The 57,671-nt window shown below is 40.6% G+C and carries 57 protein-coding genes (1 of these 57 only partly in view); 40 read left to right on the top strand and 17 right to left on the bottom strand.

What is annotated here, in order from left to right; genetic code table 11:
- Positions 1-274 carry the 3' portion of a VOC family protein gene (locus tag Q0R88_RS23760; protein ID WP_295720914.1) on the top strand. It extends 215 nt beyond the left edge of the window, so 274 of the gene's 489 nt are visible here — the last part of the coding sequence; the start codon falls outside the window, past its left edge; it ends in the stop codon at positions 272-274.
- Positions 275-377: 103 nt separating this feature from the next.
- Here the strand turns inward: Q0R88_RS23760 and Q0R88_RS23755 are convergent, their stop codons facing one another.
- Positions 378-1,115, bottom strand: a complete 738-nt coding sequence (locus tag Q0R88_RS23755; protein ID WP_295720913.1) for a DUF1080 domain-containing protein — start codon at positions 1,113-1,115, stop codon at positions 378-380.
- Between the two features lie 44 nt (positions 1,116-1,159).
- A complete protein-coding gene (locus tag Q0R88_RS23750) occupies positions 1,160-2,533 on the bottom strand; it encodes a Gfo/Idh/MocA family oxidoreductase (RefSeq protein WP_295720912.1) in 1,374 nt (457 codons plus the stop codon).
- A gap of 213 nt (positions 2,534-2,746) precedes the next feature.
- On the opposite strand from Q0R88_RS23750, the gene ubiE reads away from it, so the two are divergent.
- The 28 genes from ubiE (at position 2,747) to Q0R88_RS23610 (ending at position 30,856) form a co-directional block, all read left to right on the top strand.
- Entirely contained in the window at positions 2,747-3,478 is a 732-nt protein-coding gene (gene ubiE, locus Q0R88_RS23745; protein ID WP_295720911.1) for a bifunctional demethylmenaquinone methyltransferase/2-methoxy-6-polyprenyl-1,4-benzoquinol methylase UbiE, read from the top strand.
- A 32-nt stretch (positions 3,479-3,510) separates the two neighbouring features.
- Positions 3,511-4,209: an outer membrane beta-barrel protein gene (locus Q0R88_RS23740; protein WP_295720910.1), complete on the top strand. Its 699-nt coding sequence runs from the start codon at positions 3,511-3,513 to the stop codon at positions 4,207-4,209.
- 163 nt (positions 4,210-4,372) lie between these two features.
- Complete coding sequence (locus Q0R88_RS23735; protein ID WP_295720909.1) at positions 4,373-5,131, top strand: SDR family oxidoreductase; 759 nt, start codon at positions 4,373-4,375, stop codon at positions 5,129-5,131.
- Positions 5,132-5,271: 140 nt separating this feature from the next.
- Positions 5,272-5,721 (top strand): GatB/YqeY domain-containing protein, encoded by a 450-nt coding sequence (locus tag Q0R88_RS23730; RefSeq protein WP_295720908.1) that lies wholly within the window; start codon positions 5,272-5,274, stop codon positions 5,719-5,721.
- A 160-nt stretch (positions 5,722-5,881) separates the two neighbouring features.
- On the top strand, positions 5,882-6,649 hold the full coding sequence (locus tag Q0R88_RS23725; protein ID WP_295720907.1) for an alpha/beta hydrolase: 768 nt from the start codon (positions 5,882-5,884) through the stop codon (positions 6,647-6,649).
- 1 nt (position 6,650) lies between these two features.
- A complete protein-coding gene (locus tag Q0R88_RS23720) occupies positions 6,651-7,313 on the top strand; it encodes a CBS domain-containing protein (RefSeq protein WP_295720906.1) in 663 nt (220 codons plus the stop codon).
- Positions 7,314-7,381: 68 nt separating this feature from the next.
- Positions 7,382-7,765: a four helix bundle protein gene (locus tag Q0R88_RS23715; RefSeq protein WP_295720905.1), complete on the top strand. Its 384-nt coding sequence runs from the start codon at positions 7,382-7,384 to the stop codon at positions 7,763-7,765.
- Between the two features lie 108 nt (positions 7,766-7,873).
- On the top strand, positions 7,874-8,761 hold the full coding sequence (locus Q0R88_RS23710; protein WP_295720904.1) for an NAD kinase: 888 nt from the start codon (positions 7,874-7,876) through the stop codon (positions 8,759-8,761).
- A 9-nt stretch (positions 8,762-8,770) separates the two neighbouring features.
- On the top strand, positions 8,771-9,553 hold the full coding sequence (locus Q0R88_RS23705) for a DUF6089 family protein (protein WP_295720903.1): 783 nt from the start codon (positions 8,771-8,773) through the stop codon (positions 9,551-9,553).
- 140 nt (positions 9,554-9,693) lie between these two features.
- Positions 9,694-10,215, top strand: a complete 522-nt coding sequence (locus tag Q0R88_RS23700) for a biopolymer transporter ExbD (protein ID WP_295720902.1) — start codon at positions 9,694-9,696, stop codon at positions 10,213-10,215.
- A 400-nt stretch (positions 10,216-10,615) separates the two neighbouring features.
- Positions 10,616-11,356: an isoprenyl transferase gene (locus Q0R88_RS23695; RefSeq protein WP_295720962.1), complete on the top strand. Its 741-nt coding sequence runs from the start codon at positions 10,616-10,618 to the stop codon at positions 11,354-11,356.
- A 63-nt stretch (positions 11,357-11,419) separates the two neighbouring features.
- Entirely contained in the window at positions 11,420-13,972 is a 2,553-nt protein-coding gene (bamA, locus tag Q0R88_RS23690) for an outer membrane protein assembly factor BamA (RefSeq protein ID WP_295720901.1), read from the top strand.
- Between the two features lie 14 nt (positions 13,973-13,986).
- On the top strand, positions 13,987-14,517 hold the full coding sequence (locus Q0R88_RS23685; RefSeq protein WP_295720900.1) for an OmpH family outer membrane protein: 531 nt from the start codon (positions 13,987-13,989) through the stop codon (positions 14,515-14,517).
- A gap of 53 nt (positions 14,518-14,570) precedes the next feature.
- On the top strand, positions 14,571-15,083 hold the full coding sequence (locus Q0R88_RS23680) for an OmpH family outer membrane protein (RefSeq protein ID WP_295720899.1): 513 nt from the start codon (positions 14,571-14,573) through the stop codon (positions 15,081-15,083).
- A 66-nt stretch (positions 15,084-15,149) separates the two neighbouring features.
- Entirely contained in the window at positions 15,150-15,992 is an 843-nt protein-coding gene (murI, locus tag Q0R88_RS23675) for a glutamate racemase (protein ID WP_295720898.1), read from the top strand.
- Between the two features lie 210 nt (positions 15,993-16,202).
- Positions 16,203-17,273: an NADH-quinone oxidoreductase subunit NuoH gene (nuoH, locus tag Q0R88_RS23670; protein ID WP_295720897.1), complete on the top strand. Its 1,071-nt coding sequence runs from the start codon at positions 16,203-16,205 to the stop codon at positions 17,271-17,273.
- A 188-nt stretch (positions 17,274-17,461) separates the two neighbouring features.
- Positions 17,462-18,052, top strand: a complete 591-nt coding sequence (locus Q0R88_RS23665) for a 4Fe-4S binding protein (protein WP_295720896.1) — start codon at positions 17,462-17,464, stop codon at positions 18,050-18,052.
- Between the two features lie 26 nt (positions 18,053-18,078).
- Positions 18,079-18,597 carry an NADH-quinone oxidoreductase subunit J gene (locus Q0R88_RS23660; protein ID WP_295720895.1) on the top strand — a complete coding sequence of 173 codons (519 nt, stop codon included), beginning with the start codon at positions 18,079-18,081 and terminating at the stop codon, positions 18,595-18,597.
- Positions 18,594-18,899, top strand: a complete 306-nt coding sequence (gene nuoK / locus Q0R88_RS23655; protein ID WP_295720894.1) for an NADH-quinone oxidoreductase subunit NuoK — start codon at positions 18,594-18,596, stop codon at positions 18,897-18,899. The genes Q0R88_RS23660 and nuoK overlap by 4 nt, the downstream gene beginning before the upstream one ends.
- Positions 18,899-20,200, top strand: a complete 1,302-nt coding sequence (locus Q0R88_RS23650; RefSeq protein ID WP_295720893.1) for a hypothetical protein — start codon at positions 18,899-18,901, stop codon at positions 20,198-20,200. Before nuoK ends, Q0R88_RS23650 begins: the two co-directional genes overlap by 1 nt.
- A 2-nt stretch (positions 20,201-20,202) precedes the next feature.
- On the top strand, positions 20,203-22,263 hold the full coding sequence (gene nuoL, locus Q0R88_RS23645; protein ID WP_295720892.1) for an NADH-quinone oxidoreductase subunit L: 2,061 nt from the start codon (positions 20,203-20,205) through the stop codon (positions 22,261-22,263).
- Positions 22,264-22,268: 5 nt separating this feature from the next.
- The gene (locus Q0R88_RS23640; protein WP_295720891.1) at positions 22,269-23,873 is read left to right on the top strand and encodes an NADH-quinone oxidoreductase subunit M; all 1,605 of its coding nucleotides are present in this window, start codon (positions 22,269-22,271) and stop codon (positions 23,871-23,873) included.
- A 3-nt stretch (positions 23,874-23,876) separates the two neighbouring features.
- Positions 23,877-25,376 carry an NADH-quinone oxidoreductase subunit N gene (locus tag Q0R88_RS23635; protein ID WP_295720890.1) on the top strand — a complete coding sequence of 500 codons (1,500 nt, stop codon included), beginning with the start codon at positions 23,877-23,879 and terminating at the stop codon, positions 25,374-25,376.
- A 107-nt stretch (positions 25,377-25,483) separates the two neighbouring features.
- Entirely contained in the window at positions 25,484-26,791 is a 1,308-nt protein-coding gene (locus tag Q0R88_RS23630) for an ammonium transporter (RefSeq protein WP_295720889.1), read from the top strand.
- 262 nt (positions 26,792-27,053) lie between these two features.
- Positions 27,054-27,680 carry an alpha-ketoglutarate-dependent dioxygenase AlkB gene (locus Q0R88_RS23625; protein ID WP_295720888.1) on the top strand — a complete coding sequence of 209 codons (627 nt, stop codon included), beginning with the start codon at positions 27,054-27,056 and terminating at the stop codon, positions 27,678-27,680.
- A 278-nt stretch (positions 27,681-27,958) separates the two neighbouring features.
- Complete coding sequence (locus Q0R88_RS23620) at positions 27,959-28,198, top strand: hypothetical protein (protein ID WP_295720887.1); 240 nt, start codon at positions 27,959-27,961, stop codon at positions 28,196-28,198.
- A gap of 135 nt (positions 28,199-28,333) precedes the next feature.
- Entirely contained in the window at positions 28,334-30,241 is a 1,908-nt protein-coding gene (locus tag Q0R88_RS23615; RefSeq protein WP_295720886.1) for an amidophosphoribosyltransferase, read from the top strand.
- Positions 30,242-30,364: 123 nt separating this feature from the next.
- Positions 30,365-30,856: a hypothetical protein gene (locus Q0R88_RS23610; RefSeq protein ID WP_295720885.1), complete on the top strand. Its 492-nt coding sequence runs from the start codon at positions 30,365-30,367 to the stop codon at positions 30,854-30,856.
- Positions 30,857-30,892: 36 nt separating this feature from the next.
- Here the strand turns inward: Q0R88_RS23610 and Q0R88_RS23605 are convergent, their stop codons facing one another.
- Positions 30,893-31,549 carry a LysE family transporter gene (locus tag Q0R88_RS23605; RefSeq protein WP_295720884.1) on the bottom strand — a complete coding sequence of 219 codons (657 nt, stop codon included), beginning with the start codon at positions 31,547-31,549 and terminating at the stop codon, positions 30,893-30,895.
- A gap of 167 nt (positions 31,550-31,716) precedes the next feature.
- Between Q0R88_RS23605 and Q0R88_RS23600 the strand changes: the two genes are divergently transcribed.
- Together Q0R88_RS23600 and Q0R88_RS23595 are read left to right on the top strand one after the other, a co-directional pair.
- The gene (locus Q0R88_RS23600) at positions 31,717-33,390 is read left to right on the top strand and encodes an MFS transporter (protein WP_295720883.1); all 1,674 of its coding nucleotides are present in this window, start codon (positions 31,717-31,719) and stop codon (positions 33,388-33,390) included.
- Between the two features lie 89 nt (positions 33,391-33,479).
- The gene (locus Q0R88_RS23595) at positions 33,480-33,950 is read left to right on the top strand and encodes a dCMP deaminase family protein (RefSeq protein WP_295720882.1); all 471 of its coding nucleotides are present in this window, start codon (positions 33,480-33,482) and stop codon (positions 33,948-33,950) included.
- Positions 33,951-33,990: 40 nt separating this feature from the next.
- On the opposite strand, the gene cmk is transcribed toward Q0R88_RS23595, so the two are convergent.
- The gene (gene cmk / locus Q0R88_RS23590; protein ID WP_295720881.1) at positions 33,991-34,668 is read right to left on the bottom strand and encodes a (d)CMP kinase; all 678 of its coding nucleotides are present in this window, start codon (positions 34,666-34,668) and stop codon (positions 33,991-33,993) included.
- 129 nt (positions 34,669-34,797) lie between these two features.
- Here cmk and arfB point away from each other — a divergent pair, with 129 nt between their 5' ends.
- Positions 34,798-35,208: an alternative ribosome rescue aminoacyl-tRNA hydrolase ArfB gene (gene arfB / locus Q0R88_RS23585; RefSeq protein ID WP_295720880.1), complete on the top strand. Its 411-nt coding sequence runs from the start codon at positions 34,798-34,800 to the stop codon at positions 35,206-35,208.
- A 220-nt stretch (positions 35,209-35,428) separates the two neighbouring features.
- On the opposite strand, the gene Q0R88_RS23580 is transcribed toward arfB, so the two are convergent.
- The 3 genes from Q0R88_RS23580 to lon all read right to left on the bottom strand — a co-directional run bounded on the left by Q0R88_RS23580 (position 35,429) and on the right by lon (position 39,833).
- Positions 35,429-36,382 carry a lipid A deacylase LpxR family protein gene (locus tag Q0R88_RS23580; protein ID WP_295720879.1) on the bottom strand — a complete coding sequence of 318 codons (954 nt, stop codon included), beginning with the start codon at positions 36,380-36,382 and terminating at the stop codon, positions 35,429-35,431.
- 143 nt (positions 36,383-36,525) lie between these two features.
- On the bottom strand, positions 36,526-37,128 hold the full coding sequence (locus Q0R88_RS23575) for a hypothetical protein (protein ID WP_295720878.1): 603 nt from the start codon (positions 37,126-37,128) through the stop codon (positions 36,526-36,528).
- Positions 37,129-37,358: 230 nt separating this feature from the next.
- Complete coding sequence (gene lon, locus Q0R88_RS23570) at positions 37,359-39,833, bottom strand: endopeptidase La (protein ID WP_295720877.1); 2,475 nt, start codon at positions 39,831-39,833, stop codon at positions 37,359-37,361.
- 365 nt (positions 39,834-40,198) lie between these two features.
- On the opposite strand from lon, the gene Q0R88_RS23565 reads away from it, so the two are divergent.
- A complete protein-coding gene (locus Q0R88_RS23565; RefSeq protein ID WP_295720876.1) occupies positions 40,199-40,840 on the top strand; it encodes a tetratricopeptide repeat protein in 642 nt (213 codons plus the stop codon).
- Between the two features lie 33 nt (positions 40,841-40,873).
- Here the strand turns inward: Q0R88_RS23565 and Q0R88_RS23560 are convergent, their stop codons facing one another.
- Both Q0R88_RS23560 and gpmI read right to left on the bottom strand, forming a co-directional pair.
- On the bottom strand, positions 40,874-41,395 hold the full coding sequence (locus Q0R88_RS23560; RefSeq protein WP_295720875.1) for a hypothetical protein: 522 nt from the start codon (positions 41,393-41,395) through the stop codon (positions 40,874-40,876).
- A 25-nt stretch (positions 41,396-41,420) separates the two neighbouring features.
- The gene (gene gpmI, locus Q0R88_RS23555) at positions 41,421-42,944 is read right to left on the bottom strand and encodes a 2,3-bisphosphoglycerate-independent phosphoglycerate mutase (protein WP_295720874.1); all 1,524 of its coding nucleotides are present in this window, start codon (positions 42,942-42,944) and stop codon (positions 41,421-41,423) included.
- Positions 42,945-43,136: 192 nt separating this feature from the next.
- Between gpmI and Q0R88_RS23550 the strand changes: the two genes are divergently transcribed.
- The 5 genes from Q0R88_RS23550 to Q0R88_RS23530 all read left to right on the top strand — a co-directional run bounded on the left by Q0R88_RS23550 (position 43,137) and on the right by Q0R88_RS23530 (position 47,139).
- On the top strand, positions 43,137-43,535 hold the full coding sequence (locus tag Q0R88_RS23550; protein WP_295720873.1) for a DUF4783 domain-containing protein: 399 nt from the start codon (positions 43,137-43,139) through the stop codon (positions 43,533-43,535).
- Between the two features lie 290 nt (positions 43,536-43,825).
- Entirely contained in the window at positions 43,826-44,671 is an 846-nt protein-coding gene (gene nadC, locus Q0R88_RS23545) for a carboxylating nicotinate-nucleotide diphosphorylase (protein WP_295720872.1), read from the top strand.
- Positions 44,672-44,800: 129 nt separating this feature from the next.
- Positions 44,801-45,448, top strand: coding sequence for a glycerol-3-phosphate 1-O-acyltransferase PlsY (gene plsY / locus Q0R88_RS23540; RefSeq protein ID WP_295720871.1), 648 nt, complete (start codon positions 44,801-44,803; stop codon positions 45,446-45,448).
- 5 nt (positions 45,449-45,453) lie between these two features.
- Complete coding sequence (locus tag Q0R88_RS23535; protein WP_295720870.1) at positions 45,454-46,254, top strand: M48 family metallopeptidase; 801 nt, start codon at positions 45,454-45,456, stop codon at positions 46,252-46,254.
- Positions 46,255-46,365: 111 nt separating this feature from the next.
- Complete coding sequence (locus tag Q0R88_RS23530) at positions 46,366-47,139, top strand: DUF2071 domain-containing protein (protein ID WP_295720869.1); 774 nt, start codon at positions 46,366-46,368, stop codon at positions 47,137-47,139.
- 56 nt (positions 47,140-47,195) lie between these two features.
- Here the strand turns inward: Q0R88_RS23530 and fmt are convergent, their stop codons facing one another.
- Positions 47,196-48,113, bottom strand: coding sequence for a methionyl-tRNA formyltransferase (gene fmt, locus Q0R88_RS23525; RefSeq protein WP_295720868.1), 918 nt, complete (start codon positions 48,111-48,113; stop codon positions 47,196-47,198).
- Between the two features lie 30 nt (positions 48,114-48,143).
- The gene (locus Q0R88_RS23520) at positions 48,144-49,388 is read right to left on the bottom strand and encodes a DUF1343 domain-containing protein (RefSeq protein ID WP_295720867.1); all 1,245 of its coding nucleotides are present in this window, start codon (positions 49,386-49,388) and stop codon (positions 48,144-48,146) included.
- An 85-nt stretch (positions 49,389-49,473) separates the two neighbouring features.
- Between Q0R88_RS23520 and Q0R88_RS23515 the strand changes: the two genes are divergently transcribed.
- Positions 49,474-50,694, top strand: coding sequence for an FtsX-like permease family protein (locus Q0R88_RS23515; RefSeq protein ID WP_295720866.1), 1,221 nt, complete (start codon positions 49,474-49,476; stop codon positions 50,692-50,694).
- Positions 50,695-50,910: 216 nt separating this feature from the next.
- Here Q0R88_RS23515 and Q0R88_RS23510 read toward each other — a convergent pair whose 3' ends face one another.
- The 4 genes from Q0R88_RS23510 to mazG all read right to left on the bottom strand — a co-directional run bounded on the left by Q0R88_RS23510 (position 50,911) and on the right by mazG (position 54,484).
- Positions 50,911-52,413, bottom strand: a complete 1,503-nt coding sequence (locus Q0R88_RS23510) for a hypothetical protein (RefSeq protein ID WP_295720865.1) — start codon at positions 52,411-52,413, stop codon at positions 50,911-50,913.
- Positions 52,406-52,960 carry an RNA polymerase sigma factor gene (locus Q0R88_RS23505; RefSeq protein WP_295720864.1) on the bottom strand — a complete coding sequence of 185 codons (555 nt, stop codon included), beginning with the start codon at positions 52,958-52,960 and terminating at the stop codon, positions 52,406-52,408. The genes Q0R88_RS23510 and Q0R88_RS23505 overlap by 8 nt, the downstream gene beginning before the upstream one ends.
- A 210-nt stretch (positions 52,961-53,170) precedes the next feature.
- Positions 53,171-53,614 (bottom strand): hypothetical protein, encoded by a 444-nt coding sequence (locus Q0R88_RS23500; protein WP_295720863.1) that lies wholly within the window; start codon positions 53,612-53,614, stop codon positions 53,171-53,173.
- A gap of 66 nt (positions 53,615-53,680) precedes the next feature.
- Positions 53,681-54,484 carry a nucleoside triphosphate pyrophosphohydrolase gene (gene mazG / locus Q0R88_RS23495; protein ID WP_295720862.1) on the bottom strand — a complete coding sequence of 268 codons (804 nt, stop codon included), beginning with the start codon at positions 54,482-54,484 and terminating at the stop codon, positions 53,681-53,683.
- 122 nt (positions 54,485-54,606) lie between these two features.
- Between mazG and Q0R88_RS23490 the strand changes: the two genes are divergently transcribed.
- The gene (locus Q0R88_RS23490; RefSeq protein ID WP_295720861.1) at positions 54,607-55,443 is read left to right on the top strand and encodes a hypothetical protein; all 837 of its coding nucleotides are present in this window, start codon (positions 54,607-54,609) and stop codon (positions 55,441-55,443) included.
- Between the two features lie 42 nt (positions 55,444-55,485).
- Here the strand turns inward: Q0R88_RS23490 and mnmD are convergent, their stop codons facing one another.
- Positions 55,486-56,169, bottom strand: a complete 684-nt coding sequence (gene mnmD, locus Q0R88_RS23485) for a tRNA (5-methylaminomethyl-2-thiouridine)(34)-methyltransferase MnmD (RefSeq protein WP_295720860.1) — start codon at positions 56,167-56,169, stop codon at positions 55,486-55,488.
- An 84-nt stretch (positions 56,170-56,253) separates the two neighbouring features.
- Positions 56,254-57,594 (bottom strand): MBL fold metallo-hydrolase, encoded by a 1,341-nt coding sequence (locus Q0R88_RS23480; protein WP_295720859.1) that lies wholly within the window; start codon positions 57,592-57,594, stop codon positions 56,254-56,256.
- Between the last annotated feature and the right edge of the window lie 77 nt (positions 57,595-57,671).

Below are 57,671 nucleotides of genomic sequence, written 5' to 3'. Positions count from 1 at the left end.
GTATGCGCCCGGCCTTTACCATACTGCTATTGTATATCCCGAACGAAAGGATCTGGCAGTAATACTGCAAAGACTTATTGATGCCAAATACACCATCACAGGAGCATCAGACCACGGGGTATCGGAAGCTATTTATTTAAACGACCCGGATCAAAACGGTGTTGAACTTTACTGGGACAGATCAAAAGAGCTTTGGCCAAAGGATGATCATGGTGACATGACGATGTTTACCAAAAGGTTGGATATTGAAGGGCTTTTGGCATTGGCTAAATAAACATGCTTTTGAGGATTAAAATAGATTAACAGGATTTGTATTGTCTACCGATAGCCGGGCGTGACGTCAAATCCTGTTAATCTTGTAAAATCCCTAAGTCGTGCTACAACTCCTTAATCCTTACATTTCTAAAATAAGCTTTATGCCCATGATCCTGCAGGGCAATTAGGCCGGTTTTAGCTGTGCCGTAATCGGGGTAATCTTTCCATTTACCTTCGGTTTTTTTCTTGGTCCAATCATCAGTCCATGCCTCAAACGAAACTATTTTTGATCCGTTAAGCCAATGCTCTACATGGCCATTATTGAATACAATTTTGCTGATGTTCCATTTACCAATTGGCTCTACTTTTTTAAGTGTGTTGGGCAGGTGCATGGCGTAATCGCAGCCGGTTTTTTGCCATTCTTCCAGTTTGTCTGGCCAGCCTTCATCATCTATAATCTGGTATTCGGGGCCGGTATCATAGGTAGCATGGTATTTGGGGTCTTCAATAACATGATAAAGCACACCGCTGTTGCTGCCTTTATCAATTTTCCATTCCCACTCCAGTTCAAAATTAGTGTAGGCTTTATCGGTAACAATATCGCCCCCGGTATCGCCTGCGGCTGCACCTAAGCATACCAGGGCGCCATCAACTATGGTCCAGTTTTTTACTTCGCCTTTTTTATTAAAGCCATGCCAGCCATTTAATGTTTTACCATCAAATAGTTTTACCCAGTCGGCTTTTTTAGGATGTGACTTTTTTGTATGAGGAGGTGTTTTTACCGATATGGCTGATGTTTGCACGCAAACTAAGGCTGCGGCAGCCATCACCCAACCAAGTTTTTTTAGTTGTTGTTTCATAACTTGCTAATGTATTTGTCTTAATAACTATAAAGTTTTTCGTCTTAACCCTTTTTCGCCAGCTGCATTTTTTCCGGATCCCAAAACATAGGACTATTGTTATAGTAGCTATCGTTACATAGCAGGGCAGGAGCAGCGGCACGGTACCCAAATATGGCATCCTCCGTTACCTTGCCATTGTTTCTGATGGCGTTAAAGAAGTTATTCATGTGGTCATAAGGGCCACCCATGTAGCCCTTATCGGCATCATAGGTGATCTCTTCTGGTGGCAGCATTCTTTTGCGCTCGGTATAGCTGCCGCCTGCTTTTTTCAGTTTATCGAGGTAAAAAGGATCGTCGGATGCAAAGGTCTTGTTCCTTTTCAGGGTAACTTTATCCCAGGTTATATCCATCGAGCCTTCGCTGCCTACCAGTTTAAGGTAAGTAGTGCCGCTGGTGCCATCAACAAAGTTGCAGCGTAAAGAAAGATTAAAGGCTGGATGGGCCTGTGTTTTACCATAATCAAAAGTGCCCAGCAATACATCAGGTACCTCGCGGCCATCGTTCCAGAAACGTAAGCCACCCGATGCATAGATCTTGTTTGGCCCAACAGAATCCGTTATAAAGTGCAGACTGGAGAACAGGTGCACAAAAAGATCACCAGCCATACCCGTACCATAATCGGTATAGTTTCTCCAGCGGAAAAAGCGTTTCTCATCAAACGGGCGTTTTTTGGTGTTGCTGATATAGGTTTCCCAATCCACAGTTTGCGGTGATGCATCGGCCGGGATAGGGTATTGCCAAACTTCCAGCGGTTCGCGACGGGCCCAAAAGCCTTCGGCATAATTGAGCTGGCCTATAGCCCCGCTTTTTAACAGTTCATGCGCTTTCTCATTACCCAATGATGATACGCCCTGGCTGCCCACCTGGAATATTTTACCTGTTTCCTTCTGCGCTTTTATTACAGCCGGACCTTCGGTAATAGCATGAACCATTGGTTTTTCGCAGTATACATGTTTACCGGCGTGCATGGCATCAACAGAAATTTGCTGGTGCCAGTGGTCGGGAGTGGCAATAATTACGGCGTCTATATCCTTACGATTCAAGATCTCTTTATAAACGCGGGTGGTAAAAATATCAGCACCCCATTTAGCTTTGGCATCTTTAAGGCGGCCGTCATATAAATCACATACGGCAACCAGCTTTACACCTGGAATTTTAAGGGCTGTATCCGTATCACTGTTGCCCATACCGCCTGCGCCAATAAGGGCAATGTTGATCTGGTCATTCAGTTCATAGCCCAATTGCCTTTTGAGTATGGCAAATGGTTTTACCGTATTTTCGGAAGCGAACAGGTTGCTTCCAACGGCTACGGCAGCGGTTGTAGTGGTTAGTTTTTTAATGAAACTTCTGCGGGATGATTCTTGTTTTTCTTTCATAGATAAGGCTTAAACTTATATGCTTTAGTTAATTTATGAGAACCGATAAAATAGGGCCGCTCCATTTTGGGGAGAGACCGGTTACGAACTGGTTTAAAAGAATTGGCTTTTAAAATTAAGGAATTGACTTAACATTTACACAAGCCAATCAACTTAATACATCCAAATAAACGCAATCATGATACAATCACTATCTTTGCTACCACTAAAAAAATGAGCAAAACCATAACTCCGTACAACAATCAGCAAGCTACCAAAAAAGAGCAGGTGGCGGATATGTTTAACAATATATCAAAAACATATGATTTTTTGAACCATTTTATGTCGTTGGGGATTGATATCATCTGGCGTAAAAAGGCGATAAACGAATTAAAAAAGGATCAACCAAAACTAATTCTGGATGTAGCCACAGGCACAGGCGACTTTGCCTTTGAAGCCTTGAAAGCGTTAAAACCCAATAAAATAATTGGTGTGGATATTTCACGCGGCATGCTTGATATCGCCGAGCAAAAGATCCAGAAACGAGGCCTTGGTGATAAGTTTGAAGTGAAACTTGGTGATTCGGAAAAGCTGCCTTTTGATGATGATGCTTTTGACGCGGTTACGGTTGCTTATGGCGTTCGTAATTTCGAGAACCTGGAAATTGGTTTGGCTGATATTCAACGGGTGCTAAAACCGGGTGGCAAAGCGGTGGTACTGGAGTTTTCAAAACCCAAAGCTTTCCCGGTAAAACAGCTGTATAATTTTTACTTCAATTATATTACACCGGGCATAGGCAAGTTGTTTAGTAAGGATTCAAGAGCTTATAGCTATTTGCCCGAGTCAGTAGCGGCTTTTCCGGATGGAAAGAGTTTTGTTGCTTTAATGGATAAAGTAGGCTTTAAAAATACCAAACACAGGCCATTGGCGTTTGGTATCTGTTCTATTTACACTGGTGTTAAATGATCAAAATACGGTGCCTTTTAGTTGTATGCCTTATGTTTTGCTGCAAATTTTTGCTGGCGCAGAATGTACCGGCATGGGGCGGAGGTGCCGACCAGCAAGACCTGAGTTTTGGTTTTAGCTTTAGTTATGTTAGCAGCGATTTTAAAATAGTAAAGAAGCCCGATTGGCGTAAGCCCTTTTTTGATGCAACCAACAATCAATATATAACCGATTCGTTAAACGGCATCAGTTCAAAGGGTACACCTGGTTTTGCTATTGGTTTTTTAACACGCTATACATTAACCGAGCATTTTGAAGTACGCATAACACCATCGCTGGTTTTTGCCGATCGTAATTTAACGTATACTTATGCCAACCCCGATCAAAACCAGGTTAAGCAGCTGCAAACCACCTCGGTGGATATTCCGTTGTCTTTCAAATTAAAATCTGATAGGCTGGGCGATTTCAGGGCCTATATTTTAGGCGGCGTTAAATACACCAAAGCCATCGGCACCAAAAAAAATGATGCCAATTTAGATCCCATGGATAAACTGGTGAAAAATGCCGGTGGATTTAGCTCCTATGAAGCGGGCCTTGGCTGTGATATTTATTTTGAGTTTTTTAAGCTCTCGCCCCAAATTAAGGTATCCAACTCCTTTGGTAATATATTGGTTCCAGAAAATCATCCCTTTTCAAGCCCTATCAGTAAGTTGTCTTTACATACCGTTATGTTTAGTTTGTTTTTTGAGTAGATAGATAAGTGCTACCCTGAGCTTGTTGAAGGATAGGGCGCAGGCCACTGCTCGCCAGGAACAGGCAGGTTTGGCATAACAGCCGGATTAAGTAACATTACCTCAGAACAACAATAATTCAAACTAAAAAACATAATTTCGCTCCTATAGTTATCCTACTATTATGACTAAAATTGCTTTAATTACAGGTGCAACCGCCGGAATTGGCGAGGCATGTGCACACGTATTTGCCCGCGAGGGTTATAATCTGATACTAACGGGCCGGAGGGAAGACCGACTTGAAAAATTAGCCGAACAGTTAAATGAAACTTATAATGTGGAGATTGCCATTTTATCATTTGATGTGCGCAACCGTGAACAGGTAATTGAAAACCTGGAAGGCTTGCCCGAAAAATGGAAGCTGGTTGATGTGTTGATTAATAACGCTGGTTTAAGCCAGGGCCTTGATCCTATACAAAACGGTAATGTAGATGATTGGGAAACGATGATTGATACCAACATAAAAGGTTTACTTTATGTAAGCCGTATGGTATCAAACTGGATGATAGCTAGTGGTAGAGGCCATATTATCAATTTAGGCTCCATAGCCGGCAAAGAAGTTTATCTTAACGGTAATGTTTATTGCGCAACCAAGCACGCTGTTGATGCGTTAAACAAGGGTATGCGGATTGATCTGTTGCCTCATGGTATAAAGGTTACTGCTATACACCCGGGGGCAGTGGAAACGGAGTTTTCTGAAGTTAGGTTTAAGGGTGATAAGGAACGCGCTAAAAAAGTTTATGATGGCTTTGAGCCGCTGGTAGCACAGGATGTTGCAGAAACCATTTGGTTTGTAGCATCGCGGCCGGCGCACGTAAATATCAACGACCTGGTGATTATGCCAACAGCGCAAGCTACTGCTGTGAATATATATCGAAAATAATGTGCAGATGATGATTTGATGTGCAGATGAAAAAAAGTATGAACATCTGAAATTATAATCTGCACATTTGCACATCTGAAATTTGCGCATTTGTTAACACATTTGCATATCTGAAATCTGCATATCTAAAATTAAAATACATGTCATTAATCACACAAATAGACCAGGATATAAAGCTGGCTATGTTGGCAAAACAACCTGATCGTCTTAGAGGACTGCGTGCTATAAAATCGGCCTTGTTACTGGCTAAAACCGAAAAAGGCGCAGCCGAAGAACTTACTGAGGAAGCTGAAATTAAAGTACTTCAAAAACTGATCAAACAACGTAAAGAATCGGCAGATATATACCGCACTCAAAACCGGGAAGATCTATACGAAATTGAAATGGAAGAAATGCGCGTGATTGAGCCTTACCTGCCCCAGCAAATGACCCGTTTTGAAATTGAAGGTTACCTTCAGGAACTGATCAGTAGGATTGGAGCTACATCGATACAAGACCTTGGCAAGGTTATGGGTACTGCCAATAAAGAACTTGCGGGCAAAGCCGATGGTAAAACTATATCAGAGGTAGTGAGGCAATTATTGGGATAGTTATTAATTTAACAATGTAAGCTTAATATCTACATTGATAAATTATTACTATAATTGTTGCAAGTCATTCGCAATAGATTAAATTTATAGCGAATTAACATATTTTTATACTGAAACGGGTTTTGGTATAGTTAATTGAAAATTAATATTAATAATTTATATGGATTTCGTGCTTAAAGAGGAACACGGTTTTAGTTACATCGATGAGGGCGAAGGTGAGGTGCTGTTACTACTGCACGGTTTAATGGGGTCATTAAGTAATTGGGATGGCGTAGTTGAGGAGTTTAAATCCCAATACCGCGTAATAATACCAATACTTCCAATTTATGATATGCCTCTTTTAACTACTGGTGTAAGAAGTTTATCAAAATTTGTACATAAGTTTATCAAGTTTAAAAACCTGAGCAATATTACGTTGCTGGGTAATTCGCTTGGAGGGCACGTAGCTTTAGTGTATGTTTTAGCACACCCCGAAAATGTAAAGGCCATGGTTTTAACCGGCAGTTCGGGGTTATATGAAAATGCTTTTGGTGGTTCGTTTCCGCGCCGCGAAAGTATTGATTTTGTGAGAGAAAAGGTGCAGTATACTTTTTATGATCCGGCCATTGCAACTGATGAAATGGTTAATGATATACATAAACTGATAAATGACAGGCATAGCGTAATCAGGTTACTGGCGATGGCAAAATCAGCTATCCGCCATAACATGAAGAAAGATCTTCATAAAATGACCTTGCCTGTTTGTTTAATATGGGGTAAAGATGATAAAATTACACCGCCCGATGTTGCGGTTGAGTTTAATGAATTATTACCCGATTCTGAATTGCACTGGATTGATAAATGCGGCCATGCCCCAATGATGGAGCGGCCACAGGAGTTTAACGTTTTGTTTAGCGCATTTTTAGATAAATTAAAAGTAAAAGCATAACATGATAGCAATTGAGCTGATAGCTGATGTGATACCCCCGGTTCATACCTCTGATAGTATACAGAAGGTATATGACCGTATGCTGGAGTTTCGCGTGAGGCATTTGCCAATTGTAAATGAAGAACAGTTTTTAGGTTTAGTAGCCGAGGATGATCTGATAGGCGAAAGCGATTACCAGGCATCAATAGGATCGTTGGCGCTTTCGCTTGTTAATCCTTACGTGCTGGAAGATCAGCATATTTATGATGTAATTCGCATGTTTCATGAGCGCCAGCTCACGGTTGTGCCTGTGCTTGATGCCAAGCAAAATTACCTGGGTCTAATCTCCATAAACGCTATAACTGAATATTTTGCGCAGATCACCTCTGTATCACAACCCGGGGGGATTATCGTACTCGAAATCAACAATAAAAATAACTCGCTGGCGCATATGGCGCAGATAGTAGAATCTGACAATGCCCAGGTGCTGAGTTCATACGTTCAAACATTTCCCGATTCAACCCGGATGGAAGTAACCCTTAAGGTTAATAAGCAGGATATCTCAACCATTATCGCCACTTTCCTGCGGTATGAATATGACGTAAAGGCAACCTTTAACAATACCGATCATAACGATAATGGCAGAGATCGTTACGATTCACTTATGAATTATCTTAACCTTTAGTTCATTAGCTCATTGGTTCATTAGTTCATTGGTGAAAAGTTCAATAGTTTTGTGATTGATTGATTAATATGAGTTATTATAGTCTTGAAGATTTAGAGGTATATCAATTAGCCGAAGGTTTTAGCGACGAAATTTGGATGATAGTTAGTGGTTGGGAATATTTTGCAAAAGATACCGTGGGTAAACAAATAGTACGCTCTGCTGATTCTATAGGGGCTAATATTGCTGAGGGATATGGCCGATACCACTTTAAAGAAAATCGAAATTTTTGTTTTTTTAGCCGTGGCTCAATTTTAGAAACAAAAGGGTGGCTAATAAAATCAAAAAACAGGAACCTGATAAATGAAGATCAATTTAATTCACTATTTGAGAAACTTCAATCCATCCATCTCAAACTTAATGCATATTTAAAGTTTATTGGAAAAAATGCCAAAGTTAAAGCAGATCAGTAAAGTATATCAATAATATATTATCAAAAGGCAGGTATAAACGCCGGCCCATGAACTACTGAACTACCATTCCCGCGCAAAAGACCAATGAACCAATGAACCAATGAACTAATGAACCAAAGAATAGCAATTTACGGCAGGCCATTTAATGAACCATCTGTAATCCCTTATATACAACAGGTATTTGATAACCTGGCCCACCACAATGTCGAGATCTACGTACATCATCTGCTCAACGAATATCTTCAGGATAAAATTAACGGTGTAGTTTATAATGTGCTGCAAAGTACAGACTCGTTAAAAGGCTTTATAGATGTTTTTATAACACTGGGTGGGGATGGTACCCTGCTGGATATGGTTACCGTTATCCGCGATTCTGGCATCCCCGTTATTGGTATCAATTTTGGCAGGCTGGGTTTTTTAGCCAGCGTAAACAAAAGCGATATTAACGCTGCCATACACGCGGTAGTGAATAAGGAATTTACACTTGATTGCCGCGAACTGCTGAAAATAGATTCAAAGTCATCCATTTTTGGGGAAGATAACTTCGCGCTTAATGATGTAACTATCCATAAGCGCGACGATGCCGCCATGATTATCACCCATGTGTTTTTAAATGACGAGTTTTTAAACTCCTATTGGGGCGATGGGCTTATTATATCAACCTCAACAGGCTCAACAGCATATTCCTTAAGTTGTGGCGGTCCTATCATCTTCCCACAATCAAACAGTATTGTAGTTACCCCGGTGTCACCCCATAATTTAAATGTGAGGCCAATTATATTGCCGGATAACAGCAAGCTATGTTTTGAGGTAGAAACCCGAAGCTCCAAATACCTGGTATCCTGCGATTCAAGGATGGCTGTTATGGATGAAACGATGAAGTTTCACGTGGAGAAAGCCGGTTTTCAGCTAAATTTGATCCGGTTAAATAATGAAAGTTATTTAACAACGTTAAGGAACAAACTATTATGGGGATTGGATGCCCGTAATTATTAAAACTGCTTGATGCCTAAAATTTTACTTTTTGTTTTCCTTTTACTGTTTTCGTATCATTTGCAGGCACAAACCTGGGAGATAGGCGGCTCATTAGGCGCTGCTGGCTATATTGGTGATTTAAATATCAATAACCCTGTAAAAGTAAGCGGCATATCCGGCGGCTTGTTTGTAAAACGAAATTTTGATGGATACCTTTCAGCAAGACTAACGTTTAGTTATGGTAAGTTTGGCGCTGCCGATAGTACATCATCCAGCCAGCAATTCCGTGATCGTAATTTGAGTTTTACCGATGGGGTGAAAGAGGTCAGCGCCATTGGCGAGTTCAATTTCCTGAAATATATTCCGGATGCAGGTCCTAATAAATTTACGCCATTTATATATGCCGGTATTGGGCTCACTTCCTATGCGCCGCGTACTATTTATAACGGGGCATCTGTTGACTTGAGAGAGTTAAAAACAGAAGGTCAGCCAGCGCCTTACGGAGGCCATACTGCGGTGATCCCTTATGGAGTTGGTATAAAGTACAATATTGCCGGAAAGTTTAACCTGGCGGCAGATATTGGATATCGCTATACGTTTACAGACTACCTGGATGATGTGAGTAGCGTATATGCCGATAAAAGCAAGCTTAATGGTATTGCCAGGGCCCTATCTGACAGATCTGGCGAGCGGACCGGAACCTACATTGGTTCGGTTGGAACACAGCGCGGCGATTTTAAGCCCCGCGATACCTATTTCCTGATTGGGTTTAGTATCTCCTATACCTTTGTTACCCAGCGTTGTTATTATTGATGTGTTCAAAATTTAATTCTACTTTTTTAGCAATAACAGAATTTAATTCTGTTATTGTGCAATATATTAATTTATAATTCGTTTTAAGGTTAATGATCGGTATTTAATACTGGTGATTATTAACCTTAAACTATAAAATCATGGCCGAATTAAATTCCTCTCCCCAAAAATCAGGATCTACCCGCGGACGTAAAAGAATGAATACCCGCGTTGATCTTACCGCAATGGTTGATCTGGCTTTCCTGCTCATCACTTTTTTTATAATGACAACTACGCTTGCAAAGCCAAAGGCCATGCCTTTAGCCATGCCCGACGGCAGCCTTGGCGATCCCGTGCCTGCCAGTCGTAGCCTCACCATCTGCCTTGGTAAAAGCGACCGGGTGATGTGGTACCTTGGCGAATTGAAAAATCCGGTGATTGCGCCATCAATTACCAACTTTGGTAAAAATGGTTTACGGCAGGCACTTATTGAAACCAGCAAAATGATCAGAAATAAAACAGGCAAAAACATGATTGTATTGGTAAAGCCCAGTAACCATTCGGTATACAGCAATGTAGTTAATACTTTAGATGAATTAAATATTACCCAAACTCAAATATATTCTATTGTTGATATAGCCCCCCAGGATGTGGAGGCTTTAAAACAAAAAGGTGTTTATTAGCAGCTGATTAAAAGGGGTACCAAACCTAAATACCGCGCTTTATTTACAGGGCATTGTGATCAATTTTTAGGGATCATAGATGCCTTTTTTGCATTTAAAGTTGTTTTAAACCATAATAAACAGGGCCGGAAAATGTTATTTATGTGTTTTTAATGACATTTACAGGCAATATTTATAATAACATTTTCTTTTATTGCTGCATACTAAAAAAATACAAAGGAAGTTTTACCTTTGTACCCTGAAAAAACCGGCAATTCGGCATATAAATAACGCTGTAGCAGGATAATTTTTAAGGTCGATTAGTCTAAAAACAAATATTTATTAGGCATGGCGTTGATAAAAATAAAAACAAAAGCATGTCTTTTATAAGCCATTACACCGGTTTTTGATAATGAGTAATATGGAATATTTGGATCAGATTGATTTGTTAAGATTGCCAAAACATGTAGCTATCATTATGGATGGCAACGGCCGTTGGGCAAAAGAGAAAGGCAAGTTAAGGGTATTTGGTCATCATAACGGAGTGGTATCTGTAAGGGATGTTGTTGAGGGCGCAGATAAACTGGGTATAAAATACGTTACACTATATACCTTCTCGTCAGAAAACTGGAACAGACCCAAATTTGAGGTTATGGCCATCATGGAACTTATGGTGAGCACCATTCATAAGGAAATTGCCGGTTTCATGAAAAATAATATTAAGCTAAATGCCATTGGCGATTTGGACATGCTGCCTGCGAAATGCTTAAAAGAGTTAAATGCGGCCATGCAAAAAACTTCATTAAATACAGGGGTGGTACTTACGCTGGCCTTAAGCTATGGTTCAAGGCGCGAGATTTTACAGGCGGCTAAAAACATAGCCATACAGGTAAAAAGCGGGGAGTTGGAAGTGGAAGATATTAATGAAAATGTTTTTGAACGGAATTTATTCACCAACGATATGCCCGATCCTGAATTACTGATCAGAACCGGCGGCGAATATCGGATAAGTAATTATTTATTATGGCAAATTGCCTATGCCGAGTTGTATTTTACAACCAAGCTATGGCCCGATTTCAGAAAGGAAGATTTGTACGAAGCCATACTTGATTATCAAAAACGCGAGCGTCGTTTTGGTATGACAAGTGAGCAGGTTAACTAAATTTTTCCTTTTAACACTTTTTAACAACTGTATAAATTAATTTTAGCCCACTAAAATATTCGAATGTATAAATTTCTTTTTGCTATTCTTTTCTCTGTTTTTGGTACTGCTGCCCTGGCTCAGGTTTCCAACGCGCCGAGGCAACCACTCACAAAACAGATACCGGCCGATAGTTTAAGTTACCTTAATCCGCACGATTACATCATTGGTGGTATTACCGTAAGCGGAGTAAAATATCTTGATAAGGATAATTTGATATTGCTTTCAAAATTAACCAAAGGCGACCGTATTAATTTGCCAGGCGAACGCAATGCCGAGGTAATAAAGAAATTATACGAACAAGGTTTGTTTGATGATGTGCAGTTAAACATCACCAAAATTAATCTTGATACCGTTTATCTTGAAATAGTTGTAGTTGAGCGCCCGCGTTTATCACGCCTGCACATAACAGGTATCCGCAAAGGTGAAGTAGAGGATGTACAGAAAAAATTAACAGATAAGACCGGTAAAATTGTCAACGAGAATTTGCTGAGTACTACATCGGCTATCATCAAAAAACATTTTAACGAAAAAGGTTTTATGAACACCGCTGTTGTAATGACGCAGCGTAAAGATCCCGGAGATGCCAACAGTGTTATACTCGATGTAAAAATTGACAAAAAGACGAAGGTGAAAATTAACGATGTTACATTTGAAGGTAACAAAGCTTTTTCGCAGGGCGATTTGAGAGGTTATTTGAGTAAAACCCGTAAAAAGAAATGGTATAATCTTTTTGGATCAAAAAAATTCAAACAGGATAAATACGAAGAAGATAAGTTAAACCTTATTGAAAAGATGCAGGCCAAAGGTTATCGTGATGCCGAGTTGGTAAGCGATTCTGTTTGGAAGCATGATGATAATACTGTTAACGTAAAAATTAAAGTTTATGAAGGCCCCAGGTATTACTTTGGTAAAGTAAGGTGGTCTGGTAATGCAAAATATAGTACAGAGTTATTAGAAAGAATATTACACGTTAAAAAGGGTGATGTATTTAGCGAGGACGAATTAAATAAAAGATTAAGCGGCCCAACGCCAAGTAACGATGATGTTTCATCACTTTATTTAAATGACGGTTATTTAACTTTTAATGCCGACCCAGTACAGGTTAGGGTTTATAACGATACGGTAGATCTTGATATACGTATATATGAAGGCCCGCAGTACACCATAAACCGTGTAAGCCTTAAAGGTAATGATGTAACCAACGATAAAGTTGTGTTGCGTGAGATCCAAACCAAACCGGGACAAAAATTCAATAAAGATTTATTAATTCGTAGTGCACGTGAAATTGGCCAGCTTGGTAACTTTGATGAGCAAAAAACCGAGCCGAAGCCAACCAATATTAACCCCCAGGATGGTACGGTAGATATTATTTACAACGTTGTTGAAAAGCCTTCAGATCAGATCGAGCTTTCGGGTGGTTTTGGTGGCGGGCAGCTGGTGGGTACACTGGGGCTTACCTTTAACAACTTCTCATTAAGGAATATATTTAACCTTAAAGCCTACAAGCCACTGCCAAAAGGCGATGGACAGAAACTAAGCTTAAGAGGTCAGTCAAGCGGTCGTACATATCAAAACTTCTCGTTCACTTTCTCTGAACCATGGTTAGGTGGTAAAAAACCTATTTACTTTGCATTATCAGCATATACTCAAGGGAGTTCAACAGGGCAGTATTATGCAAAATCGAGCCCGTACTACAATAACCTGCGTATTAATGGTGTTGGTATTACATTGGGTAAACGCTTAAAATGGCCAGATAACTATTTCCAGTTAAACTACTCACTTAACTTTGACCACTACAACCTTGATAACTATACTGGTTACCTTTTCTCAAACGGTACCTCGTTCAATATCAAGTTAACACAGGAATTAACACGTAATTCAATAGATGCGCCAATATTCCCTACACAGGGTTCAAATATTAAATTTACGGTTCAGGCAACTCCTCCATATTCGTTATTTAACAATACCAACTATAAAGTGGCCACACCGCAGGAGCGTTACCATTTTGTAGAGTATTATAAATTTAAATATGATGCGCAGTGGTTCTCTAAACTGGTTGGTAAATTCGTGCTGATGTCGCAGGTAAGATTTGGATTCCTGGGTATGTATAATAAGGAAGTAGGTCCTTCACCATTTGAACGCTTTAAGTTAGGTGGTGATGGTATGCAGAGCTACCAGTTTTTACAGGGTAGTGAAATCATCGGTTTAAGAGGTTACCAAAACTTCTCTATAGTACCAGAAGGTTCAAACGAAAATCAGAACAGCAATACAGGTAGCACCATCTATAACAAATACACACTGGAGTTGCGCCACCCGGTTATCGCCAGCCAGTCTGCAACCATATTTTTACTGGCATTTGCAGAGGGTGGAAACGTTTGGAACAATTTTAGTCAATTCAATCCGTTTAACGTGAGACGTTCGGTAGGTGTGGGCGCAAGAATATTTTTACCTATATTTGGCTTGCTTGGGTTAGATTATGGTTATGGATTTGATAAAATTCCAGGTGCCCCGGATGCAAATAAAGGGCAATTCCATTTTACAATTTCTCAGAGTTTATCCGGCGGATTTAATTAATTTGCGAACCGAATATGAAGAAGATAATTTTAATAGCAGTTTTAACGTTTACAGCATTTGCAGGAGCTTATGCGCAACGCTTTGCTTACGTTGATTCGGATTATATATTAAAGCACATGCCGGAGTATGCTTCTTCACAAAAGCAACTTGCTGCTTTGTCTGATCAATGGCAAAAAGAAGTTGATGGACGTTTTCAGGAAATTGACCGTTTGTATAAAGCGTACCAGGCCGACCAGGTGTTAATGACGGCCGATATGAAAAAACGCCGCGAAGCGGAGATTGTAGATAAAGAAAAAGCCGCGAAGGATTTTCAACGTCAAAAATTCGGGCCCGATGGTGAGCTTTCACAAAGAAGTACTGGCTTGATTAAACCAATTCAGGATAGAGTGTCTAAAGCTGTGCAGGCCGTGGCCGAAAGCAATGATTTGGATATGATTTTTGATAAAAACAGTGAGGTGATCATGCTGTATGCAAACCCAAGGTTTGACAGGAGCGCAGAAGTGATAACCAAATTAGGGCTTAAACCCGGAGTATTTGCTAAATAACTTTTTGAATAAATAAACAGAACAAAACTATTATTAAACACAGGACAAAAAAAATGAAAAAACTATTTAAAGTTGCTTTAGTTGCAGTAGGAATGATATTTGCCGGCAACTTTGCCAATGCGCAGACAAAAATTGGCCATATTAATTTTAACCAGCTGATAGATTTAATGCCAGAAACTAAAACTGTTTCAACTCAGATTCAGGCTTACCAAAAAACCTTTATTGATGTACTTACTACCATGAATAATGAGTACACCACAAAAGGCCAGGCTTTTCAAAAAGATCAGGCTACTATGACCGATGCAGTTCGTACTGCAAAAGGTAATGAGCTTCAGGATATACAAAAACGTATGACTGATTATCAAACTAACGCTCAACAACAAGTTGAAGCTAAAAAGAATGAATTAGGTAAACCACTTTTTGATAAAGCTACTGCCGCTGTACAAGCAGTTGCCAAAGAAAAAGGTTATGCATATGTATTGGATTCTTCACAAGTAAGTTTATTAGTATCTCCGGATGCTGATGACCTGATGACAGCCGTGAAATTAAAATTAGGTTTAAAATAATATCAACCATTAGTCATTTATAAAAGAGCGCCTCGTATTTACGGGGCGCTTTTTTTATGTTTGTATATGCAAAATAAACCCATAGGTATTTTTGATTCAGGCTTTGGTGGCCTCACTGTTTTTAAATCTATCATTGAACAGCTGCCGGGTTACGATTACATTTATCTTGGTGATAACGCCCGGGCTCCTTACGGAAACAGGTCGTTCAAAACCATACATGAGTATACCTGGGAATGCGTGCAATGGATGTTTGAGCAAGGGTGCCCGCTGGTAGTACTGGCCTGTAATACGGCTTCGGCAAAAGCGTTGCGCACCATACAGCAACAAGACCTTAACAATGTTGACCCCACAAAACGTGTACTTGGTGTGATAAGGCCAACTGCCGAGATCATTGGCAATTATACCAAAACCAAACAGATTGGGGTACTTGGCACAAAGGGTACGGTGCAATCCGGCTCATATCTTATCGAGATCGAAAATTTTTTTCCGGATGTAAAAGTTTACCAGCAGGCATGCCCGCTATGGGTACCACTTATAGAGAACGGAGAGTATGACCAGCCCGGCGCCGATCATTTTGTGAAAATGTATTTGGATGAGATTATGGCTCAATCCCCGGATATTGATACCATTTTATTAGCATGTACACATTATCCTATTATAAAAGATAAGATAGAGGCCAACCTGCCTGCGCACGTTAAAGTAGTTGCCCAGGGCGATATTGTAGCAAAGAGCCTGGTTAGCTACCTTCAGCGCCATCCCGAGATGGAAAGCAGACTTACTAAAAACGGTACTAACCAGTTTTATACAACTACAGATGATACCGCGGATTTTGATCATCATGCTTCGCTGTTTTTTTCATCCCCGGTAACGTCGACATTTATTGCCGCCAATGATTTGGTGAAGTGTTAGTGAGTGGTTGATTGGTTTGGATTAGGTGAGTGGTTGAATTAAGGATAAAATCAGGCACTTTCATAACCCGCCCCAAAAAATAAAGCCACTAAACTTAATATAACTTAATCAACCACTCTCCCAATCAACCACTCACCAATTTAATATACTAAACTTGTCGTCTAAAATAGTTCAACATTTAGTAAGTTTGCAGCTTAAGCAAAAAGGTACTTGAATTATTATATCACATATTTTATTGTTGCTGTAGGCTTGTTCAGTTTTTCGGCCTTTTTCGCTTTGTTTGGCGTATATGCCGAGCGTAAGATCTCTGCATTTATACAAGATAGGCTTGGTCCCACAGAAACAGGAAAGTTTGGATCCTTACAAACATTGGCTGACATCATGAAAATGATTCAGAAAGAATTGATCATTCCCGCCGCTGCCGATAAGTGGCTTTTTATGCTGGCTCCGGCAGTAATTTTTATCGCGGTTTACATGGGCTTTGCTGCATTGCCCTGGGCGCCCGGCCTTATTCCATCAAAGATAAATCTTGGTATCTATTATATTTTCGCCATTATCTCTATTGAAACATTGGGTATCCTCATGGCCGGATGGGGATCAAATAACAAGTATTCCATATTGGGCGCCATGCGTTCTGCCGCGCAAATTATTTCATACGAGATCCCGGCTGGTTTTGCCATTATATCCGTTGTGATGATAGCCCAAACGCTGGATATGCAGGCAATAGCCATGCAGCAGGGCGTACTATCGCCCGAGAAAATAAAGTTTCTTGGTTTTTGGGATGTAACACAAATAGGAGGTTTTTTTAGCTGGAATATATTTCGTGCCCCGCACCTTATTATTGCGTTTGTTATATACTTTATAGCCTCGCTTGCCGAGAGCAACCGTGCCCCGTTTGATATTCCCGAAGCGGAATCAGAGTTGGTAGCTGGGTTTCATACTGAGTTTACCGGCATTCGTTTCGCGCTGGTTTTCCTGGCCGAATATTCTATGATGTTCCTGGTATCCATGATAGGAGTTATACTGTTTTTAGGTGCATGGAACACGCCATTGCCAAACATAGGCCCGGTACATTTAGCTACCTGGACAACCGGCATGGGCTGCGGTATTTTGTGGGTAACATTAAAAACCCTGGGGTTGGTGGCCGTCCAAATGTGGATCAGGTGGACATTGCCCCGGTTTAGGGTAGATCAGCTGATGAATCTCTGCTGGAAAGTACTGACTCCGCTTGCTTTTGCCTGTATGCTGATATCCGGCGTATGGAGATTGTGGCTCATGTAGGAGAGAGAATTTCGGATTTCGGATGTTCGATTCGGATTTAAGATTTTTGAAATTAGGATTTAGAGTTTAGAGTTTAGGATTTAGAGTTTAAAGTTTAGGATTTAGAGTTTAGGATTTAGAGTTTAGGATTTAGAGTTTAGGATTTAGGATTTAGAGTTTAGAATTTATTATTTAGAGTTTAATAATTAGTGTTTAAAAGAGTAATTAACGGTTTTGCAACAGCATGGAAAGGGTTAAGCCTTACCGTGAAGCACCTGTTTGCGCCAAATTCTGACAGGAAGATCATTACCGTAAGCGATAGTAATTACTTTAAACAATTGGAAAAAGGTACCAATACCATTCAATACCCCAAACAAAAACTACCTGTTCCTGAAGTGGGCCGCTACCAGTTGGAGGTAGAGATGGACGATTGTATTGTATGTGACCTATGTGCCAAAGTATGCCCGGTTGATTGTATAGATATTGAAGCTATCAAAGCCACTGAAGCCATCGGCCAAACATCTGATGGAACTACCAAACGCCTTTATGCCGCTAAGTTTGATATTGATATGGCCAAGTGTATGTACTGTGGTTTGTGTACTATTGTGTGCCCAACCGAGTGCATCGTGATGACCAACCAATATGATAAAACCGTATTTGAGCTAAGCGACCTGACCTACCAGTTTTCGGACATGCCGCCAGAAGTCGCTGCCGAAAAGCGTGCGCTGTTTGATCAGCAACAAGCCGAAAAGCAAGCTGCCAAACTGGCCGCGATGCAAAAAAAGGAGGGAGGGGCATGAGTTTCGTCCGGGTGCTATTTTATTTTATGAGTTTTATTGCCATTGTTTCGGCATTGTATGCGGCATCCACAAAAAACCTGGTACGTAGTATCTTTGTATTTTTTGTAACGCTGTTTGCTTTGGCTGGTTTGTATGTGTTGGCCTTGGCAGATTTTGTTGCCGTAACCCAGGTAGTAATTTATGTAGGAGGGATACTGGTGCTCATCATTTTTGCTTTTATGCTATCTGGTAAAGAAACTTTAAATGTGATTCAGCAGCAAAAGGGTAAATTCTTTAGCATGGCTAAACTGCCTGCCATACTGCTTGCGGCTTTGTTTTTTATAGTGATGATCAACGTGGTGTTAAAGGCTGACGCGGATAACCTGGGCTGGGTAAAGGATTCTATCGCCACTAACAATACTATTACCCCAAACGCTGTGATGATAGATAATATAGGCGTTAACTTAATGACCCGGTATTTGCTGCCTTTTGAGGCAATCTCGATTTTATTGCTGATGGCATTGGTTGGCGCGGCGCATCTTTCACGTAAGGAGGCGAAAATATGATCACCTTAACCGATTTTTTGGTGGTAAGCGTAATGCTTTTCTGCATAGGATTGTATATGATCGTATCAAAACGAAATGCTATCCAGATTTTGATTGGTATTGAATTGATCTTGAATGCGGCCATATTAAACCTGGTTGCCTTTGGTAAACACGATAGCGTAAATAACAGCGGACAGATCTTCGCCTTATTTGCCATTGTGCTGGCAGCCGCTACAACAGCTGTGGCACTTGCTATTATACTTAATGTGTACAGAAAATATAAAACCATTGATCCGGGTAAGATCAATAACCTGAAGGATTGATGATAAACATACCTAAAACTATATTGCTGTTACTTGTAATGTTTTGCTGTAAGCAATCGTATGCCCAGGTAAACCTAAAAGATTTGAAAAGGGTTGATGAAAAGTTTTACAATAAAGACAAAACGCCTTATACAGGTGCGTTTGTTGCTTATGCAGATAACGGAAAAATAGCCGCAAAAGGTAATTTAAAAGATGGATCTCCTGAAGGGGTTGAAGTTCTTTACGACGAGAATGGCAATAAATTATCGGAGATCACTTTTAAAAACGGCTTAAGAAACGGACCGTACAAAGATTTCTATGCAAATGGTATATTAAAACAGGAAGTAAATAACGTAAATGATAAGGACGATGGCAAAGCCATGGTATATTACGAAACCGGAGAAAAGCATATTGAATTTAACTTTGCAAAAGGTGTGCAGGTTGGCGATTATATAGAGTATGACAAGCAGGGTAAAATTACCCGTAAGCTTGATTTTGTTGATGGTAAAGCCAGTTATGGCAAACAAATAAATGATTTGATTACTAAGGCAAATGATTTGGCCCACCGATACAAATCGGATGAAGCGATTGATTTGTATACTAAAGCTATTACCATAAATTCAACCATCGCTGAACTTTATTTTGACAGGGGAGCTGCAAAAGGAAATAAGTTTGATATGGATGGTGCTATTGCTGACTATGACAAAGCAATTGATCTATACCCCGATTATAAGGAGGCCTATGCAAATAGAGGAGTAGCCAAAATCAATAAGTATACATCAAAAGGTATTATTGAGCCGTCTGCTGAACAATCTGCTTCAGCTTGTGAAGATTTTTATAAAGCCAGGGATTTGGGCGACGGCGAAGCGGTTGCAGATATGATATATGTGCATTGTGAACGCAACAAAATAAAATCCTCAACCGATACCATTAAATCAAAATCTGATCCATTGTTTTTCATGGACGGAAAAAAAACTGATCAAACCGCGTTAAAAGGAATAGATCCGAATGATGTTCTTGAGATAGAAGTTTTGAAAAGCGCTTCAGCAACGAGTAGTTATGGTCCCGAAGGAAAAAATGGAGTAATTTTGATGACAAGTAATGATTTTGGAATAAAGGCCTATCAGAATGTATTGAGCACATTATCAAAAAAATATGCCGATTCTGTACGTGTTCCTGATACTTTTTTATACCATATAAATGGTAAGTTACTTTCTGGAAAAAAATCAGATATCGTTGGGAAATTATATCATTTAAAACTGGATACTATTCAAAGCGTAACTGTTAATGGCAATGGTGATGTGGATATCATAACAAAATAGACTTGAACAACGCCCTCTCACATAACGACACAATTCTTATCACCTGCACCCTCGCAGCTGTGGCATTGCCGCTGCTTGCCGCTTTGCTAAATTTTTGCCTGCCGGTTAAAAGTAAGGTTTCGGGTTGGGTATCAACATTGGCTGTTTTGTTGAGCTGTGTTTTGGCAGCCAGGGTATTTGCCGGCATATGGAATAATCATCAAATACATCATCAATATGTTTGGTTTACTATTGGGCAAACAAAGGTTTATGCGGGGATATTATTGAATAATCTTTCGGCATTGATGCTGTTGCTGGTATCGATTATCGCTTTGCCGGTGCATATTTATTCAACTGCTTATATGAAATATGATGAGCGGTACAGCAGGTATTTTACTTACCTCAGCTTCTTTTGTTTCAGCATGCTGGCTTTGGTGGTGGTTGATAACCTGGTATTGTTTTATGCTTTTTGGGAGCTGGTGGGCTTTTCGTCGTACCTGCTTATTGGTTTCTGGTTTACTAAGGATAAGGCGGTGCAGGCCAATAAAAAGGCCTTTATCATGAATCGTGTGGGTGATATTGGTTTACTAAGTGCTATTATCATCCTGTTTACCCAATTCCATACTTTTGATATTTTAACGCTATTTGCCAACAAGGGTTTAATAGCCCAATCAGTTGTAAATAATGGCTTATGGATTGCGCCAACCGGGCAGCTACCCGCCATCTGGCAATACATTGCTGTCGCGGGTATCTTTTTAGCTGTTGTAGCCAAATCTGCGCAGTTCCCGTTGCATACCTGGCTACCTGATGCAATGGAAGGGCCAACGTCTGTATCAGCTCTTATTCACGCGGCTACCATGGTTGCCGCGGGTGTATTTTTATTAGGCAGGGTTTACCCCATGTTCACCGAAACAGAACTTACCATACTGGCCTGCATTGGTTGCTTTACCGCGTTTATGGCGGCTACAATCGCCCTTACACAAAATGACCTGAAACGCATCTTGGCTTATTCTACCATATCGCAATTAGGGTTTATGATCCTGGCAATGGGAGTAGGTGCATATGCTTCATCACTTTTCCATTTGGCCACGCACGCGTTTTTTAAATGTTTGCTGTTTTTGGTGGCTGGTATTGTTATTCACCAAATGCAACACATTAGGGACGATAATGACCTGGATATTGATCCGCAGAGTATCCTGTACATGGGTGGTTTGCGCAAGCGCCTGCCCCTTACTTTTATCGCGGCTATTATTGGCGGTTTGGCATTAATTGGTTTGCCTTTAACATCCGGCTATCTTTCAAAAGATGGCATACTGATCCAGGCATTTGAATGGAGCGAAGGCAAAAGTGTATGGCTTAAAATAATCCCGTTAACGGCATTGATCACCAGTTGGCTAACCGCCTTCTACGTGGCTAGGCTCATCTTCAAAGTTTTCTTTGGCGATCTCAGGCTGCTCAACATCCACCCAAAACTAAAACTGCACCTGACTGATGGCGGCTGGCAGTACAAATTGCCTTTGGCGTTGTTAGCGGTTTGCTGTTTATTTCCCTTATTTTCCTTTAACCCATTCTCCTATGAGCAGGGCTGGTTATTTAAAGGCTTGAATATTTCGCGAATAACTAAGTTCGAGAGCGTTTATCACTTGATTATCCCAGTATTGGTAAATGTAATAAGTCTGGTTGTGTTATACCTGGCCTATGCTATCTACGTAAAACAAAATAGCTTTGCTTTTTCACAAACCGGGTTTTTATACCGGCTATCCTACAACCAATGGTATATTGATAAAATATACAAACGTGTTTTTGTAAAACCGGTACTTGGTTTTGGCAAAGCCTGTTTTTGGTTTGATAAAAATGTTATTGATGGACTTATTCATTTGCTAACCAAATTAAGCGGTTATGCTGCGCGGTTAACCGCCTGGGCCGATAAATATATTGTAGATGGCTTTTTGCATTTAATAGCAACCATTGTTCAAAGTATTGGCAATTTTGCACGTAAGTTTCAAACCGGCAAAGTGCAATACTATTTGTTTAGCATGCTGGTGATTGTACTGTTGCTGTTTATTTTAAAAATACTGATATAAACCTGATGAATATATTAACCTTACTCATATTTATACCTGTACTGTTCGGCTTTATCATCATGCTGTTGCCCTCATCCATGAGGAACAGTTTTAAATATATCACGCTGCTTGCTACGCTGGTACAATTGGGTATTAGTATCTGGATATACCTTAACTTTAAAACAGGTGCAGGCCATGGCGGTATTAACCATGAAGAGCAGTTTCAGTTTGTCCAAAAACTTCCCTGGATAGGTCTTAACCTGGGCAGCATGGGCAAAATGCAGATAGATTATTTTGTAGGGATCGATGGTATCTCCATTACCCTATTGGTCATGACCTCGCTGGTACTGGTGATCGCTTCTTTGGCCTCCTGGGAGATCAAGAGTAATTTAAAGGGGTTCTTCCTCTTGTTTTTATTGCTGGATATGGCCGTTATCGGGGTGTTTTGCGCTTTAGATTTCTTCCTGTTCTATATGTTTTATGAACTGATGCTGTTACCCCTATATTTCCTTATCGGGATGTGGGGTGGCGCGCGCAGGGAATACGCGGCCATTAAGTTTTTCCTTTATACATTGTTTGGTTCGGTATTTATGCTGCTGGTGATGGTTGGGTTATACCTATCCGTTACAGACCCTGCCACAGGTAACCATACCTTCAACATAGTACAAATGATGAACCCGGCCAATTACAGCGCACAGTCGGTATTCTCTTTAGCGGGGCATCAAACCATATTGGGTATGCCTGCACGTACGGTTGGCTTTGTGGTGCTGTTCATCGCGTTTGCTATTAAGGTGCCGGTAGTGCCATTACATACCTGGCTGCCAGATGCGCACGTAGAAGCGCCCACACCGGTATCTATTATACTGGCTGGTATCCTGCTCAAAATAGGCGGTTACGGTATCATCCGTATCTGTATGGGGATTTTCCCTGATGTGGCCACAACTCATGCGTTTTGGCTTGGATTGCTTGGCGTGATTTCTATTTTATATGGTGCCTTTAACGCTTTGGCACAACGGGATTTGAAACGGATGATCGCCTATTCCTCTGTATCACACATGGGGTTTGTACTATTGGGCATCGCATCGCAAACAGCCGAAGGTATCAGTGGCTCTGTGATGCAAATGGTGAGCCATGGGTTTTTATCAACCATGCTGTTCTTCCTGGTAGGGGTTATCTACAACCGGGTACATGACAGGGATATTTATCATTTCCGTGGGTTAGGCACGCTAATGCCAAAATATACCGCCTTTGTAATGATCGCTTTTTTTGCATCACTGGGTTTGCCGGGTTTCTCGGCATTTGTGGCCGAGGCGTTTACTTTAGCCGGGGTATTCAAATCACATGCGGTTAATGGCTTGTTACCTTACTGGATGGCGGTTTGTGGTACATTAGGAATATTTTTAAGCGCCGCTTATTTCTTATGGACCTTGCAGCGCATGTTTTTTGGACAGCAATCATTAAAAGGCGGCAGTGTTTGGAAAACCGCCCTTACCGATTTGAACCTGCGCGAAAAGCTAACACTTGCACCACTGGCATTAATAGCCCTGGTATTGGGTATTATGCCATCATTGGTTTTTGATAAGATCAATGATTCGGTACTGGCATTGATACAATTTTTACAAGCTAAATAAATAATGCACGACCTGCTACCGCACATATCCGAACAGTTAACCGAAGTTTTTGGGAGTATAACCTATTTTATACCCGAGGCTTTCCTGGCCCTGCTGTTCCTGGTGGTTATGATAACCGATGTGTTATTTGGTAAAAGATCAGCCGGTCTTTGCCGTACCGTAGCTTGCGCAGGTATCCTGGTGGTGATATTCAAAGATCTGCAGCAGTTTGCATTGATATTAGATGGGCAGCATTTTATATTCAGCAATATGCTGCTGCTCAGTCGCAGTGGTATATTGTTTAAACTGGTGATTGATTTACTGGCATTTATCCTGTTGTTGTATTTTACATGGGATGAAAAACTAAACTCGCATGAAAAAGGGTTGTCAGATCTTTATTCCATCACTATAGCTTCTATACTGGGTTTACATTTAATGGTGATGGCTGTAAACCTGTTATCAATTTACCTCGCTATCGAGATCGTTTCCATCGCATCATACCTGATGGTAGCTTATCGCTCAGAAAACGCTTTCAGTACCGAGGCCGGGCTAAAATACGTATTGTTTGGGGCAGCTTCTTCGGCGATTATGCTGTACGGAATTTCCCTGCTTTATGGGTTCAGCGGCTCGCTGGATATTGTTTTTCAGTCAACCATTATAGGGCTTGCAAAGGTTAATCCAATAAGCGCCATCTTTGCTGTAATATTAGTACTGGTAGGCATAGGCTTTAAACTCTCTTTTGTTCCAGTGCATTTTTGGGTGCCCGATGTATATGAGGGAGCGCCAACCCCGGTTACCGCTTACCTTTCAACCTTACCCAAAATTGCTGCTTTTGCCTTGCTGGTTAATTTTTTGGCGCCTTTAATGGTTTGGAGTAATGGAATAGGTTTTGATTTGGGAATTGTGTTATCCATAATCGGTGTTATCAGCATGATAGCGGGTAACTTTGCGGCGGTAATGCAAACCAATATTAAGCGGATGCTGGCATACTCCAGTATAGGGCATACCGGTTTTGCTTTGATGGCTGTGGTGATCCTTAACCTTCAGGGCTTATCTGCATTAACTTATTACCTGCTGGTTTACGCCCTGGCAAATATTGGCGCGTTAGCACTGGCCTCATACTTTAGCAACGTTGCCAATGCAGAAGGTTTGGATGATTATAAAGGGCTTGGTTTAAAATATCCTATAGCATCTGTTTGTTTTACCATTATACTGATATCGCTAACGGGCTTGCCTGTTTCTGCAGGGTTTACCGGTAAAATATTTGTGTTTTCGGCAGTGTATAGTGTTTATCAGCAAACCCATAGTATCTGGTTGATGCTGCTGATGGCTACAGGGGCTTTAACCACAGTTGTCTCCTTGTTTTACTATATAAAAATCCCACTGAATTTATTTTTAAAACGATCAGAAAATCAGGATATTGTATATAAAAAATCCTATAATTTATTGGTTTTGGCTGTAATTATAAGTTTTGTGCTGATTTTGTTGGGTATTTTTCCTGATTTTGTGCTTAAGTATCTATAATGACGATTTTTTATTGTCTATTTAATAAAAAATTAACATTAACTTCGTTTTATTAAGCAAAAAGTATTAATTTCAGGCCGTTTTAAAATCAGTTCTATAATTTTTGCATGAAGCGGTATATTCCTTTCTTAATTATACTTATAATTCTAACGCTAACATTTATTTTTCCATCTGTTGAGTTTAAGAATTCCGGGGATCCTCATTTTAATACAGGTGATATTGCCTGGATGCTGATGTCAACCGCGCTTGTTTTGATCATGACGCCGGGCCTTGCCTTTTTTTATGGCGGTATGGTTAACAAAAAGAACGTTATCTCCACCATGCTGCAAAGTATTGTTTGTATGGTTATCATCACTGTTTTATGGGGCATATTTGGTTTTAGTTTGGCCTTTGGCGAGAGCTTTCATGGCTTTATAGGTAACCCGATGACTTATTTCATGATGAAAGGCATGCTGGGCAATGCAACCTGGAAAGCGGCTCCCACTATTCCTTTGCTCTTATTTGCCATGTACCAGTTAAAATTCGCGATAATAACCCCTGCGCTTATTACAGGTGCTTTTGCCGAGCGGATCCGTTTTAACTCTTATATCATTTTTCTTGTATTGTTCTCCATCTTTATATTCTCGCCATTGGCACATTGTACCTGGCATCCCGATGGTATTTTGGCCAAATTGGGTGTGCTTGATTTTGCCGGTGGAACTGTGGTGCACATGTCGGCCGGATGGGCTGCTTTAGCCTCTGCCTTATACTTAAAACGTCGTAACGAAGCCAATCATTCACCTGCCCGCATCACTTACGTGATGATAGGTACAGGGCTTTTGTGGTTTGGTTGGTTTGGGTTTAATGCGGGCTCTGCCTTTGGTGCAAACGCTTTGGCTGTAACGGCACTGGCAACAAGCACAACGGCATCAGCCGCGGGTGGTATCACCTGGATATTTTTTGATATGCTGCGTGGCCGTAAGCCATCTGCTATGGGTACCTGTATCGGCGCCGTAGTAGGCTTGGTAGCTATTACTCCGGCAGCAGGCTATGTAACAGTACCACATTCGCTGGCGATAGGTATCATATCGGCAGTGGTGAGCAACCTGGTTGTGGAGTGGCGTACGCGCACCACTATTGATGATACACTGGATGTATTCCCTTGCCATGGGGTAGGTGGTATGGTAGGTATGTTACTTACCGGTGTTTTTGCCAATCAGCATGTAAATGCAGGCAATACTACGGGTAACGGCCTCTTTTTTGGCGAAACGCATCTTTTTTTGGTGCAACTTATCGCGCTTATCGGGGTATCTATATTTTCGTTCTTCGGCTCTCTTTTATTGTTAAAAATAACAGATATGATATCACCATTGAGGGTATCGGCAGAAGATGAGGTGCTTGGGCTGGACATCAGTCAGCACGGCGAAAAACTTTAATCATGAATTTCAAACCAAATCAATAAACCTAAGGTCCGGCTGAGAAGCCGGATTTTTTTTTGCCAAAAAGGGGAGTAAGGAGGAAGGATGAAAGGACAAAAGATGTTCGGACGAAAGGCGGCGAAAAAAAATGTGATGAGTTTTGGTATGAGGCTAAACAGTTTTCATTTTCTTTTGTCTAATTTTTAAATGGGGACAAGCAGTATGTCAATTTTTCTTTTGTCTTGTTTTCGAGGTCTTGAATTGTGACTCTTTTTTAAAAATGGATTTTTTTGCAGATAATCAGTTAGGGATATTTGATACAGGCCGTCAAAATATTTTGCCGTTTGATGGAGAGGCATATCTGTATCCTAATTTTTATGAGGGAGATGGTGTTTACGAGTTATTTGAACAGCTGAAACATACCATTCTTTGGAAGCAGGATAAAATGAAGATTCATGGCAAAATGGTGAACTTTCCCCGGCTCACTTCCTGGTATGCCGATAACGGGCAAACATACACCTACTCTGGCGTGGTGAATATTCCTATTCCATTTACCCCCTTGCTGAAAATGATAAAGGAGGCTGCCGAGCAGCTTTGCGACAAACAATTTAACTCGGCCCTGCTTAATTATTACCGCAATGGCGAGGATAGTATGGGCTGGCACAGCGACGATGAACGGGAGCTAAGCGGAAACCCGGTTATTGCCTCGGCCTCATTTGGAGCAACGCGCACTTTTCAATTTAAACATAAACTGCAAAAAAACGCCAAAGTATCTGTTGCTTTGAATAACGGAAGTTTGCTTATTATGCAGGGCGCTACCCAGCATAACTGGCTGCACCAGGTACCTAAAACTGCCAAACAGCCTGGCCCGCGAATAAACATTACATTTAGGGATATTAAGTTTTAGATGTGCAGATGGTGAATTTCAGATGTGCGGATTTTAGATTTCAGATGTGCAGATGGGGTGTCTGAATCAGAATTTACGGAATTTTTAAATTAGCAGAATGGTGTTTAGGGTATTGGAATTTTTCATTCAGACAAAATCCTTAGATTAGCTTCGTGCAAACCAATGAACTTATAACATTATGGCGTCCTGTCGGACCAAAGGAATTAAAGTTGATAGAAGAATCAGGTTTTAAAAGATTTCCCAAACGATTAGCTGAGCAGCCCATTTTTTATCCTGTAATGAATGAGGCTTATGCTATTCAGATAGCGCACGATTGGAATGTGCCAGCTTCAGGTTCGGGCTTTGTAACCCGGTTTAGTTTACCGGCTGACTTTTTGAAACGATACCAGGTGCAAAATGTTGGGGGCCGTATTCACGATGAACTTTGGGTTCCTGCGGAAGAGCTGGAAGAGTTTAATGACCATATAGCGGGATTAATTGAAGTTACACAGTCTTTTTATGCTGATCAAAAAGTATGATACAGCATCTGCACATTTGAAACCGGTACAACTGAAATTTGAAATCGGCCCATCTTTAAATCATGTTATATTAATGACAAATGATGTTACCAAAAATCCATTAAAAATGATACCTTTGCAGCCTCATTCCGAATCATGAGCGATCAGATTAAACATGAATGCGGTGTGGCATTTATCCGCTTATTAAAGCCACTATCTTATTATCAGAAAAAGTACGGAACTGCGCTGTACGGCCTGAACAAGCTTTACCTTTTAATGGAGAAACAACATAACCGCGGCCAGGATGGCGCTGGTGTTGCAACCATTAAATTAGATATTGCCCCGGGCAAGCGGTACATCAGTCGGCACCGATCAATGGCTTCAAATGCCGTTGCTGATATCTTTGAATACATCCAGAAGAAATTCGCGGATATTCAGAAAGAAACTCCCGAAAAAATGCTTGATGCCGAATGGCTGAAGGAACACGTGAGCTTTACAGGCGAAGTTTTATTGGGGCACCTGAGATATGGTACCCACGGTAAAAACAGCATTGAAAGCTGCCACCCATTCCTGAGGCAAAACAATTGGCAAACCAGGAATTTGGTTATTGCAGGTAACTTCAACATGACTAATGTTGATGAGTTATTGCAGCAACTTTATGACCTGGGGCAGCACCCTAAGGAACAAGCCGATACCATTACAGTGCTCGAAAAAATGGGGCACTTTATTGATACCGAGAACCAGGGGTTGTTTGACCAGTACAAGCGCGAAGGTTTGGACGATAACATGGAGATCAGCAAGCTGATAGCCAATGATATGGATGTTGCCAAAATTCTTCGGAAATCGGCCAAAAACTGGGATGGTGGTTATACCATTGCGGGGATATTGGGCCATGGAGATGCCTTTGTGATGCGCGATCCGGTTGGTATCAGGCCAGCGTTTTATTATTACAATGATGAGATAGTTGTTGCCGCTTCAGAGCGCCCTGCTATCCAAACAGCGTTTAATATTCCCATCGAGGAAATCAGGGAGATAAAACCAGGTCATGCGCTTATCGTTAAAAAGAACGGTAAGATAACCGAGGATATGTTTAGCGAGCCAAAAGAAAAGAAAGCCTGCTCATTTGAGCGGATCTACTTTTCACGTGGCAGCGATGCATCAATCTACCGTGAGCGTAAGCAATTAGGTAGGTTACTATGCCCGCAGATATTGAATGCGGTTAACCATGATATTAAGAATACCGTATTTTCATACATCCCTAACACAGCCGAAGTTGCTTTTTATGGCATGGTTGAAGGTGTACATAAATACGTTAAAAAATACCAGCGAGACAGGTTATTAAACCGCGAGGACAAGATAAGTGAAGAGGAGTTAACCGAAGTATTACAGCTTGCGCCAAGGGTGGAGAAAATTGCCATTAAGGATGTTAAGCTGCGTACTTTTATTACCCAGGATGCAGACCGTAGTGAAATGGTTGCCCACGTTTATGATACCACTTATGGTTTGATAAAAAAGGGTTCAGATACATTGGTTGTGCTTGATGATTCCATTGTAAGGGGTACTACACTTAAACAAAGCATCCTGAAAATTCTGGATAGACTTGGGCCTACCAAGGTTGTTGTTGTATCATCTGCCCCGCAGATCCGTTATCCGGATTGCTATGGTATTGATATGTCACGCATGGGTGAGTTTGTTGCTTTTGAAGCTGCCATCAGTCTGTTAAAGGAAATGGGCAGGGAAGATATTATTCTTGACGTTTACCAGAAATGTAAGGATAGCATTAAGTTGCCTAAAGAGAAGGTTCAAAACCATGTTAAGGCAATATATGAACTGTTTACCGATCAGCAGGTTTCTGACCGTATTGCACAGATCATTACTCCAAAAGAAATAAAATGTAAGGTTGAAGTGATTTACCAAACCTTAGATAACCTGCATATTGCCTGCCCTGATCATACAGGCGACTGGTATTTTAGCGGTGACTATCCAACCCCGGGTGGTAACAAAGTAGTTAATCGTGCTTTTGTTAACTGGATGGAAGGTAAGAATCAAAGAGCTTATATGTAAGCTACAGTCCCTGAAGGGAAGTAAAAATATAAAGGCGATGAGTTTATACTTATCGCCTTTTTTGTTGGCCGCGTTACAGCGTGATTATATATATTGCCCTTTATTTACTGAGTTAAGTTTTTAATGAAATCAAAATTTAGATTTACTGCCTACCTACTAAGCCTTTTGGGAACAGGGTTTACAGTTATGGTGCTTATGGTGTTATCTGGAAATGCACTCAATCCAACAATCAGTTTAATTCCATTTATATTGTTTTGCTCGTTTTTTGCCTTCTTATGGATTTGGCTGATTTTTGGTGAATTACGGACAAAGGCTATAAGTATTGAAATAGAAGACCGAACTTTTGTTATAAAAAGGTATCTGGGTTTGGGCACGAGCAGACGCTTTGATTTGGATGATATCTCCGGGTTTAAAACATCGATCTTATCATCAAAAAGCGGTAGTTATGAGTACCTATATTTGATGGTGGGCGTCAAGAAAGTAGCTAAACTTTCCATGTTTTATCATAGTAATTACAAAGAGTTAAAGCGGTATATCGTCTCAATGAATATTAAAAATATTGGTTTCGAACGTTTTAGTAATCGGCAGGAACTTAAAGATATTTTTAGTAGCTGAGTTTCCCGCTACCGGCAACTAACATCGAGCAACAGATTAGGATGCCGACGGTGCGGCGAAAATAAAATGAGTTACCAGCTTATCAATCAATACTAAGGATGCTATAATGAGGGCAATACCTGCCAGCTCATTAAGGCGGTGTACCAGCTTCACAGAAATCTTATCCCGGAGTTTGTTGGCATAAAAAGCTTTAGTGGTATCCATGCCAAACTGTACAGTAAGGATGGTTAAAAACATGATTGCGATGTGGAATGACCGATGAGGCGCACCAACGTGAAATGTTGTACTGGCAGCACCTATAACTACCGTCCAGTGTATTAAAAGGGTAGGGTTAAAAATACACATCAGGAAGCCCTTAAAAAAGTAGCCTGCTTTATCAATCCCCGATGGTACTTTGTTGCCGTAATTAATCTCGGCCTTTTTGAACATATAATAAACACCTACCGAAAATAGGATGACGGCGCCACCTATCCCGGCTATAGTTTTGGTATGCTCAGATATATCTACATATTGAGAACCGAATAATATACCACCTACAAAAACCACATCGCTGCATACTACACCGAGGGCAAGGGCGAAACCTGCATGAAAACCTTTTTCAATGCTGGTTTTTATAAGAGCAAAAAAGACCGGGCCAGTAATAAACGTCAACACTAATCCAAACCCAATTCCCGAAATAATGGCTTCTATCATTAATTTAGGCTATGTTCATTTTTGAACACTGCGAATATGCAATTTTATCTTTTAAACAACGAAACTTAAAATTGTGATTTATTTAATTAAAAATAATATAGCCAGTTTTACAAAAAATCAATTATGTTTATCGATTCAAAATCTATTCTGTATAACCCAATTTAAAAATGGAACAAAACAATGCTAAAAGTTACAGCTCGGCACTTTATACGCTGATAACTGTATTTTTCTTCTGGGGCTTTTTAGCCGCTTCAAATGGCGTATTTATACCTTTTTGTAAAGAACATTTTCATCTAACTCAATTTGAATCCCAGTTGATTGATTTTACATTCTATGGTGGTTATTTCATTGGTTCATTGATCCTGTATTTTGCTTCATCTATCAGCAAGATTGATATCATGAATAAAATGGGTTATAAAAATGGTATCATATTGGGCTTGATAGTTTCGGCACTTGGAGCTATAGGTATGATCCCTGCAATAGCGTCGGGTTCATTTGGTTTAATATTAACAGTGTTTTTTATTATAGCCATAGGCTTTTCACTTCAACAAACAGCGGCAAATCCTTTCGTGGTTGCTTTAGGTCCGCCAGAAACTGGTTCAAACCGTTTGAATTTTGCAGGTAGTATCAATAACATAGGTGGGTTGTTAGGTCCGGTAGTTGTTGGTATTATTTTATTCGGTTCGGCTTCAGCTAAAATAGACGCGAAAGATGTTCAGATATCATCAGTAAACAACCTTTATTACATGCTTGCTGGTTTATTTATTGCAGTTGCTATATTCTTCTGGTTCTCTAATTTACCAAAGGTTACCAGCGACGAAAAAATAGAGTCAAGCAGTAAGGCGAATACTCCTCTTTTAATTATGTTTTTGGCCTTCTTGTTAATCCTGGCTGCTGACCCATTAAGCGCTTATCTTAACAAGTTATTATCTTCGGACGCAACGAAGATAGTTGATATCGTAAAAAGTCAGTATTTTGTTTATGCATCCCTGGCAATTATTGTACTTACGTTGGTAGGTACCATATTTGCTGCCAAAAGAAATAAAGAAGGCTGGGGTGCCATGCAGTATCCTCAATTGATTTTAGGTATGCTTGCTATATTTACTTATGTAGGTACCGAGGTAACTATTCAAAGTAATATGGGCTCTTTATTAAAAACGCCGGAATTTGGTTCCTATCATGAATCGGATATTGCGCCATACATTTCTTTGTATTGGGGTAGTTTAATGATTGGCCGTTTTGCAGGTGCAATAGGCGCATTTAATCTTTCAAAAACTGTTAAATATATATTGTATATCCTTGTACCATTTGTGGCCTTTGGTATCGTATTGTTGGTAAATGCTGCTACTGGTGTAAATGTGAGCAACCTTTACGGCTATGCCGCATGCGTTGGTATTCTTATCGTAGCATTTTTCATAGGGAAGCAAAAACCTACCCGCACATTGGCTGTTTTGGGCTTATTGGGTGTGGCCTTTATGTTAACCGGTCTTGCAACTACGGGTAAAGTTGCTACATTTTCTTTTATCAGTGGAGGCTTATGCTGCTCTATTATGTGGCCTTCAATTTTCTCTTTATCAATTACTGGTTTGGGAAAATATACCAGTCAGGGTTCCGCTTTCTTAATTATGATGATCCTTGGTGGATCTATCATACCTCCATTACAGGGTAAAGTTGCCGATGGCAGTAACAATGTTATTGCTGGTATGAGTGGTATTCACTTCTCTTATATAGTACCCGTAATAGGCTTTGCATATCTTGCTTATTTTGCATGGAAGGTAAGTCGTGAACTACGCCACCAGGGTATCGATCTTGACCATGTTGAAGTAGCCGCAGGGCACTAATATTTTTCACACATTAAGTTATTGGGCCATTAAGTCATTTAAAAATGAAGTAATGGCCCAATAATATTTATGGCCTAATTGCTTTTATTATGAAACCAAGCTTCGATTCAATTTTTATGAACCTGGCAAACGACCTGGCTAAGCGCTCACACTGCGTTAAAGCCCATGTAGGAGCCGTTTTAACCCGGGATACCCGTATTATATCCATAGGCTATAACGGGCCACCAGCGGGCACGCATAACTGCGATGAGGAGTGGCCGGAAAAAGGATGCGCCCGTGATTCAAAAGGGAGCTGCTCCCTTGCCCTACATGCCGAAGAAAATGCCATACTGTATGCTGTAAAAAACGGAGCCCGGCTTGAGGGTGCTACACTTTATACTACGCTATCGCCGTGCATAGCTTGTGCAAGGCTTATTTTTTCGGCCGGTATAACACAGGTTTATTTTGATAAATCATATGCCGAATACAAGGGCCTGCAAAGCGATGAGGGGGTTGATTTTTTAAATCGGTTTGGGGTGCCCACTGTAAAGATGGGTGGTTTAAAATCAGCGTTGGAATAATAAGCGATACGGAACAGAATATTAAAATTCTATAGTTTCGTTAATCCGCTAAAAAAGGCTCGATATGGCTCAGTGCAAATAGTAATTGCTCATCGGGACTAAGATCGGTATTATCTAAAATGATAGCGTCGTGGGCACGTACCAGGGGGCTTTCCTCGCGGGTGGTATCCTGGTAATCTCTGTGTGCAAGATTATCAAATACCTCTTCTAAAGTTATATTGGGGTTTGTAGGCAAAAGCTCCTTATAACGTCTCTCGGCACGTATTTTAGGATCTGCCGTCATAAATAGTTTTATCTGCGCATTTGGGAATACAACGGTGCCAATATCACGGCCATCCATAACAATGTTTTTTGATTTGCCCAAACGTTGCTGTTGCTTAACCATGGCAACACGTACTTCATGTAGGGCAGCTATAGCACTTACTTTGTCGGCTACATGCATCTGCCTGATTTCATCAGATACTTCTTCATCGTTAAGTGTAATGTGGCTTTGGTAATCGCGCGAATGAAAACTAAGGTGGATGTTTTTTAATGCTTCCGCAATTTTATCATGGTCTTGCAAATCAATATTATTACGCAAAAAGTATAGTGCCACTGCACGGTACATTGCACCGCTATCTACATAAATAAAATGAAGTTTTTTTGCCAAAGCTTTTGCTAAAGTGCTTTTGCCGCAAGATGAATAACCATCAATTGCTACTACGATATTGTTGTTCATAAGAGCCGCTAAAGTACAAATTATTGTTGTTGATTGGACGATTAAGTTGATTAATGAGCCGTTGATCAAGTTGGATATACATATCCAATCAACTGCTTCTCCATTCACCAAAAACACTACTTTTGAAAAATGAATCTGAATAAAGCCGATCTGCAAAAAGTAATTACCTATAAAACATCAAGAAGCGGTGGAAAAGGAGGACAAAACGTAAACAAGGTATCAAGCAAGGTAGAGCTTTTGTTTGATGTGGCCGGTTCTGAACTGTTTACTGATGAGGAAAAGTTGTTGCTTGCCGATAAGTTACAAAACAGGCTCAATAAGGATGGCCTTGTGCAGGTAATTTGTGATGAGGAACGCAGTCAGTATCTCAACAAAGAAAAAGCCATTGAAAGGCTGATAGCGCTCCTGGGGCGGGCATTACAGGTACAAAAGGTGCGTAAGCCCACCAAAGTAAGTAAAGCCGCTAAAGCGGCCCGTTTAGATAGCAAAAAGAAACAATCAGTGAAAAAGGAAAACCGGCGAACTGATCATGATGATTAATGATGCTTTTTAGATGTGCCGATTTCAAATTTCAGATGTGCAGATTATTGTCTGAACCGGGATTAAGCAGATTTATCGGATTTTAGGATTTTAATTTCCCGAATCCGGCATCGATAGGATTTCTTAATCTGAATTAAAAAATCATTTACAGACCCGCACATTTGCAATCAGACAATCAAAAATCATCTGCACACCTGCACATTTGAAATCTGCACATCTGTTATTTGAATCTATAAACTCCGGTTACAGCCGCCCACTGGTGAGATTGATGCATTGTTTTTACTTCGCGGGTGTGGAAGATAGCAGCCACATCAAATGTAAAACGGCTGGTACTAAAAGCCACACCAACCTGTTGGCTAAATACAAAAGAGTTTTTAGGTTTTGTTATTTCCTGGCTGTTTGAATTGTTATTGCTGAACAGCCCACCCTGTATGGTTGCATCGTAAACAACCGCGTTTGCCTGAGGCTTGTAGTAAAAAAATATTTCGTGTTTATGCAATAAACCTGTTTGCTCAGTTGCAGAAACGGTACTTTGTGTACTTACCGAATTAAATAGCTGGTTAAAATTACCCAATCGGATCAAGGGGCCTGCGCCTGCACCTGTAAAACCGGTACCTAAATTGGCGTAACTGGCCAGGCTTAAATCAATCCATGATGCACGGGCCAGCAATTTATTGTATTCGGCAGATAGGTTGAGCTCAACATCATTTTTGATCTGGTATTGCCAGCCGTTTAATGTATAAAAACCAAATGTATTGTGGATTAGCTTTTGAACGGGTTCGCCACCTGCTGCCGGGCCAACTAAGCCGAGCTGAGCACCTAATTTAAGGGTGCTTTCGTTTTTGTATAATAAATTAAGGGTTGTACCCAAATAACTATATGCAGCAAAAGGCCTGTCTACATCATTAGCATCGCGTACATAACCAGATTGCGCATTAAACATTTTCTGCCCTAACTCAATCCCTAAAACTTTATTTTGAAGATTGCTGCCATCCCCGGTTTTTAATGCCTGGCGGTAATAAAAGTAAATTCCGTTGGTGTAATACCTGTCAGATCCCTGCCCCAAATAGGAGTCGTTGTCTGATTGTATCCCAAATTCGTGGCCACGTGTCTGGGCAAATACACCAATACTACCTAACAGGCATACCAGTGTTATAAATAGCTTTTTTAACATTTAGGGTATAAAATATATCAGCGACTAATATAAAAAAATTGAGTTGATTTATAATAGCCGCTGCCGGGCATATAAAATAAAAAAGGGTCGCCAGAAGTTTTTATTCATCCGGAAACCCTTTTATGTGATGAGGTTGTATGAAATTATTTAAAGGTATAACCCACGCTTACACCGCCTGCAGCTATAATGCCTTCGTCATAGAATATCGGAACGAAGCCAATTCTGAGATTAATTCCTTTTTGTTGGGGCTGGTAACGATAACCAATTGTGGCTGTACCAATAAAGCCGGTAACCCTGTCAAAAATGAAGGTTTTGCCTTTGTTGTCTCCGTATGAGTTTAGGAAGGTAGTGCCCGCGCCTAACTCAAGCAAACTGGAGCCATTACCTGCCAGGTAATTTACTTGTATTGGAACAGTAAATACATTGTTGCCGCCCGATGCGAAATAACCCGCACCAATCCGGTAACCAAAACCATTGCGCCTGTGACCAAAACGTGCATCATAATTAATGGTAAGCGCGAGGCCGGGACCGCCTACTTCAAAATAAACGGACTGAGCTTTGTTACCAGTTTGTTCAGTTGATTCAACCTTGGTAGAATCAATGACAACCGACTTTGTTGCCGTGGGATGTGCCTTCTTTTTAACTGTATCCTGCATGTTGGGCTCTACAATTTGAGCCGAGGAGCTAAAGCGGGATAATAAGAGCAGCGATAAGATAATAATGTTTAGTGTAAAAAATTTCTTCATTCTTTAGGTGTATTGAATTAATATACAATTCAAACACGTATTACGCTGATGGGTTACAAAAGGTTTCAAACAGATGTTTTCAGGATTGCGAAACCGGGGTACAAAGGATAAAATGCATTGGAGAATACTGCCTGAACTGGCTGAAGCCAGGTGCCGATTCCCGATTATAGTGGGATATAGCCAGCCATTGTTATGAAACAAAAAAGGCACCGTTCAGGTGCCTTTTATATTTAACTTACTACAGCTTTTTCTTCTTCTTTAACTGTCAAATCGAGCGGCTCACTCACTTTTTCATCCAAAAGAGCCAGTTTAATCACTTCGCGCATATCGGTTATATAATGGAAATTTAAATCTTTTATATAATCTTCTTTAATCTCAAGGATATCTTTCTGGTTGGATTTGCAAAGGATTACCTCTTTGATATTGGCGCGCTTGGCAGCTAATATTTTCTCTTTAATACCACCCACGGCTAAAACCCTGCCGCGCAGCGTAATCTCGCCGGTCATGGCCAGGTTTGGTTTCACTTTGCGCTGGGTAAATGCAGAAACCAATGCAGTAAGCATAGTGATACCTGCAGATGGGCCATCCTTAGGAGTAGCGCCAGCCGGTACGTGAACGTGTACATCCCATAGATCAAACAGCTTGGGATTGATGTCAAAGTAACTTGCATGTGCTCTTAAATAGGCCAATGCAATGGTAACAGATTCCTTCATTACATCGCCAAGGCTCCCGGTAAGCGTTAAACGGCCCTTGCCGGGACTTAAACTTGCTTCAATGAATAAGATGTCGCCACCAACTGATGTCCAGGCCAGGCCTGTTACAACGCCTGCCACATCATTGCCCTCATATAAGTCTTTATCATAAATGGGAGCACCCAGGATTTTTTCTACATCCTTTTTATTTACTACAGGGTTGTAAGGTTCTTCTAATGCGATATTTTTAGCAAGGCCACGTACAACAGAACCAATCTTTTTTTCCAAAGCACGCACACCAGACTCACGGGTATAATCAACAACAATCTTCTCTAAAACATCGTTTTTAAGAGTTACATCCTTAAGCTTTAAGCCATGCGCCTCGCGTTGTTTTGGTACAAGGTGTTGTTTGGCTATCTCTATTTTTTCTTCAATAGTATAACCGTTTACCTCGATGATCTCCATCCTGTCTAACAGGGCGGGCTGAATGCTGCTCAATGAGTTTGCTGTCGCGATAAACATCACGTTGGAAAGGTCAAAATCCATTTCAACGTAATGGTCATAAAAAGTACTGTTCTGTTCCGGATCCAATACCTCTAATAAAGCTGATGATGGATCGCCACGGAAATCATTACCTACCTTATCTATCTCATCTAAAATAAACACCGGGTTAGCGGCTCCTGCTTTTTTTATTGATTGTATGATACGGCCGGGCATAGCGCCAATGTAAGTTTTACGGTGCCCCCTTATTTCGGCCTCATCACGGATACCGCCCAGGGCCATACGTACGTACTTACGCCCTAATGCTTTTGCAATTGATTTACCCAATGAAGTTTTACCTACTCCCGGAGGGCCTACCAGGCAAAGAATAGGGGCTTTCATGTTATGCTTTAGTTTAAGCACAGCCAGGTATTCAATAATACGCTGCTTAACTTTATCCAAACCAAAGTGATCTTTATCTAAAACCTTTTGGGCACGTTTAAGATCGAAGTTGTCTTTAGTGAAATCGTTCCACGGCAGATCAAGCAATAGCTCCAGGTAGTTTATCTGTACCGAATAATCTGCAGCGGCAGGATTGGTGCGCGCCAGCTTTTCAAGCTCTTTGGTAAAATGTTCCTTAACTTCTTTTGCCCATTTCTTTTTAATGGCACGCTGACGCAGGCTGTCAATCTCCAGGTCGGGCGAGCTGCCGCCCAGTTCTTCCTGTATGGTTTTTAGCTGTTGATTTAAAAAATAATCTCTTTGCTGTTTATCCAGGTCAACACGTACTTTGCTTTGGATCTGGTTTTTAAGTTCCAGCATTTGCAAATCAAGCGTTAAGTGCTCCAATAAAAGGTTGATCCTTTCACGAAGGCTGGCAACCTCCAGCAAGCGTTGCTTGGCCGCCATATCGGCATTCATGTTTGATGATATAAAATTGATCAAAAATGAAGTGCTTTCGATGTTACGGATAGCAATGCCGGCTTCGCTTGGTATATTAGGGGATAGCTGGATAATGTTCATGGCCATATCCTTGATGGATGACACCATGGCTTTAAATTCTTTATCCTCTTTTATTTTGGTTTCCTTAAAAGGCTCAACTGTAGCCTTTATATAAGGTTCTGATTGTACTTCATCTTTTAATACAAAACGCTTTTTGCCTTGTAGTATAACGGTGGTGTTACCATCAGGCATTTGCAGCATTTTAATGATGAGGGCAATAGTTCCAACTTTGTTCAATTGACTAAAGTTGGGGTCTTCAATCCCCACATCCTGTTGCGCAACTACCCCAATCATACGATTGCCCTTATTGGCGTCGCGAATCAGTTTAATTGACTTATCCCTGCCAACTGTTATTGGGATAACTACACCAGGGAATAGCACAGTATTGCGCAAAGGCAATATGGCCAGTACTTCTGGCAGTTGTTCGTTGTTCATTTCCTCCTCATCCTCAGTAGACATAAGTGGAAAAAACTCAGAATCTTCGTTTATAACTGGTAAAGTGTTTTTAAAATCGAATGGATCGAAACTCATTAATTATATTTTTTTGTAGAAAATAACGTCAAGTTGTCAGCCTATAAAATCATAAGGCTTATAAAATACAGGTAAATAATAATTTTAACCTGTGCAGCACTATGTTTCAAGAGCTGTGCCAAGTTATGGTATTAATTAATAACAATCAATTTGGCTTTGTAATGGTTTGATTTAGTGTTTATTGCAAATTTACGGGCTATTTTTTAAATAACTCAAATTTTGTTGATAAAGATGAAAAAAAGTCATAGTATCGCTTTGCGGATGTTTACGCCGACAAATCTTTTTTAAAAATTGAAGATTTTGGCATAATATTTTGATGTAAAGTTAGTTAATGATATACAATTTTGTTCACCATTAATCCATTGATGAGGCTTTCGGTTATATTACCCTTCCTGCTACTGTCATCCATTGAAACAACATTGGCCCAAAATGCCTATGTAAAAATGGGGCAGCAAGCTGTGATGGATGGCGATTTCAGATCGGCGGTTACGCATCTTGAAAAGGCCTGTATTACCGACTCAACCAATGCCAACGCTTTGTGGATGCTGGGCTATTCATATTATCACAGCGATAATTATAAAAAATCAATTACTGCTTATACTCGTGTAATTGCCATAAAGCCGGCTGATGCCACTGCTTATTACTACAGGGCCCGTGCCAAAAGCTATTTGGGTAAGGATAACCAAACCAAAGATGCTGATAAAGAATTGTATTTATTGGGGGCTATAGTCGATCTGACAAAGGCCATATCAATCAATAATGATCCCAGTGATAGTAAATATTACCAAAACAGGGGTATAGCCTATCGCGATTATGGTTTATTTAAACTACAAACAAACTCGCGTTTTTACGATAAAAGCCGCGGCATTAACTCGCTGAGAGCTTCTATTGCCGATCTTGAAAAGATCTTGAACAACAACCCCGGCAGAAACGATATTGCGGTACTTATTGACCAGGCAAAAGATAGACTTGGGCAGGCAACTTCTACAGCTGTAGCAAGACATTAATATTCTTTAGAAAGGTACAGAGGATGCAGATCCTTAATGTTTCAGGATTCCCTTTATCTTATAAAGATTCTTTCCCATCAACTTCACATGCTGCGATTTTTCGATCTGGTAAACCGAATCTGGAAAATAACTGAGTTTTTCTCTTGTTTCGTAAAGCAGGTTTTTGGTATGGTTAAATATCAATATCCACTTCACCTTATTCTTTTCTTTTCTGATCATGATTTTAACAGTGCGCAGGTCTGGCGTTTTGGCTGTATATATGATCAAAGAATCGGTATTTAAAACCGTATAACTATTTTTCCAGGCTGGCCTGTTAATGTCCGACTGGATGAACAGGTTGAGCTCTTGTCCCCAGTTGGGAATATACACAGCTTTGCGCTCGGTTACGTCGTTGTGTATTACTGTTTTATCAACCTGGGGGTTAAGTTTTTTGAGTCTTGCGGTATCTGCTTTAAAATATCCGGATACGTCAAAATATTTTAAAGTGCCGTTTGGTTGCGTTTTATCCGGCATGCATGATTGCAAGCCGGATAAAAGCAAAGTACTGCTCAACAAAGCAGCTAAGGGTATTGATTTTAGTTTACACCAATACATTTCCTGTCATTTCCGCAGGTATAGCTACACCCAGTATGCTTAAAATTGTTGGTGCAATATCACCAAGTTTGCCATCATTAACGTGGGTAACATCTTTATCAATTACAATACACGGTACCAGGTTGGTAGTGTGCGCTGTGTTTGGCGTGCCATCCTCATTAATCATATAATCGGCATTTCCATGATCGGCTATGATGATGAAAGAGTAGCCATTTGCCAAGCCAGCCTCAACAACGGCCTTTGTACAGCTATCAGCGGTTTCGGCAGCTTTTACAACCGCGCTGAAAACACCTGTATGACCAACCATATCGGTATTGGCAAAGTTTAAACAAACAAAATCAGGCCAGCCGCTTTCCAATTCCGGGATGATAGCATCGCGGATACCGGCTGCGCTCATTTCTGGCTGCAAGTCATAAGTAGCCACTTTTGGTGATGGCACCAGCAAACGTTTTTCGTTATCAAATTCGCGTTCGCGCCCGCCAGAGAAAAAGAAGGTAACGTGCGGATATTTTTCAGTTTCGGCTATTCTTATTTGAGTTTTGCCCGCATTTTGCAATATCTCGCCCAGGGTTTTGGTTAAATCTTCCTTGTTGAAAACCACCTGTACATTTTTAAACGTTTCATCATACGGAACCATAGTGATGTAACGGATATTCAATGGGTGAAGATTATATTCAGGGAAAGATTTTTGTGTTAATGCAAGGCTGATCTCGCGGCCTCTGTCTGTACGGAAATTGAAACATATAACCACATCGCCATCTTTTATAACAGCCAGCGGTTTACCATCGGCATCAACCCTAACAATAGGTTTGATGAACTCATCGGTAACACCATCTTCGTATGATTTTTTGATAAGATCTGTAATATGTTGAGTTGCCTCACCCTCGCCTTTAACCATAAGATCATAAGCCAGCTTAACGCGCTCCCAGCGGTTATCACGGTCCATAGCATAATAACGGCCAATGGCTGTTGCAATTTTTGCAGATGTACCTTCTATATGTTGTTCCAATTCGGTAACAAAACTTAAACCAGATTTTGGATCGGTATCGCGGCCATCTAAAAAAGCATGGATGAACACATTATTCACATCCAATTGCCTTGCGGCATCACATAATCCCTTCACATGCCTGATGTGCGAATGAACGCCCCCATCAGAAACTAATCCAATAAAGTGAACATCTTTATTGTTTTGTTTGGCATATTCAAAGGCATCTTTTAATACCGGGATGGTTGGCAGCTCATTATCATCAACTGCTTTATGGATGCGGCCCAGTTCCTGGTAAACTACCCGGCCGGCGCCTAAATTCATGTGCCCAACTTCTGAGTTGCCCATTTGCCCGGCAGGTAAACCTACAGCGGTTCCGGATGCTTCCAGTTTAGAGTTTGGGTATTTTTGCAGCATTGAATCAACAAAAGGAGTGTTGGCTGCAACTATAGCGTTCGACTGATCATTACGGCCATAACCCCAGCCATCAAGGATAATTAATGCGAGTTTTTTTTGATTTTCCACATTGCAAATATAAATGCAACACTCAACTTATGGATATAAATTTTGAATTTAGATTTATACTTACAGATGGTTGATTATTAAGGTAATAATTAATGGTAAAAACAGTTATAGGGTAACGTCATCCAATATGGTGTTCGTTTCTTGATTTTTTGCAAAATGTAACATTAAGTTGTTTTATAACGTATCTATATTATGAAGTTATTTTGCCTGTCATCGTTAATCTTTTTGCTTCTAATCCCTCATGCGGTTTTGGCCGATCCTCTGGATAATGTAGCTAACCTTGTAAAGCAGGGCAATACTAAAGAGTTGGGTAAATTATTTGCAGCTAATGTAGATTTGGTAATTATGGAGAATGAAAATACCTACTCCAAAGACCAGGCCATACAAATACTGAATACATTTTTCGCCAAAAATAAACCGCTAAGTATCAAACTCCTTCATAAAATAAACTCCAGCGCCAGCTTTCATCTTGGGGTGTATATTTTAACTACTACCGATAAACAGGAATATCGCGTAGCCTTTACTCTTAAAGATCAAGGTGGTACGATGAATATTGTTGATTTTAGAATTGAGGATGAAAAAGTAAAATAGATGGACAGATGGAAAATAGATGTGCAGATGTGCAGATGAAAAGATAGATGTGCAGATGTGCAAATTACAGATGTGCAGATGGAAAATAGATGTGCAATATGCAGATTTCAAATGTGCAGATTAATTTATAGAACTCTGCCTGTCCATGATTTTTAATGTTCTTAGTTTGATAAATTGAAGGTTCAGGAAAAAAATAAAAAATAATCTGCACACCTGCACATTTGAAATCTGCACATCTAAAATCCGTACATCAAAAAAATCATTACTTTTGAGCCTTAAAAGTAATACGCTTGGATAAGGAACTAATAGACCAATTTATAATTAATGCTTTAAAAGAAGATGTTGGCGATGGTGATCATACCTCGTTATCAACTATTCCGGCCGGTACCGTGGGTAAGGCAAAGCTTTTGGTAAAAGATGATGGTATTTTGGCTGGTGTTGAACTCGCTGCCGAAATTTTTAACGTTATTGATCCCGGGCTTAAGCTCACCGTTTTTTTGCAGGATGGCGCCACAGTTAAGTATAAAGATGTTGCCTTTGAAGTTGAAGGTGATGTACAGAATATTTTAAAGGCCGAACGCCTGGTCTTGAATTGTATGCAGCGAATGTCTGGAATTGCTACAAAAACCCGGGAAATAGTAAACCTGCTAAAAACTACCAATACAAAAGTTTTAGATACCCGCAAAACAACTCCTGGTTTAAGATACCTCGAAAAATGGGCGGTAAAAATAGGCGGCGGCGTAAATCATCGGTTTGGCCTGTACGATATGATTTTGATAAAAGACAATCATGTTGACTATGCCGGTGGTATAAGGCAGGCCATTGAGAGTGCTAATCAATACCTTGCCGACAATAATAAAAAGCTGGCCATTGAAATTGAAGTACGAAACCTGGAAGAATTGGAACAGGTTTTGCAAACCGGCAACATAAACCGTATCTTGTTAGACAACTTTAACTTCACCGAACTGAGGCAAGCGGTTAATATTATTAATGGGCGGTTTATAACAGAAGCATCTGGTGGTATAACAATTGATAATATACGCGAGTACGCGGATTGTGGAGTTGATTATATATCTGTTGGCGCGCTAACGCATTCGGTAAAAAGCCTCGACCTTAGTTTAAAGGCTGTAAAGTAAATTTATTCTGTATCCTGTTTTTTAGTACTTAGCATTAGGTTTAGCTATTAAAATTTGGAATTTAACGCATAGCGTTCAAATTATGATTAAAGTTTTAGTACCACATCAATTTAGTAATATTGCAGGGAAATGATCAACGTATACTCAGTTTCGGCGCTCATCCTGGCCTATCTCTGCGGGTCTATACCAACTGCTGTTTGGATAGGTCTTGCATTTTACGATATTGACGTAAGGGAATATGGAAGCGGTAATGCCGGCGCAACCAACACCTTCAGGGTTTTAGGCAAACAAGCGGGGATTCCTGTAATGCTGCTTGATATTTTAAAGGGGTGGACAGCCACCAACCTTGCTTTTTTTATAGGGGTTTCTACTACGGGTGCCTATAATTCTTCCTCCTACATGAATTACGCGCTTGCCTTAGGGGTAGCTGCTGTAATGGGGCATTTGTTTCCAATATTTGCCGGTTTTAGGGGCGGCAAAGGCGTTGCCACACTTTTTGGAATGATTTTGGCTATTCACTTGCATGCCGCTTTATTATGTGTACTGGTATTTGTGGTGGTGTTATTAATTACAAAGTATGTATCGCTAAGCTCAATTGCCGCAGCGTTTACCTACCCTATCGGGGTTTCATTTGTTTTTCCTACCTCAATCAGGTCGGTTGTAATTTATGGAATGTGTATATGCATGCTGATATTGGTAACACACCAAAAAAATATAGAACGCTTATTAAAGGGCACCGAGTCGAAAGTTAATTTTTTAAAGAAAAAAGCTGCCTGATCACCATGAAAAAGTTCAAACCTGTATTAGCAATGATTATGATCATTGCCCTGTCTTCCTGTTCAACTGTGCCACTTACCGGCCGTCGGCAATTAAGTTTGGTTGGCGACGCTGAAGTAAATCAATCTGCTGCCGCCAGTTACAAACAATTACTGTCTGACCCCAAAACCAAAGTGATAGAAACGGGTAATGATGCCCAGCGCATAAAACGCATTGGCAACAACCTGGCAGTTGCTATTGAGCGTTATTTAAAAGATAACGGTTACGGCGACCAATATAATTTTCAATGGGAATTTAACCTGATACAAAGCAGCGAGGTAAATGCCTGGTGTATGCCCGGCGGTAAAGTAGCTGTATACAGCGGCTTATTACCTGTAGCCAATACCGATGCTTACCTGGCAGTTGTTATGGGGCACGAAATTGGCCACGCCATTGCAAGGCATGCTGCGGAAAGAATCTCTCAGCAACAGGCGGCGCAGCTAGGCGGCGCGGCTGTGGGTGCTGCTACAAGTAGCCAGTCGAGCACTACCCAAGCCATTATTGGCCAACTTTATGGTGTAGGCGGACAACTGGTATTGTTAAAATATTCGCGTAACCAGGAATCAGAAGCAGATCGTCTGGGCTTAACGTTTATGGCTATGGCCGGGTATGATCCTCGTAATGCAATAGCTTTCTGGCAACGGATGGCTGCACAAAATAAAGGCGGATCGCCTCCCGAGTTATTGAGTACTCACCCGGCAGATGCTACCCGTATCGCAAATATTCAAAATTTGATACCTGAGGCAATGAAGTATTATAAGAAATAGGTAGTAAGTAGTGAGAGGTGAATGGCCTTCTGCTTTTTTGCACATTATTCTGCATCGGCTATGCAACTTACTATTTAACCATTCACTTCTCTCTATTTACCATTCACAACTATGGCGAAGCTTCAATTTTTAAAAGCGCAGTGGAAAAACCTTGTAATGCTTAATTACGAGGTTGATGCCAAAGTTTTAGATGCCTATTTACCACCCGGAACGGAACTTGACCTGTGGCAGGGCAAAGCCCTGGTAAGTATGGTGGGCTTTATGTTCCTGGATACCAAAGTACTTGGCATCAAATGGCCCTGGCATGCAAATTTCGAGGAAGTAAACCTGCGCTTCTACGTAAAACATTTTGATGGTACAGCATGGAAACGCGGAGCTGTTTTTGTAAGTGAAATTGTGCCCAAGCCAATTATAGCGTTTATTGCCAATAATTTATACAAAGAGCATTATAGCGCCATGCCTATGCGCAGTTCTATAACAGAAACCGCAGATAACCATACCGTGTTTTTATACGAGTGGAAGTTTCAAGGCAAATGGAACAGACTTGGTGCTACAGCCAGTAACGAATTGCGGGACATTACCTCCGGAAGCGCCGAAGAATTTATTTTTGAGCACTATTGGGGATACAACAAGCTGAATAGCAATAGTACAACCGAGTACCAGGTTGAGCATGTATCATGGCAAACCGGCAAGGTAAAAGATTATGTTTTTGACGCCGATATGGCAGGCCTTTATGGCGAGGCATTTAAACCTTACCTGGAGAAAGAACCTGTATCAGCTTTTTTTGCTGTAGGTTCGGATATCAAGGTAAGGATGGGGAACAAGATTGTGGTGGATGCGAAATCCTTGATACCCCTTACTCAGGAGAGTAAAACCCTATCATAGGGAGTGCTCTGCATGTGATAATCTAATAAAGTTTTAAAAGTCGGGGAAATAATCTGTTATAGTTTCATCCCCCTTAAAAAATCTTCGATACCCATTCTTTTTTTGCCTTCCAGCTGCACATCTTTTACGCTGATGAAGCCATCTTTTGCCGCAAACTTAAGGTATGTTTTGTTATCCGTAAGTAAATCACCGGGTTGTACGGCAGGTTGATCTGGCAATAACTCCGAAGCATATACTTTTAAAACTTTACCATGCAGATTAGTATACGCGGTAGGGATAGGACTTAGTCCGCGAATTTTGTTGTATATGTTTAGCGCAGGTTGGTTCCAGTCAATGAGGCAGTCTTCTTTAAAAATTTTAGGGGCATGTTTCAATTCTTCACCTGTTAGCAAGTTTACCTGTGGATGCTCATTGTAGCGGCCGCTTTCAACGGCTTTTACAGTTTTCACCAGCAAGCCAGCGCCTTTGTTCATCAGGCGATCATGCAGGTCGCCGGCAGATTCATGACCGGTAAGCGTTATTTTTTCGGTAAATAATACATCACCGGTATCAATATCATGTTTCAGGAAAAAAGTGGTTGCGCCGCTTTCTTTTTCGCCGTTGATGAGCACCCAGTTTATAGGGGCGGCACCACGGTATTGAGGTAACAATGAAGCATGCAGGTTAATGGTGCCTTTGGTGGGCATGGTCCATACTACTTCTGGCAACATACGGAACGCGACTACTACCTGCAAATCAGCGTGAAGTGCTTTAAGCTCAGCTAAAAACTCCGGGTTTTTTAGCTTTTCGGGTTGTAATACTTTCAACTCGTTGGCTACCGCGTATTGCTTCACTGCCGATTCGGAGAGTTTTTGTCCCCGGCCCGCAGGTTTATCAGGTGCGGTAACAACACCTACTATATCGCAACCTGCTTTTATCAAGGCATCCAAAGATGCAACGGCAAACTCGGGGGTACCCATAAATACAATTCTCATGTTGATCTTTTATTTTATTTGCGTCTTCTGTTATTCGTACAATAAGTACTTATTCCGCGTGCGTTTAAATTCCTCTAATCCGGGCTGCCAGCTGCTCCGGATCTCATCCTCTGTTTTACCATCGGTAATTTGCTTTTGGAGGGTAGTATTGCCTGCCAGTTTTGTAAAGTAGGCGTTAAAAAAGTGGCCTTTATCCGGGAAAGCTTTGTAAAGCTCTATTAACCATGCAAGGTTGATATGCCCCATATTCCTGATCTTGTCAGCACTGTAATTCTTTAAATCAATACCAAAACATTGCTTATCCTTTTGAGGGGGATTTTCGCTCATACCAGGTATGCTTAATGGTGTAAAGCTATAGGTATATATCCCTTTTAACAGCGGATGCCCTAACACCAGGAAAGGGAAATAAGTGCCCCTGCCCAGGCTGAAGGTTGTACCCTCAAATAAACAAATACTTGGATAAAATAAAATTGACTGATCGGTATTTAAATTTGGCGATGGGCTTACCGGTAATTTATAGGGTAAGTTATGCTTGTAATTGGCTACTTTTATAATTTTCAGCTTGCATTTCACTCCATTTTTTAACCAGCCTTCTCCGTTTATCATTTTTGCATATTCACCTATAGTCATGCCATGGCTTATGGGGATGGGGTGCATCCCAACAAAGGAGCGGTAGGTGGTATCCAATATAGGGCCGTCAACAAGATGGCCGTTCGGGTTGGGCCTATCCAATATCATCAGCTCAACATTGTTTTCGGCGCAAGCCTCCATTACATAATGCAGGGTTGATATATAGGTATAAAATCTTACGCCAACATCCTGAATGTCAAATATCATCAGATCGATACCTTTCAGGTCATCGGCTGTGGGTTTGTAATGCTTATTGCCATATAACGAAATTACCGGCAAACTGGTTTTGGGATCTACGGCATCAGTAACTACGGCGCCGTTGCTTGCATTGCCCCGAAAACCATGCTCGGGCCCAAATACTTTTTTGATGCTGATGCCAAGTTTTAATAAACTATCAACACTGGGTGTAGAGGTTTTGCCGATAATTGAAGTTTGATTAACAACCATCCCAATATTTTTTCCCTTAAGATAGTCAATATACAGCGGAATTTGATCGGCACCTGTAATTATTTCTGTGATATTTTTTTTATTGGTTTTTCCTCCTTTGGATATTTTACTGGTGTTGATAGCCGGATTGCTACAGGCCGCATGTACACTGAGGGCAACTATTAAAGCACTTTGTAAAAAAACAGGAATGATTTTCATAATATATTGTATTGAAACAATTTAAAAAGTAGCAGGTTTAATAGCAAAACCGCATATTTGCGAAGGTACTAAAAATCATCCTGCATTGAGTTTCGCCTCCTTTATATCAGCCCGCATAACATTCAAGTCAAAGCGTACATTTTCAAAGTTGATTGTACGGATAGCCATCATTGGCATTATGCTTGGTTTGGGCGTGATGATATTATCGTTGGCCATTGTAAAAGGATTTAAACACGAGATTCGCGAAAAAGTTCGCGGCTTTGCCGGCGATATCCGTGTGATAAAATTTGATCTGAACAGTTCATACGATAGTTCGCCCATAACTTACGATAGTGATTTTGTAAAACGTGCCCTTAAAAGCCCACTGGTTACACGCGTAATGCCGACAGCTACCAAGCCCGGAATTATTAAGGCTAATAATGAAATTGAAGGGGTAGTACTGAAGGGAGTTGATAAAACTTATGACTTTAGCTACTTTAAAAAGATGATGGTTGCCGGCGATGTGATCGACTTTAAAGATTCTGTTGAAGCTCAAAAGGAAATTATGCTTTCGCAGCAAACAGCTAACCGTTTAAAATTAAAGGTGGGCGATAAGCTACTAATGTATTTTGTTCAGAATCCATTGCGCAAACGCCAGTTTAAAATAAAAGGCATTTTTAGCATCGGAGTGGAGGAGGTAGATAAAACCTTTGTAATTGGTGCTTTATCACTAATTAATCGCCTTAACGACTGGAAACCGGGTGAGATAGGGCAGTACGAGTTGAGGATAGCCGATTTTGACCAGGTGAATTATGCTGCAAATAAGCTGGACGATATACTGCCTGTAAAACTGAAATCGCGCACCGTGATGGAGGATTACCCAACCATATTTGAATGGCTTAATTTACTGGATGTTAACTCGGTAGTGATGCTTGTATTGATGGTTATTGTAGCAGTGATCAACATGATATCGGCCCTGCTGATTATGATATTGGAGCGCACGGCAATGATAGGCATGTTTAAGGCCATGGGCGCAACCAACTGGAACATTCAAAAGGTATTTTTATTTAATGCCACTTACCTGATAGGGTTAGGATTGTTGTTAGGGAATATATTGGGAGTGGGCCTGGGTTATTTTCAGCAGCAAACACATTTTTTTAAACTCGATGAGGCATCCTATTACATGACCTTTGTACCGGTGCAATTTAGTTTATCAGATATTTTGCTGTTAAATTTAGGCACGCTGGTAATATGCTTGCTTGTGCTTATTGTACCGTCAATGCTGGTGAGTAAAATTTCGCCAGTAAAGGCTATCAGGTTTAAATAGTTTTAGTGATTCGGTGACTACCGTCTAAGCTCCTCAATACGCCATGTACAAAAGGCTTCCCGCCACGATAGTCAAAGCTGACTTTATCAATTTCCGTTGCTGACTTACCACCCCAATAAAACCGCTTGGAATTAGCTTGTGCCGACAAATCAAGCTTTTGTGCAAATAATGACGGTGAGATAAGTACAAATCCCGTTAAAACAAGTAGCCGTTTCTTTATTTTTTTGATGTTGAAAAATTCAGTTTCAAGTTTAAGCCGCCTGCTCCAAACTTTATCTGTTGCGACCCTAATCCATCAAGCGGGTATTTTAAAAATGGCTCAATTATTAATCGGTTACTTTTACCCAAAGGTGTACCTATACCAAAGGATACATTCAATGTTTTAGCAAAATAGAAACCGTTGAAGCTTTGGTGACTTGTTTCCTGCGTTGTTTGTTGTGCTGAATTTGCAAACGACGAAGAAGAAGCGGGCAAAGCATAACTTGTGGTATATGCCTCATTGATAAACGTACCAGAACTTAAACCCGCCGAAATATAAGCATCGCTTTTTTGTGGGTTAAACTCATATTTAATGTTTATCGGCACATCAAGCCCAACTAAATTGGCATTGTAATTTTTAAATACCGGGAAAGCTGCAGCAGGTACCAGCATGTTATCCTGAGCTGTTACTGCAAAGGTTACCGCACGGGCCGCGTTGTTGTTGGGCGGGGTAGCGGTATTATATCTTAAGGTATTTTGTGCCAGAGCTACGCCGGTTGAGAGTTTAAGGTTTTTGCTAAGCTTTATATCAGATGTAAAACCTGCTCCTGCGTTTACCTGGTTAGCACTGCCTTTGGCATAGTTGAAAAAAGTAGCGGCATAAATACCGAATTTTACTTTTTTATCATCAACCATATCTTTAGCTTTTGGAGCCCTGGAATCGTCGGCTGCAAGCATTTTCTCCATGGCGCTGGCCGATGAAGGTTTAACACGGGTTGGCTGTTGATTGGCATTATTTGATTTGGCAACGGGCGTTGTAATTATTGCCGTATTTGCAGGGGCATTAACGGCGTATTGCGCATCAGTTGCTGGTGCAATTGTTTTAACACTATCTGGCCCTTTTACGGGTGGAATTGAGTTTGAATTTGAATTTTGTTTTTTTGCAGGTTGTGTGGCTATAGGTTGATCATCGATGCCGCTATTTGTAATTACTGAAGAAGGGTTAGTAATTGGTGCGGTTACAGCCGCTTTTTTTGATTGACCTATATTTGATTGATTGATATTAGCAATAATATTTTGTGTTTTTGTAGCTGCAGAAACCCCGGTATTATGGCCCTCGGTTTTTTTATTAGATGCATAACTATTGTTAGCTATGCTGCCCGGTGTTGATGTTATTGTATCGGCAGGATTGCTTTTTATGGTAACAGGTGTATTTGTTGCTAATTGGGTTGAAGTATCAGCAGGTGTAACTTTATGCGGTTGTGCCTGATGCTTTAATGGCTGCACAGCTATGGTATTGGCAGGCTGTTTTTTGCCCATCATCCAAATACCTATACCTAAAAATAACAGCAAACCCGCTGCAGCGCTTGCCCGCCATAGCCAAACCACGGGGCGCTTCTTCTCCTTCACAGGGAATCTTTCCCTGAGTAGCAGCCAGCCTTCATCAGCGGTGGTGTCTTCGTAATTATCAAACACCTCCCTGATGCGGTCACTTAAGTCGTTATCCCACTTATCATCCATGGTTTTGTGCCTCTTGCGTTATTATTTTTCTTAATCGTTCTTTAGCCCGGCTCAGGTAAACGCGCGATGAGCTTGCCGGGATAGCTAACATACTACCAATTTCATCATGATTATAACCATCTATTTCATACATATTGAATATGGTGAGCTGTATAGCAGGCAGCTCATTCATCAATTTTAATATATCCTGTGCATTCAAATTATCAACCGTACTTACATTACTGCTAATTGGCGCGGCATTATCCAAATCAATATTTAACTGGAATTTAAGATCTTTGCGACGTCGATCTATTGCCGTGTTTACCACAATTGTGCGTAACCAGGCTTTAAAGGGTTTATCGGTATTATAATTATGTACTGCATTAAACACTTTTATAAAAGCATCATTTACGGCTTCTAACGCATCATCACGATTAAGGCTGTAGCGTAAGCTTATACCCATAGCGTAGCCATAAAACTGCTTATACAGCATTTCCTGGTATTTAAGGCTGCCTTTTTTGCATTGGCTGATGATCTCTTCTTCAGTAATGCGCTTGGGTGGATGCATTAAGTGTGTTTAATTCCGCTTAAATATATTGTTGGTTTTAATGTTATTACGCAGTAGATAACATTATTGATACAAATAAAAAAAAGATTTTTTATCGATCGGAGTAATGTTAACAGTTATGGCTAACTGTTGACATTAACAAAAGGCTTGTAACATTTAAAACAGCCATCGCCGTATTTTAAGCGATGGCTGTTCAGTTATAAACAATAATTAATTTGCTGATTTTACAAGATCATACCTGCCTATAGTATCCGGATTGATTGACGAACTTGCACGTAACATTTTAAAGTTTTTACCATCATAAAGATACTGGTAAACACCAACTAAGTGGTTTTTTGTACGTGGCGCTGATGCTTTAAAAGTGCTATCGTTAAATTGAATATAATTACTATCAAAAGCAAATGTTCCGTGGCTGCCGGCATGTTTTACTGTAGTATCTGCCACTACTGCAAAATGGAAAGAAGCGTTCATTTTTAAAATGATGGTATCTTTCAATGTATCATATTTACCGGTAGTTGAGTTTTTGGTTAATAATCTAAACAAACCATTAAAAGTTCCGGTAGGGGTAGGGATTACAATTGGATCTGATTTTGGTGAACAAGCTACACCTAATGTTAACAATAATGGTAGTAAATAAAATAAATTTCGTTTCATAATCTTTGTTATTTAACTGCTATTACGGTATTTATAACCAAAACGCTACAATGGGTTATCATATTCTTAAAGTTTTTTTGCTTCATTCCAGAAAACATCCATTTCGGCAAGGCTCATATCCTGTAGGTGCTTGCCGTTTTCTTTGGCCTTAAGCTCCAGGTATTGAAAGCGTTTGATGAATTTTTGGTTAGTTTTCTCCAATGCATTCTCCGGGTTTATATTGATAAAGCGTGCATAGTTAATGAGTGAAAATAGCAGATCGCCAAATTCGCCTTCGGCCTTTTCATGGTCAATGGTGGTTTCGTCTTCGGCATTAAATTCGTTTTTAAACTCCTGCATTTCTTCTTCCACTTTGGCCCAAACCTGGTTTTTTTCCTCCCAATCAAAACCTACGCCCCGTGCTTTTTCCTGTATGCGGGATGCTTTTACCAATGCAGGTAATGAAGACGGTACCCCACCCAAAACAGATTTGTTACCCTCTTTAAGCTTAATTTGTTCCCAGTTGCGTTTTACATCTTCTTCGTTCTGTACTTCAACGTCGCCATAAATATGTGGGTGACGGTTAATCAGTTTGTCGCAAACGCTGTTTAGTACATCTGTAATGGTAAAATCATTAGTTTCTGAAGCTATTTTAGCATAGAAAACCAGGTGCAGCATAATATCGCCAAGCTCTTTTTTTATCTCCTGCATGTCATCGCCCAAAATGGCGTCGCTTAACTCGTAGGTTTCCTCGATAGTAAGGTGTCTGAGGCTTTCAAGTGTTTGCTTTTTATCCCATGGGCAATTGGCCCTGAGATCGTCCATAATAATAAGTAAACGTTGAAATGCGATGGTTGAAGTAGGGGCAGTTTCGGGAGCTTTTAGAGGCATAAGATGTACGTAAGTAATATAATACTGCAAATGTAGGATAACATCTTTAATGCAAACTTATCACACTATTAATTTAAAGCTAATATTATTTAACTTTATTAGCAAACTTTAAAATCCTAACTATGATGAAGAATTTTTACCTGACTATGTGTGTTTTATTTTTGCTTACTAATTTTTGCGGTGCACAGCAATTGATGAAAACAACCGAGCAAAGCAGCTCATTAGAACAGCCCCAGCCTTTTTTGTATACCATTAATACCTTAAATCCTTCGGGCAGAAACTGGAGTGTAAACTATTCTGGCGGCTATGGCGAACACACGGTTACGCCAATTGGGTTTGATGGTGTAGATCAAAACATTTCTGTTAAAGGATATTTGGGTCAGAAGTTTACCTTCCTGGCAACTTTAGGTACTGGTTTTAGTAACAATGGTGGTGTGCATACCTTGCAACAGGCCGAGTTATTACGTGATTTTATTGGTGGAAATCAACCCATGGGATTTAGAATTGGTGCCGGTTTAGGTTTCAGGCATGAGTTTAATAATGACAATGTTGCATTTAGCCGCATAACAGCTGCTTATGATGTTACTTCCTGGAAAGTTGGGGCAAACGTTAGATTGGAAAAAGCTTTTGATGCCAGGCGGGATGGACTTGACATTATTACAAGTATCGGACTACATCGCCATATCAGCGGTCAGTTTTTTGCCGGGGTTGAAGCAGTAGGGCAGGACCTGGAAGGTTTTTGGCAAAGCGATGAGGCAGAAGGCGGTGCACGGTTATTGGTGGGGCCATCTGTAAATTACGCGCCATCAGGTTCGCGCTTTGCGTTTACGCTTTGTGGTGGTCCAATTATTTACGCTACCAGGAGCAATTTTGCGCAGGGGCAGTTTGCGGCCTATCGTGAATTACCTGCAAATAATGGTTTTACCTTAAAGTTTAATGTTGGTTTCAGGTTTATGTAAACCAACATTAAATGACAAATTTTTTTTAGAGAATAGACTTACCTAAGCGTTAGGTTTAACAGCCCTGAGCATTTCCCTTTTTCCGGCGGCGCCCGGGGCTTTTTCTATTTTTAAACCAAGGGCTTTCAGCATTCGTTTAAGGTTGCCGGTTATGGCGTAAGTAACAAATACACCTCCCGGCTTTAAAAAGTTTACCACATGGTTTATAGCTTCTTCTTCCCACATTTCGGGTTGGCGGGAAGCTGCAAAGGCATCAAAATAAATGATATCATACTTTTCATCAACCTTAAAATTCAGGAGTGTTTCACCAGCAATATTAAGCTGGATATAATTAACAAGGTTAACTTTGGTCTGTAACGCTTCAGGATATTTCTCCAGGTAAGTTTGCCATAGTTGCGGCGAGGTATATTCATCGTACCCTGTTTGCGCCATCATTTGAGACGTTAGCGGATAGGCCTCAATGCCGGTATAATTAAGTTGGATCTTTTTAGCAATACACAAATCGGCACTTAATAAAAAGTTTAAACCAGTGCCAAAGCCTACTTCAAGGATGCTCACTACATTTACACCAGTATCAGCTAAAAAATAGCTTAGGCCAGAATTAACAAATACATGTTGACTCTCCTGTAAGGCTCCATTACGCGAGTGGTAAAGTTCGCCGACCTGGGCATTGTAAATGGTTTTTGAACCATCTGCAGTGGTGACTATGGTTAGTTCGTGGCTCATGGTAGAAAAATTAGTTGTTCATTATTAATCATGGTTTTTAGCGAAGAAAGCCCGGACCATGAAAAAGTGGCTCATGAACCATTATCAATGAACTAAAAACTCAGCTATTTGTTCGCTCAAATCATAAACCGGTACGGTATTTATTTGGGCTGCCACAATACTGGTTGCTGCTGCAGAACGATATCCGGCAGCACAGTGAATAACAATAGGTTTATCTGTTGGGATCTCAGCAACGCGTTCGCGTAGTTCAGGCAGGGGAATGTTAATGGCTGTTTTAAATGCCTTGCTTTCACTTACCTCACTCTGGTTGCGAACATCCACAATGGTGTAGTTTTCGGGGTTAGCTTTAAAATCTTCCAAATGCAGATCGTCCAATTTTTCGGCTGTGTTTTGAGGGTATTGAAGCGTTGCAATAATATTGCTTTCATACCCTATTTTTGCCGCCTTTTTAATTAATATGTCGGCGGTAGCTTCATCTTCTGCTATCAGGTAAAAATTTTCAGTTGGCTTAAGTATTGATCCTAACCAGGTTTCAAATTTTTCCCCATCCTGCAGGTTGATCGCGCCTTTTAGGTGAGCTACTCTGAATGCTTTTTTGGGGCGACTGTCAATTATAGTGACGCCTTCAGTTAGTTGAATATCGGCATCGATTTTTGCGATACTATCTACGCTTTGCTGAAATGCTGGCGCACCGTTTTTATTAAGCTCCACATCGTACTCAAAATACTTAGGCACAAATGGTTGATCAGTAGTGAGGGTTTTAACAAAAGTAACCTCATCCATCAATTGCAGGGCATAGTTTTCAAGCAGCTCGCGACCGATAGTGCTTTGCAGGTCAGGGCTCATATTTTTGCCGCACAGTGAACCTGGGCCATGCGCAGGGTAAACCACAACATTTTTTGGCAGCGTCATCAATTTTTGGCGGGTGCTTTGGTACATTTGCCCGGCCAGTTCTTCTTTTTTTGCGGTAATGTTGCCAACGTTTTCGCGCAAGTCGGGGCGGCCAACGTCACCAACAAACAGGGTATCACCTGTGAAAATGGCGGTTTCTTTGCCTTTTTCGTCTTCCAGCAAAATACAGATGGAATCTGGCGAATGCCCCGGTGTATTAATGGCTTTTAGCTTAATATCATTTAGCTGGATAACATCACCATCATCAAAGGTTTCGTGCGGATATGTTGCAGCGGTTAGCTTACTACAATAGATAACAGCATTGGTAGCTTTATGTATTTCGAGGTGTGAGCTGACAAAATCCGCATGGGGATGAGTTTCAATAACGCCCACAAGATCAGCATCATGCTGGGCCGCGAAATCATAATAAGGCTGCGGGTTACGCGCCGGATCAATAACGATCATTTTACCTGAACGAATCACGGCGTAAGATGCATGCGCCAACCCTTTATCGTAGAATTGCTGGATAATCATATCAGCTGCAAAGATAGGAGTTTGAGTGAGATGTTGTAATGCGGAAATGTTTGAAGGTTGTAAAGTTTGGGCAAAGC

This window comes from Mucilaginibacter sp. (assembly GCF_025362475.1).
Classification (GTDB): Bacteria; Bacteroidota; Bacteroidia; order Sphingobacteriales; family Sphingobacteriaceae; genus Mucilaginibacter.
This window is presented reverse-complemented; position numbering and strand designations above follow the sequence as displayed.

Excerpts from the sequence above, each read along its gene's own strand:
- Q0R88_RS23755 (WP_295720913.1), bottom strand. The coding sequence starts at position 1,115 with ATGAAACAACAACTAAAAAAACTTGGTTGGGTGATGGCTGCCGCAGCC.
- Q0R88_RS23750 (WP_295720912.1), bottom strand. The coding sequence starts at position 2,533 with ATGAAAGAAAAACAAGAATCATCCCGCAGAAGTTTCATTAAAAAACTA.
- ubiE (WP_295720911.1), top strand. The coding sequence starts at position 2,747 with ATGAGCAAAACCATAACTCCGTACAACAATCAGCAAGCTACCAAAAAA.
- Q0R88_RS23740 (WP_295720910.1), top strand. The coding sequence starts at position 3,511 with ATGTTTTGCTGCAAATTTTTGCTGGCGCAGAATGTACCGGCATGGGGC.
- Q0R88_RS23735 (WP_295720909.1), top strand. The coding sequence starts at position 4,373 with ATGACTAAAATTGCTTTAATTACAGGTGCAACCGCCGGAATTGGCGAG.
- Q0R88_RS23730 (WP_295720908.1), top strand. The coding sequence starts at position 5,272 with ATGTCATTAATCACACAAATAGACCAGGATATAAAGCTGGCTATGTTG.
- Q0R88_RS23725 (WP_295720907.1), top strand. The coding sequence starts at position 5,882 with ATGGATTTCGTGCTTAAAGAGGAACACGGTTTTAGTTACATCGATGAG.
- Q0R88_RS23720 (WP_295720906.1), top strand. The coding sequence starts at position 6,651 with ATGATAGCAATTGAGCTGATAGCTGATGTGATACCCCCGGTTCATACC.
- Q0R88_RS23715 (WP_295720905.1), top strand. The coding sequence starts at position 7,382 with ATGAGTTATTATAGTCTTGAAGATTTAGAGGTATATCAATTAGCCGAA.
- Q0R88_RS23710 (WP_295720904.1), top strand. The coding sequence starts at position 7,874 with ATGAACCAAAGAATAGCAATTTACGGCAGGCCATTTAATGAACCATCT.
- Q0R88_RS23705 (WP_295720903.1), top strand. The coding sequence starts at position 8,771 with ATGCCTAAAATTTTACTTTTTGTTTTCCTTTTACTGTTTTCGTATCAT.
- Q0R88_RS23700 (WP_295720902.1), top strand. The coding sequence starts at position 9,694 with ATGGCCGAATTAAATTCCTCTCCCCAAAAATCAGGATCTACCCGCGGA.
- Q0R88_RS23695 (WP_295720962.1), top strand. The coding sequence starts at position 10,616 with ATGGAATATTTGGATCAGATTGATTTGTTAAGATTGCCAAAACATGTA.
- bamA (WP_295720901.1), top strand. The coding sequence starts at position 11,420 with ATGTATAAATTTCTTTTTGCTATTCTTTTCTCTGTTTTTGGTACTGCT.
- Q0R88_RS23685 (WP_295720900.1), top strand. The coding sequence starts at position 13,987 with ATGAAGAAGATAATTTTAATAGCAGTTTTAACGTTTACAGCATTTGCA.
- Q0R88_RS23680 (WP_295720899.1), top strand. The coding sequence starts at position 14,571 with ATGAAAAAACTATTTAAAGTTGCTTTAGTTGCAGTAGGAATGATATTT.
- murI (WP_295720898.1), top strand. The coding sequence starts at position 15,150 with ATGCAAAATAAACCCATAGGTATTTTTGATTCAGGCTTTGGTGGCCTC.
- Q0R88_RS23660 (WP_295720895.1), top strand. The coding sequence starts at position 18,079 with ATGAGTTTTATTGCCATTGTTTCGGCATTGTATGCGGCATCCACAAAA.
- nuoK (WP_295720894.1), top strand. The coding sequence starts at position 18,594 with ATGATCACCTTAACCGATTTTTTGGTGGTAAGCGTAATGCTTTTCTGC.
- Q0R88_RS23650 (WP_295720893.1), top strand. The coding sequence starts at position 18,899 with ATGATAAACATACCTAAAACTATATTGCTGTTACTTGTAATGTTTTGC.
- Q0R88_RS23640 (WP_295720891.1), top strand. The coding sequence starts at position 22,269 with ATGAATATATTAACCTTACTCATATTTATACCTGTACTGTTCGGCTTT.
- Q0R88_RS23635 (WP_295720890.1), top strand. The coding sequence starts at position 23,877 with ATGCACGACCTGCTACCGCACATATCCGAACAGTTAACCGAAGTTTTT.
- Q0R88_RS23630 (WP_295720889.1), top strand. The coding sequence starts at position 25,484 with ATGAAGCGGTATATTCCTTTCTTAATTATACTTATAATTCTAACGCTA.
- Q0R88_RS23625 (WP_295720888.1), top strand. The coding sequence starts at position 27,054 with ATGGATTTTTTTGCAGATAATCAGTTAGGGATATTTGATACAGGCCGT.
- Q0R88_RS23620 (WP_295720887.1), top strand. The coding sequence starts at position 27,959 with ATGAATGAGGCTTATGCTATTCAGATAGCGCACGATTGGAATGTGCCA.
- Q0R88_RS23615 (WP_295720886.1), top strand. The coding sequence starts at position 28,334 with ATGAGCGATCAGATTAAACATGAATGCGGTGTGGCATTTATCCGCTTA.
- Q0R88_RS23610 (WP_295720885.1), top strand. The coding sequence starts at position 30,365 with ATGAAATCAAAATTTAGATTTACTGCCTACCTACTAAGCCTTTTGGGA.
- Q0R88_RS23605 (WP_295720884.1), bottom strand. The coding sequence starts at position 31,549 with ATGATAGAAGCCATTATTTCGGGAATTGGGTTTGGATTAGTGTTGACG.
- Q0R88_RS23600 (WP_295720883.1), top strand. The coding sequence starts at position 31,717 with ATGGAACAAAACAATGCTAAAAGTTACAGCTCGGCACTTTATACGCTG.
- Q0R88_RS23595 (WP_295720882.1), top strand. The coding sequence starts at position 33,480 with ATGAAACCAAGCTTCGATTCAATTTTTATGAACCTGGCAAACGACCTG.
- cmk (WP_295720881.1), bottom strand. The coding sequence starts at position 34,668 with ATGAACAACAATATCGTAGTAGCAATTGATGGTTATTCATCTTGCGGC.
- arfB (WP_295720880.1), top strand. The coding sequence starts at position 34,798 with ATGAATCTGAATAAAGCCGATCTGCAAAAAGTAATTACCTATAAAACA.
- Q0R88_RS23580 (WP_295720879.1), bottom strand. The coding sequence starts at position 36,382 with ATGTTAAAAAAGCTATTTATAACACTGGTATGCCTGTTAGGTAGTATT.
- Q0R88_RS23575 (WP_295720878.1), bottom strand. The coding sequence starts at position 37,128 with ATGAAGAAATTTTTTACACTAAACATTATTATCTTATCGCTGCTCTTA.
- lon (WP_295720877.1), bottom strand. The coding sequence starts at position 39,833 with ATGAGTTTCGATCCATTCGATTTTAAAAACACTTTACCAGTTATAAAC.
- Q0R88_RS23565 (WP_295720876.1), top strand. The coding sequence starts at position 40,199 with ATGAGGCTTTCGGTTATATTACCCTTCCTGCTACTGTCATCCATTGAA.
- Q0R88_RS23550 (WP_295720873.1), top strand. The coding sequence starts at position 43,137 with ATGAAGTTATTTTGCCTGTCATCGTTAATCTTTTTGCTTCTAATCCCT.
- plsY (WP_295720871.1), top strand. The coding sequence starts at position 44,801 with ATGATCAACGTATACTCAGTTTCGGCGCTCATCCTGGCCTATCTCTGC.
- Q0R88_RS23535 (WP_295720870.1), top strand. The coding sequence starts at position 45,454 with ATGAAAAAGTTCAAACCTGTATTAGCAATGATTATGATCATTGCCCTG.
- Q0R88_RS23530 (WP_295720869.1), top strand. The coding sequence starts at position 46,366 with ATGGCGAAGCTTCAATTTTTAAAAGCGCAGTGGAAAAACCTTGTAATG.
- fmt (WP_295720868.1), bottom strand. The coding sequence starts at position 48,113 with ATGAGAATTGTATTTATGGGTACCCCCGAGTTTGCCGTTGCATCTTTG.
- Q0R88_RS23520 (WP_295720867.1), bottom strand. The coding sequence starts at position 49,388 with ATGAAAATCATTCCTGTTTTTTTACAAAGTGCTTTAATAGTTGCCCTC.
- Q0R88_RS23510 (WP_295720865.1), bottom strand. The coding sequence starts at position 52,413 with ATGGATGATAAGTGGGATAACGACTTAAGTGACCGCATCAGGGAGGTG.
- Q0R88_RS23505 (WP_295720864.1), bottom strand. The coding sequence starts at position 52,960 with ATGCATCCACCCAAGCGCATTACTGAAGAAGAGATCATCAGCCAATGC.
- Q0R88_RS23500 (WP_295720863.1), bottom strand. The coding sequence starts at position 53,614 with ATGAAACGAAATTTATTTTATTTACTACCATTATTGTTAACATTAGGT.
- mazG (WP_295720862.1), bottom strand. The coding sequence starts at position 54,484 with ATGCCTCTAAAAGCTCCCGAAACTGCCCCTACTTCAACCATCGCATTT.
- Q0R88_RS23490 (WP_295720861.1), top strand. The coding sequence starts at position 54,607 with ATGATGAAGAATTTTTACCTGACTATGTGTGTTTTATTTTTGCTTACT.
- mnmD (WP_295720860.1), bottom strand. The coding sequence starts at position 56,169 with ATGAGCCACGAACTAACCATAGTCACCACTGCAGATGGTTCAAAAACC.
- Q0R88_RS23480 (WP_295720859.1), bottom strand. The coding sequence starts at position 57,594 with ATGATTATCCAGCAATTCTACGATAAAGGGTTGGCGCATGCATCTTAC.